At 71.0% G+C, this 42,555-nt stretch carries 45 protein-coding genes, 1 tRNA gene, 1 other RNA gene and 2 riboswitches; of the genes, 34 read left to right on the plus strand and 13 right to left on the minus strand.

Features of this window, described 5'->3' with window-relative positions; translation table 11 throughout:
- Positions 1-494: 494 nt before the first annotated feature.
- The 5 genes from DWB05_RS13375 (at position 495) to DWB05_RS13395 (ending at position 6,591) form a co-directional block, all read left to right on the plus strand.
- The gene (locus DWB05_RS13375; protein WP_157967211.1) at positions 495-2,498 is read left to right on the plus strand and encodes a BTAD domain-containing putative transcriptional regulator; all 2,004 of its coding nucleotides are present in this window, start codon (positions 495-497) and stop codon (positions 2,496-2,498) included.
- Between the two features lie 70 nt (positions 2,499-2,568).
- Complete coding sequence (gene gyrA, locus DWB05_RS13380; protein WP_114377721.1) at positions 2,569-5,283, plus strand: DNA gyrase subunit A; 2,715 nt, start codon at positions 2,569-2,571, stop codon at positions 5,281-5,283.
- Positions 5,283-5,834 (plus strand): pantetheine-phosphate adenylyltransferase, encoded by a 552-nt coding sequence (gene coaD / locus DWB05_RS13385; protein WP_114377722.1) that lies wholly within the window; start codon positions 5,283-5,285, stop codon positions 5,832-5,834. The genes gyrA and coaD overlap by 1 nt, the downstream gene beginning before the upstream one ends.
- Positions 5,835-5,968: 134 nt before the next feature.
- Complete coding sequence (locus DWB05_RS13390; protein ID WP_456298233.1) at positions 5,969-6,430, plus strand: peptidylprolyl isomerase; 462 nt, start codon at positions 5,969-5,971, stop codon at positions 6,428-6,430.
- Between the two features lie 86 nt (positions 6,431-6,516).
- Positions 6,517-6,591, plus strand: a tRNA-Lys gene (locus DWB05_RS13395).
- A 10-nt stretch (positions 6,592-6,601) separates the two neighbouring features.
- On the opposite strand, the gene malQ is transcribed toward DWB05_RS13395, so the two are convergent.
- From malQ to DWB05_RS13425, 6 genes are all read right to left on the minus strand, one after another.
- Positions 6,602-8,698: a 4-alpha-glucanotransferase gene (gene malQ, locus DWB05_RS13400; protein ID WP_114377724.1), complete on the minus strand. Its 2,097-nt coding sequence runs from the start codon at positions 8,696-8,698 to the stop codon at positions 6,602-6,604.
- An 88-nt stretch (positions 8,699-8,786) separates the two neighbouring features.
- Positions 8,787-10,076: an ABC transporter substrate-binding protein gene (locus DWB05_RS13405; RefSeq protein ID WP_114377725.1), complete on the minus strand. Its 1,290-nt coding sequence runs from the start codon at positions 10,074-10,076 to the stop codon at positions 8,787-8,789.
- Between the two features lie 49 nt (positions 10,077-10,125).
- Positions 10,126-10,956, minus strand: a complete 831-nt coding sequence (locus DWB05_RS13410; protein WP_114377726.1) for a carbohydrate ABC transporter permease — start codon at positions 10,954-10,956, stop codon at positions 10,126-10,128.
- On the minus strand, positions 10,953-11,879 hold the full coding sequence (locus tag DWB05_RS13415; protein WP_114377727.1) for a carbohydrate ABC transporter permease: 927 nt from the start codon (positions 11,877-11,879) through the stop codon (positions 10,953-10,955). Before DWB05_RS13415 ends, DWB05_RS13410 begins: the two co-directional genes overlap by 4 nt.
- Positions 11,880-11,882: 3 nt before the next feature.
- Positions 11,883-13,076 (minus strand): ABC transporter ATP-binding protein, encoded by a 1,194-nt coding sequence (locus tag DWB05_RS13420; RefSeq protein ID WP_269815589.1) that lies wholly within the window; start codon positions 13,074-13,076, stop codon positions 11,883-11,885.
- A 129-nt stretch (positions 13,077-13,205) separates the two neighbouring features.
- A complete protein-coding gene (locus DWB05_RS13425) occupies positions 13,206-14,081 on the minus strand; it encodes an ABC transporter substrate-binding protein (RefSeq protein ID WP_114377729.1) in 876 nt (291 codons plus the stop codon).
- Positions 14,082-14,130: 49 nt separating this feature from the next.
- Positions 14,131-14,229: riboswitch (TPP riboswitch) on the minus strand.
- A gap of 117 nt (positions 14,230-14,346) precedes the next feature.
- Between DWB05_RS13425 and DWB05_RS13430 the strand changes: the two genes are divergently transcribed.
- Together DWB05_RS13430 and DWB05_RS13435 are read left to right on the plus strand one after the other, a co-directional pair.
- Entirely contained in the window at positions 14,347-15,021 is a 675-nt protein-coding gene (locus DWB05_RS13430; RefSeq protein WP_114377730.1) for a sulfite oxidase-like oxidoreductase, read from the plus strand.
- A complete protein-coding gene (locus tag DWB05_RS13435) occupies positions 15,014-15,640 on the plus strand; it encodes a glutathione peroxidase (RefSeq protein ID WP_232818551.1) in 627 nt (208 codons plus the stop codon). Before DWB05_RS13430 ends, DWB05_RS13435 begins: the two co-directional genes overlap by 8 nt.
- On the opposite strand, the gene DWB05_RS13440 is transcribed toward DWB05_RS13435, so the two are convergent.
- Genes DWB05_RS13440 through DWB05_RS13450 form a run of 3 tightly spaced genes read right to left on the minus strand, consistent with a single transcriptional unit; the run spans position 15,623 to position 18,136 of the window.
- Positions 15,623-16,801 carry a multidrug effflux MFS transporter gene (locus DWB05_RS13440; RefSeq protein WP_157967212.1) on the minus strand — a complete coding sequence of 393 codons (1,179 nt, stop codon included), beginning with the start codon at positions 16,799-16,801 and terminating at the stop codon, positions 15,623-15,625. The genes DWB05_RS13435 and DWB05_RS13440 overlap by 18 nt on opposite strands.
- 16 nt (positions 16,802-16,817) lie before the next feature.
- Positions 16,818-17,459: a uracil-DNA glycosylase gene (locus tag DWB05_RS13445; RefSeq protein WP_114377732.1), complete on the minus strand. Its 642-nt coding sequence runs from the start codon at positions 17,457-17,459 to the stop codon at positions 16,818-16,820.
- Entirely contained in the window at positions 17,456-18,136 is a 681-nt protein-coding gene (locus DWB05_RS13450) for a LabA-like NYN domain-containing protein (protein ID WP_114377733.1), read from the minus strand. The genes DWB05_RS13445 and DWB05_RS13450 overlap by 4 nt, the downstream gene beginning before the upstream one ends.
- A gap of 241 nt (positions 18,137-18,377) precedes the next feature.
- Here DWB05_RS13450 and rpoZ point away from each other — a divergent pair, with 241 nt between their 5' ends.
- From rpoZ to DWB05_RS13465, 3 genes are all read left to right on the plus strand, one after another.
- Entirely contained in the window at positions 18,378-18,761 is a 384-nt protein-coding gene (gene rpoZ / locus DWB05_RS13455; protein ID WP_114377734.1) for a DNA-directed RNA polymerase subunit omega, read from the plus strand.
- Between the two features lie 66 nt (positions 18,762-18,827).
- Positions 18,828-21,014 (plus strand): RelA/SpoT family protein, encoded by a 2,187-nt coding sequence (locus DWB05_RS13460; protein ID WP_114377735.1) that lies wholly within the window; start codon positions 18,828-18,830, stop codon positions 21,012-21,014.
- A 45-nt stretch (positions 21,015-21,059) separates the two neighbouring features.
- Positions 21,060-21,797, plus strand: coding sequence for a pyridoxine 5'-phosphate synthase (locus DWB05_RS13465; RefSeq protein ID WP_114377736.1), 738 nt, complete (start codon positions 21,060-21,062; stop codon positions 21,795-21,797).
- A 53-nt stretch (positions 21,798-21,850) separates the two neighbouring features.
- Here DWB05_RS13465 and DWB05_RS13470 read toward each other — a convergent pair whose 3' ends face one another.
- Positions 21,851-22,462 carry a superoxide dismutase gene (locus tag DWB05_RS13470; RefSeq protein WP_114377737.1) on the minus strand — a complete coding sequence of 204 codons (612 nt, stop codon included), beginning with the start codon at positions 22,460-22,462 and terminating at the stop codon, positions 21,851-21,853.
- Between the two features lie 153 nt (positions 22,463-22,615).
- Positions 22,616-22,902, plus strand: a riboswitch (cobalamin riboswitch).
- 69 nt (positions 22,903-22,971) lie between these two features.
- Between DWB05_RS13470 and metE the strand changes: the two genes are divergently transcribed.
- From metE to DWB05_RS14925, 10 genes are all read left to right on the plus strand, one after another.
- The gene (gene metE / locus DWB05_RS13475) at positions 22,972-25,287 is read left to right on the plus strand and encodes a 5-methyltetrahydropteroyltriglutamate--homocysteine S-methyltransferase (protein ID WP_114377738.1); all 2,316 of its coding nucleotides are present in this window, start codon (positions 22,972-22,974) and stop codon (positions 25,285-25,287) included.
- Between the two features lie 85 nt (positions 25,288-25,372).
- Positions 25,373-25,777 (plus strand): holo-ACP synthase, encoded by a 405-nt coding sequence (gene acpS, locus DWB05_RS13480; RefSeq protein WP_114377739.1) that lies wholly within the window; start codon positions 25,373-25,375, stop codon positions 25,775-25,777.
- Positions 25,778-25,835: 58 nt separating this feature from the next.
- The gene (lepB, locus tag DWB05_RS13485) at positions 25,836-26,561 is read left to right on the plus strand and encodes a signal peptidase I (RefSeq protein ID WP_114377740.1); all 726 of its coding nucleotides are present in this window, start codon (positions 25,836-25,838) and stop codon (positions 26,559-26,561) included.
- Positions 26,558-27,235, plus strand: a complete 678-nt coding sequence (rnc, locus tag DWB05_RS13490) for a ribonuclease III (protein ID WP_114377741.1) — start codon at positions 26,558-26,560, stop codon at positions 27,233-27,235. Before lepB ends, rnc begins: the two co-directional genes overlap by 4 nt.
- Positions 27,232-28,158, plus strand: coding sequence for a GTPase Era (gene era / locus DWB05_RS13495; protein ID WP_114377742.1), 927 nt, complete (start codon positions 27,232-27,234; stop codon positions 28,156-28,158). Before rnc ends, era begins: the two co-directional genes overlap by 4 nt.
- Before the next feature lie 9 nt (positions 28,159-28,167).
- The gene (gene recO / locus DWB05_RS13500; RefSeq protein ID WP_114377743.1) at positions 28,168-28,932 is read left to right on the plus strand and encodes a DNA repair protein RecO; all 765 of its coding nucleotides are present in this window, start codon (positions 28,168-28,170) and stop codon (positions 28,930-28,932) included.
- Entirely contained in the window at positions 28,929-29,723 is a 795-nt protein-coding gene (locus DWB05_RS13505) for a TylF/MycF/NovP-related O-methyltransferase (RefSeq protein ID WP_114377744.1), read from the plus strand. The genes recO and DWB05_RS13505 overlap by 4 nt, the downstream gene beginning before the upstream one ends.
- A 228-nt stretch (positions 29,724-29,951) precedes the next feature.
- The gene (locus tag DWB05_RS13510; protein WP_114377745.1) at positions 29,952-30,539 is read left to right on the plus strand and encodes an acetyltransferase; all 588 of its coding nucleotides are present in this window, start codon (positions 29,952-29,954) and stop codon (positions 30,537-30,539) included.
- A 110-nt stretch (positions 30,540-30,649) separates the two neighbouring features.
- Positions 30,650-32,011, plus strand: coding sequence for a globin-coupled sensor protein (locus tag DWB05_RS13515; protein WP_114377746.1), 1,362 nt, complete (start codon positions 30,650-30,652; stop codon positions 32,009-32,011).
- A 397-nt stretch (positions 32,012-32,408) separates the two neighbouring features.
- Positions 32,409-32,705 carry a PEP-CTERM sorting domain-containing protein gene (locus tag DWB05_RS14925; protein WP_198669180.1) on the plus strand — a complete coding sequence of 99 codons (297 nt, stop codon included), beginning with the start codon at positions 32,409-32,411 and terminating at the stop codon, positions 32,703-32,705.
- Between the two features lie 73 nt (positions 32,706-32,778).
- Here DWB05_RS14925 and thiE read toward each other — a convergent pair whose 3' ends face one another.
- From thiE to DWB05_RS13535, 3 genes are all read right to left on the minus strand, one after another.
- A complete protein-coding gene (thiE, locus tag DWB05_RS13525; RefSeq protein WP_232818553.1) occupies positions 32,779-33,396 on the minus strand; it encodes a thiamine phosphate synthase in 618 nt (205 codons plus the stop codon).
- A gap of 77 nt (positions 33,397-33,473) precedes the next feature.
- A complete protein-coding gene (locus DWB05_RS13530) occupies positions 33,474-34,394 on the minus strand; it encodes a class I fructose-bisphosphate aldolase (RefSeq protein WP_114377748.1) in 921 nt (306 codons plus the stop codon).
- A gap of 58 nt (positions 34,395-34,452) precedes the next feature.
- Entirely contained in the window at positions 34,453-34,854 is a 402-nt protein-coding gene (locus tag DWB05_RS13535; RefSeq protein ID WP_114377749.1) for a hypothetical protein, read from the minus strand.
- Between the two features lie 71 nt (positions 34,855-34,925).
- On the opposite strand from DWB05_RS13535, the gene DWB05_RS13540 reads away from it, so the two are divergent.
- The 14 genes from DWB05_RS13540 to DWB05_RS15160 all read left to right on the plus strand — a co-directional run.
- Positions 34,926-35,138, plus strand: coding sequence for a hypothetical protein (locus DWB05_RS13540; RefSeq protein WP_114377750.1), 213 nt, complete (start codon positions 34,926-34,928; stop codon positions 35,136-35,138).
- Positions 35,139-35,142: 4 nt separating this feature from the next.
- Entirely contained in the window at positions 35,143-35,460 is a 318-nt protein-coding gene (locus tag DWB05_RS13545; RefSeq protein ID WP_114377751.1) for a cell division protein ZapA, read from the plus strand.
- A 9-nt stretch (positions 35,461-35,469) separates the two neighbouring features.
- Positions 35,470-35,626, plus strand: a non-coding RNA gene (ssrS, locus tag DWB05_RS13550) — 6S RNA.
- A gap of 43 nt (positions 35,627-35,669) precedes the next feature.
- On the plus strand, positions 35,670-36,203 hold the full coding sequence (locus tag DWB05_RS13555) for a 5-formyltetrahydrofolate cyclo-ligase (protein WP_114377762.1): 534 nt from the start codon (positions 35,670-35,672) through the stop codon (positions 36,201-36,203).
- A gap of 48 nt (positions 36,204-36,251) precedes the next feature.
- The gene (locus DWB05_RS13560) at positions 36,252-36,602 is read left to right on the plus strand and encodes a hypothetical protein (RefSeq protein WP_114377752.1); all 351 of its coding nucleotides are present in this window, start codon (positions 36,252-36,254) and stop codon (positions 36,600-36,602) included.
- Positions 36,603-36,651: 49 nt separating this feature from the next.
- Complete coding sequence (locus tag DWB05_RS13565) at positions 36,652-37,464, plus strand: TIGR00282 family metallophosphoesterase (RefSeq protein ID WP_114377753.1); 813 nt, start codon at positions 36,652-36,654, stop codon at positions 37,462-37,464.
- Between the two features lie 181 nt (positions 37,465-37,645).
- The gene (locus DWB05_RS13570) at positions 37,646-38,395 is read left to right on the plus strand and encodes a YebC/PmpR family DNA-binding transcriptional regulator (protein WP_114377754.1); all 750 of its coding nucleotides are present in this window, start codon (positions 37,646-37,648) and stop codon (positions 38,393-38,395) included.
- Between the two features lie 22 nt (positions 38,396-38,417).
- Positions 38,418-38,903, plus strand: a complete 486-nt coding sequence (gene ruvC / locus DWB05_RS13575) for a crossover junction endodeoxyribonuclease RuvC (protein ID WP_114377755.1) — start codon at positions 38,418-38,420, stop codon at positions 38,901-38,903.
- On the plus strand, positions 38,900-39,523 hold the full coding sequence (gene ruvA / locus DWB05_RS13580) for a Holliday junction branch migration protein RuvA (RefSeq protein WP_114377756.1): 624 nt from the start codon (positions 38,900-38,902) through the stop codon (positions 39,521-39,523). Before ruvC ends, ruvA begins: the two co-directional genes overlap by 4 nt.
- Complete coding sequence (gene ruvB / locus DWB05_RS13585; RefSeq protein WP_114377757.1) at positions 39,520-40,584, plus strand: Holliday junction branch migration DNA helicase RuvB; 1,065 nt, start codon at positions 39,520-39,522, stop codon at positions 40,582-40,584. Before ruvA ends, ruvB begins: the two co-directional genes overlap by 4 nt.
- Positions 40,577-40,996, plus strand: coding sequence for a tol-pal system-associated acyl-CoA thioesterase (gene ybgC, locus DWB05_RS13590; protein WP_114377758.1), 420 nt, complete (start codon positions 40,577-40,579; stop codon positions 40,994-40,996). The genes ruvB and ybgC overlap by 8 nt, the downstream gene beginning before the upstream one ends.
- A 5-nt stretch (positions 40,997-41,001) precedes the next feature.
- Positions 41,002-41,727: a protein TolQ gene (tolQ, locus tag DWB05_RS13595; protein WP_114377759.1), complete on the plus strand. Its 726-nt coding sequence runs from the start codon at positions 41,002-41,004 to the stop codon at positions 41,725-41,727.
- Entirely contained in the window at positions 41,727-42,197 is a 471-nt protein-coding gene (gene tolR, locus DWB05_RS13600; protein WP_114377760.1) for a protein TolR, read from the plus strand. The genes tolQ and tolR overlap by 1 nt, the downstream gene beginning before the upstream one ends.
- Before the next feature lie 18 nt (positions 42,198-42,215).
- Positions 42,216-42,555, plus strand: a 340-nt coding sequence (locus tag DWB05_RS15160; protein ID WP_408608497.1) for a hypothetical protein, incomplete at its 3' end; no start/stop codon positions are given.

Here is a 42,555-nt window from a genome sequence, read left to right on the forward strand (position 1 = left end):
CGCCGGGGCCATGCCGCCGAGGCGGACGGTGCCGGCATCGGCGATGGGCTTCAGCGCCGGGGCCATGCCGCCGAGGCGGACCGTGCGGGAGTCCTGCGTCGGAGAGGCGGTGAGGATGGTGGTCATGGCAATCTCCTGCGTTCGTCTCTCGACTGCGTGTTCCTGCTTTGTTCCAGCCGCCGGCGGCGCAGACCGCTGTTGGCGGGGGCGGAGGCGGCAGGCCGGCGGGGCAGTCCTTCCCGCCGGGTGTCGAAACGGTAATAGGAGAGAGAGCCTATGGCAAGAGTTTTCTCCTACGCCGTCGGAACGGGATCCTATCATTCCGGCCGCGAGGGAAAGCCGGCGGCACGTCGGGCGATCAGCCACGTCCATCCCCTGCTCCTTCCACCATCGCGCGTAGGTTCTCGTCTCCATGCGCGTGATGAGATGGTGCAAATCCTTCAAGCTAGGTTAACGTCAGTTCGTGGCGCATCATGAACACGCTCTCTCCGTCAATGCCAGACATACGTGTGGGTGAGCTGCCCACCTCGCCGGCCCCGCGCCTGCGCCTGAAGCTGATCGGCGCCATGGACGCCTGGAGCGTGTCGAGCGAGCGCGTCCTGCCGCGCGTCCGAAAAACGCGCGCCGTGCTCGCGATTCTGGCCTTGGCGGCGCCCAAGCCCGTCAGCCGGCAGAAACTCTCCGGCCTGCTGTGGTCAACGCGTGACCGCGAGCAGGCGCGCGCCTCGCTGCGCCAGGCGCTGCACGAACTGTCGCTGACCCTCGCCCCCTGTGGGCCGCCCCTGCTGCATGCCGACCGGGATCAGGTGTGGCTCGACGCCGACGCCGTGTGGGTCGACGCCCTTCAGGTCGTTCGAGTCGAACCGGTTTCGCCCGCCCTGCTCGATCTCCTCGACGGAACGCTGCTCGAGGGGTTCGAGGGGCTCGACCCGGCCATGGACGCCTGGCTGGTCACGCAGCGACGCAGCTTCCGTGACCAGGCGCGCGGAGCGATCGAACGGTTGCTCGAGGCAACCACCGATTTTGAAGGGCGAATCGAGGTCGCCCAGCGTCTGCTTGCCCTCGACGAGGCGCATGAGGTCGCCTGGCGGGCGCTGATCGAGGCGCATGCCGCCCGCGGCGAACGAAGCCGTGCCCTCGAGGCGTTCGAATCCTGCCGCAGCGCTCTTGCCCGGCTGCTGAAGGCCACGCCCTCGCCGGAAACCCTGGCGCTTGCGGAAAGCCTGCGTGCCGGTGGTGAACCCGAAGTTCGCCCGCCGCCACCGAGCGAGATCAAGGTCGCCCCGAAGCGATCCGTTGCCCGCGGGGCGCGGCTCGGCGTCGCTCCCCTGCGCGCGCTCGGCAACGCCGATGAGGCCGACTTCGCCATCGGGCTGGCCGAGGAAATCACCACCGCCCTCGCGCGCTTTCGCTGGATCGCCGTCGTCTCCTCCGGCTCCCTCGCCCGGCTGGGCGAAACCGCCTCCGACCCCGAGGCGCTGCGGGCCGCCCTGGACCTCGACTTCCTGCTCGCCGGCACCGTGCAGCGTGACGAGGCACGGGTGCGGGTCTCGTTGCGCCTTCTCGACCTCCATGCCGGCGGCGAGGTCGTCTGGGCGCAGCGCTTCGACCAGCCGGCCGCCGACCTCCTCGCCCTGCAGGACGAGATCGCCGCCGCCGTGGTCGCCCGCATCGACCCCGAGATCCTGCTGATCGAGGCCCGTCGTGCCGCCGTGGCACCGGGCCGCGATGCCTCGGCGCATGCCCTCGTCCTGTCCGCCATTCCGGCCATCTACCGCCTGGAGAAGGAAAGTTTTCTCAAGGCCGGGCAGATGCTGGAGGAGGCGATCGCCCGCGAGCCGGACGACGCCACAGCGCATGCCTGGTATGCATACTGGCACATCTTCTACGTCGGTCAGGGCTGGGCGCCGGACCAAGCGGAGGCGATGGCACGCGCCGGCCGCCTGGCGGAACGCGCCATCCTGCTTGATCCGCAGGACGCCCGCGCCTTCGCCATTGCCGGCCACGTGCGGGCCTATCTGCACCGCCGGCTCGATGAAGCCATGGTCCTTCACGAGCGCGCGATCAGCCTGAACCCCAATCTTCCGATGGCCTGGGTGCTTTCCGGCGTCGCCCACGCCTATGCCGGTGACCACGAGGAGGCGCTGCGCCGGATCCTCCGCTACCGTCGCCTCTCACCGCTCGATCCGCACGCCTTCTTCTTCGACGTCGCCCTCGAGATCGCCTACCTCCTCTCCGGACGCTACGACGAGGCGATCGAGCTCGGCCGACAGTTGACCGAGGTCCATCCGGGCCTGTCCGCGGCCTGGAAGCCCTATGTGGCGGCACTCGCCCTCGCCGGTCGCACGGCGGAGGCCGAAGCGGCGGCCCAGCGCCTGCTCGCCATCGAACCCGGCTTCACGGTCGAACGGTTCCTCGCCTCGGCTCCCTTCGTGCGGGACGAGGACCGCGAGCGTTACGCCCGCGGCCTGCGCGAGGCGGGCATCCCCGAAACCTGAACCCGACCTTTGTTGCAGCGCACCATAACGATCGGCTAGCCTCCCTCCGCGCGGAAACGGGGAACGCCAGGTGACCGACGAGACCAAGCCCGAGGGTCGGGACGACATCGAGCCCGTCCTCCTCGAGGAGGAGATGCGCCGCTCCTACCTCGACTACGCGATGAGCGTCATCGTCGCGCGCGCCCTGCCCGACGTGCGCGACGGGCTCAAGCCTGTCCATCGCCGCATCCTGTTCGCGATGCACGAGGCGGGCTACGGACCGGACAAACCGCATCGCAAGTCCGCCCGCGTGGTGGGCGACGTGATGGGCAAGTACCACCCGCACGGCGACGCCGCGATCTACGACGCCATGGTCCGGATGGCGCAGCCCTTCGCCATGCGCCTGCCTTTGCTCGACGGGCAGGGCAACTTCGGCTCGATGGACGGCGACCCCCCCGCCGCCATGCGCTACACCGAGGTGCGCCTGGCTCCCGCCGCCCTGCTGCTGCTCGACGGCATCGACGAGGACACGGTCGATTTCCAGCCCAACTACGACGAGAGTGCCGAAGAGCCGCGCGTGCTGCCGGCCGCCTTCCCCAACCTGCTCGTCAACGGGGCGAACGGCATCGCGGTCGGCATGGCGACCTCGATCCCCACCCACAACCTCGCCGAGGTGATCGACGCTGCGCTGGTTCTGATCGACGACCCGGCCGCGTCGCTCGATGCGCTGATGGAACGACTGCCGGGGCCAGACTTTCCCACGGGCGGCATCATCCTCGGCCGCGGTGCCATCCGCTCGGCTTACGCGACGGGGCGCGGCTCCATCACCGTGCGCGCCCGCGCGCACATCGAGGAACTGAAGCGCGAGCGCGAGGCGATCGTCGTCACCGAGATTCCCTATCAGGTGAATAAGGCCGACCTTCTCGGCCAGATCGCCGACCTCGTGCGCGAGAAGCGGATCGAGGGCATCAGCGACATCCGCGACGAATCCGACCGCGAGGGCGTGCGCGTGGTGATCGAGCTGCGGCGCGAGGCGAACGCCGAGATCGTCCTCAACCAGCTCTACCGCTTCACCCGGCTGCAGACCTCGTTCCCGGTGCAGATGCTGGCACTCGCCGGCGGCCGGCCCGAGCAGATGGGGCTGAAGGCGATCCTGGAAGCCTTCCTCGCCTTCCGTGACGAGGTATTGATCCGGCGCAGCCGGTATCGGCTGGCCAAGGCGCGCGAACGTGCGCATGCCCTGATCGGGCTCGCCGTCGCGGTTGCCAACATCGATGACGTCATCGCCCTGATCCGGTCCGCCAAGGATGCGCAGGAGGCGCGCGAGGCGCTGATGGGCCGCGCCTGGCCCGGCGCCGATCTCGCGCCGCTTCTCGCCCTCGTCGACGATCCCGCCAACGCGCTCGGCCCGGACGGCACCATTCGCCTCACCGAGGCGCAGGCCCGCGCCATCCTCGATCTTCGCCTGCAGCGGCTGACGGGGCTTGAGCGCGAGAAGATCGCCGAGGAACTGCGGGGCCTCGGCGCCGACATCGAGCGCCTCCTCGGCCTCCTCTCCTCGCGCGCCGCGCGTCTCGCCGCCATCCGCGAGGACCTCCTCGCCATCCGCGCCGCGCACGCCTCGCCCCGCCGCACCACGATCGAGGAGGCGGAAGCGGAGCTCGACGACGAGAGCCTGATCGAGCCAGCGCAGATGGTGGTCACCCTCACCCGCGAGGGGTTCATCAAGCGCGTGCCGCTCTCCGCCTTCCGCGAACAGCGCCGCGGCGGCAAGGGCCGAAGCGGGATGGCGACCCGCGAGGAGGATGCGGTCACGCGCATCTTCGTCGCCAACACGCACGACGAGGTGCTGTTCTTCACCTCGCGCGGCATGGCCTATCGGCTGAAGGTCTGGCGCCTGCCGGAGGCCGCACCGCAGGCGAAGGGGCGCAACATCCGCCAACTGCTCGACGGGCTCGCGACGGACGAGACCATCACCGCCGTGCTGCCGCTGCCGGCGGACGAGACGCTGTGGGACAGCCTCTACGCGGTGTTCGCCACCTCCGCCGGCAATGTGCGGCGCAATCGTCTGTCGGATTTCCGCAACGTCCGCGCTTCGGGCCTGATCGCGATGAAGCTCGAGGGCGAGGAGCGTCTGATCGGCGTGCAGGCCGTGCGCGAGGACGACGACGTGCTGCTCGCAACACGCCAGGGCCGCGCCATTCGTTTCCCCGTCGCCGAGGAGCTCCGCGTCTTCGCCGGACGCACCTCCACGGGGGTGCGGGGGATCAGGCTCGCCGAGGGCGACGAGGTGATCAGCCTTTCCGTGCTGCGCCACGTCGAGGCCTCGGCGGAGGAGCGCGCCGCCTACCTCAGGATCGCCAACGCCAAACGTCGCGGCGCCGAGACGGAAGAGGCGGCGGCCGCGGAAGAGGAGGCCGAGGCGGCGGCGGAGATCGTGCTGTCGCCGGAACGCTACGCGGAACTCGAACGGGCCGAGGAGTTCGTGCTCACCGTCACCGCGGGCGGCTACGGCAAGCGAAGCTCGGCCTACGAATACCGCATCTCCGGCCGTGGCGGGCAGGGCATCATCGGCATCGCGCTGACGGCGAAGAACGGCCGGGCCGCGGTCGCCGCCTTCCCGGTGCGGGCGGGCGACCAGCTCATGCTCGCCACCGACAAGGGCCGCACCATCCGCATCCCCGTCGACGAGATCCGCATCGCCGGCCGCGCCACCCAAGGGGTGACGCTGTTCCGCATCGAGGAGGACGAGCACGTCGTCTCCGTCTTCCCGGTGATCGAGGAGGCGGAGGAGGAGAGCGACTGATGGGCGCGCGCCATGTCGGGCTCTATCCCGGCACCTTCGACCCGCCGACGCGCGGTCACGTCGACATCATCGGCCGTGCGGCGCGCCTCGTTGACGTGCTCGTCGTCGGCGTGGCGGCGAACGCGGGCAAGGGCCCGCTCTTTCCGCTCGCCGAGCGGGTGGCGATGCTGGAGGAGGAGATCGCGCCGATCGCCGCCCGCAATGGCACCGAGATCGTCGTCCGCCCCTTCGACTGCCTGCTCATTCGTTTCGCGCGCGAGGTGGGCGCGCGGATGATCATCCGCGGGCTGCGCGCCGTCTCCGACTTCGAGTACGAGTTTCAGATGGCGGGGATGAACGCGCGCCTGGATCCGGGGATCGACACCGTGTTCCTGATGGCCTCCGAGGGCGTGCACTTCATCTCCAGCCGCTTCGTCAAGGAGATCGCGCGGCTGGGGGGCGACGTCAGCGCCTTCGTCTCGCCCGCCGTGCTCGCCCGCATCACCGCTCGAGTGGCGTCGGAAGGCGACCGCGCAAGGCTTGCCATGGGGGCGGGTTCGGCGCACGACTGAACCGACGACGCGAGCGAGGGAGGAGACCCGACATGACCGGACTGAGGCGCGCGCTGATCGGCGCGCTCGCGGTGTTCGCCGCCGCCGGGGCGGAGGCGCAGGCACCGGCGCGCGACCCGGAGAACCTGCTGTTCATGGACCTCGCCTCGGGGCGGGTGGTGATCGAACTGCGGCCCGATCTCGCACCGAAGCATGTCGAGCGGATCAAGACGCTGGCCCGGCGCGGCTTCTACGACGGCACGCCGTTCCACCGCGTCATCGAGGGCTTCATGGCGCAGGGCGGGGATCCGACGGGCCGCGGCACCGGTGGCTCCGACCTGCCGAACCTGCCGGCCGAATTCACCCGCGAGGCGCGCTTCCTGCGCGGCACCGTCGGCATGGCGCGCACGAACGATCCGAACAGCGCGAACAGCCAGTTCTTCATCATGTTCGCCCCCGCCCCGCACCTCGATGGGCAGTACACCATCTGGGGGCGGGTGATCGAAGGCATGGAGCACGTCGATCGCATCAAGCGCGGCGACCCCAATCGCGGCGGCATGGTGATGGGCGAACCCGACCGCATCGTGCGCATGCGGGTCGCGGCCGACGTGCGCTGAGGCGGCAGCTGCGGGTCGGAGACGGGGCAGGGGTCACGCCGCGCGCGTTCCCCTGCGCCTCGTTCTGGCCTAGAAGGCGGCCACAGGGGCCGGTAGCTCAGCGGTAGAGCCGCGGACTTTTAATCCGTGGGTCGTGGGTTCGATCCCCACCCGGCCCTCCAGGCCTTTCGTTCATCCCGCGCGTTCTGCGGCCAAGGCGGCGAGCAAGGAGGCGGCCGGATCGCGCGCGAGGAGATCGCCGAGCGGAGCGGGCAGGCGGCGCCGCCAGTTCGGGTGCTCCGCGACGGTGCCCGGCAGGTTCACTTGGTCCGGCGACAGGATCGCGTCCTCGATCGGCAGCAGGACAAGCGCCGAGGCGGTGCGGCCGAGGAAGCGCGCGGCGGCGATGCCGAGACGGCTCAGCTCCGACGTCGGCGCCGGCGGCTCGCCCGCCGCGGCGCCGTGTTCGCGCAGGACCTGCCACAGCGCCGCGCGCTCGGTCTCGCGCTCGGCTCGGGCCGTTGCCTCGTCGCGCTCGTCGCCGAGCAAGCCCAGCGGAGCGCGCACGTCGATGTCCACTCCCCGCCACCAGCCGGCGAGGGTGGCGAGGTCGTGCGTCGTCGTCATCGCGATCGCGCGCGTGTCGTACCGGTCAGGGGGAAGGAACGCGCCCGTGCGATCGCGCTGGAAGAACAGCACGCGCAGGCCCAGCACGCCGCGTCGCGCCAGTTCCTCGCGCAGGCCCGCTTCCACCGTGCCGAGGTCCTCGCCGATGACGATCGCGCCTGCCCTGACCGATTCGAGCGCGAGAAGATTGAGCAGATCGCGTTTCGGAAAACGCAGGTAGGCGCCCTCGTCCGGCCGTGCGCCGTCGGGAATGCACCAGATGCGCGAGAGCCCCATCACGTGGTCGAGCCTGATTCCGCCCGCGTGCCGCATCGCCGCGCGAAGCTCCTCGCGGAAGGGGGCGAAGCCGGCTTCGACGAGCGCGGTGGGGGCGAAGGTGGTGAGCCCCCAGCCCTGACCGAGATGATTGAGCGCATCGGGCGGAGCGCCGATGCCCACCCCCTCGAGCAGGGCGCCTGCGCGTGCCCAGGCACGCGACCCGCCCGGGTGCTGGCCGACGGCGAGATCCGCGATCAGCCCGATGCGCATCCCCGCCCGTTGCGCGGTACGCTGGGCGGCGGACAGGCCGCGTTCGGCCAGCCACTGCAGGAAAAGGTGAAACGAGACCTCGGAGGCGTGTTCGCGCGCGAAACGCTCCACCGCCGGATGGGTGGGATCCCGCAACGGAGCAGGCCAAGCGCGCCAGTCCCACTGTGCCGGATCAACCCGATAGCGGGCGGCGTGAAGGGCCTCGAACACGGCGTGACGACGGAGCGAGTCGCCGCCCTCGCGCACGAAGGCCGCAAACGCTTCGGCGAGCGGCGAACCCACCGGGCAAGCGGCGGCGAACCGTTCGAACAGGGCGCGCAGCAGAGCGAGCCGTGCCGGTACCGCCCGCGCGTAGTCCACCAGCGGCAGCGCTTCGAGTGCGGCGAGCTCCTCCGCAAGGCCCGTCGCGCCGATCAGGTCGGCGAGATGAGCCACCTCGGGGAGAGCACCCGGGTCGACGAGCCGCCCGTCGGCCTGCGCGCGCGAGGACGGCGAGTAGGGGCTGGCATGCGCGGGGTCGGCGGCGAACAGAGCGTGCGTCGGGCTCAGCATCAGTGCATCCGCCCCCGCCCGCGCGGCCGCCCGCGCGGCCTCAGCGAGCGCGCCGTAGTGGCCCAAGCCGCCGTCCTCGGCAGCCCGCAGCCCGTAGACCTGCACCGCGAGGCCCCAGAGGCGTTCGCGCTCCAGGCGGCCGAGGAAGCAGGCGCGAGGGCAGACGGCGATCCGTGTCGCGGCCCGGACCGCGCCGGAGAGCTCGATCACGCCCTCGCCGATCGTCCTCGGCAGGGTGATCGCGATGGAGCGCTCTTCGGCTTCCCGCGTCACCTCGGCAACACCGGCGGCGCATTCCCCCGAGTCGAGAACGATCCGCCAGGCGACCGTTCCGTTCGCGTCAGCCGGAACGGCAAGCCGCCGCACCTCGCCCGCTTCGGCGGTCAGCAACGGCGGCGGCGACCACGACGCGGGCCGGGCTGCGAGCGCCTCGTCGGGACGCGAGGGATCGGTGCCGAGCGCGGTGAGAAGCGCCCGCAGCGTGTCGGGCGAGACCAGGCGCTGCCGGCCCTGCCAATCCCACCACTCCGTCTCGATGCCGCGCGCGCGCGCAAGCGCGGCGAGCGCCTCGTCCTCGTCCATCGCGCGAGGCTGCGGTGCCGGGAGGGGAAACGCAAGAACGGCCGGGATGCCCCGGCCGTTCCGCACCAAGGAGAGGACCGCTGCCCGCTCAGACGGCGCGCATCAGTGCCTCGGTCTCGCGCACCATGCGTGCGAGCCCCGCCTCGGGGGCGAGATCGCCGCGCATGATGGCGGTGAGCAGCTCCTGCTGCACGCGATGGATGCGGGGCCCGTTCGCGCCGTAATCCTCCCATGGCAGGGAGCGGTCCATCTGCAGGGCGGCCGAACGGGCATTCGGGTTCTGCTCGTAGAAGCGGCCGAGGAACTCGGGGGCGAGCGCCTTGAGGTTGACGGGGAGGTAACCCGTCATCTCGACCGCGATCTTCTGGGCAAGCGGGCCGGCTGAGAACTTCACGTACTCCCACGCCGCGCGCAGCTTGGCGGGATCGGTCGCCATGATCACCGCCGCATTGCCGCCGGTCGGCACCCCGCCATTCGTCTTGTCGGTGATCGGGAAAGGAGCCGTGCGGAGCGGGAAGCGGCCGCCGACCAGGTTGCTGATGACCGCGAGGCGGGCGGGGCTGTCGAAGATGATGCCGATGCCGCCGGTGGCGAATTGCTGGCGGTTCTGATCCGCCCCGATCAGCTCCATGCCGCATTCGGTGACGAAGCGACGGGCGAGCCGGACCGCAGCAAGCCCGGCTTCGCCGGCGAAGGCGACCGACTTGCCGTCCGCCGACAACATGCGGCCGCCGCCTTGCTGCACCAGCGCCTGCCAGAGCCAGTCGGAGTCGAAACTGTTGATGTAGTAGGAAAGTCCCATCGCCTGCGGCACCGCGCGCTTGATCGCGGCAGCGAGTGCGATCACGCCCTCCCACGAGTCGGGGAACTGGTCGGGGTTGCCGCCTGCCCGCGCCACCAGTTCAGGGTTGTAGTAGGCGATCGGCGAGGAGGCGTTGAACGGCATGCCGTACTGCCGCCCGTCCACCTTGCCGAGGGCGAGCATGCGCGGGCTGAAATTCTCCGCCGCCCAATTCGCTCCCTCCGCGGCGATGAGCATATCGAGTGCGAGGATCTGGTTGCGCGCGCTGAGGGTGCGGGCGAGCTCGGGCAACCGGTTGAAGCCGGAGAAGGCGACGTCTGGCAGCTGGTTGGTCAGCGCCCCGCGCAACAGCGCCTGATGGAGCTCATCGTAGTTCGGCAGGATCTGGCGGAAGCTGATCCGGATCCCCGGGTTCGCCTTCATGAACTCCTCCGCCACCGGGGTGAAGAAGCGGGCGAAGGAGGGGTAGGCGTGCAGCACGTCGAGCGTGACGGTGGCTTGCGCGCGCACCGCGGGTGCGGCGAGCGCTCCGGCGGCGGCCGCCGTGCCGAGCAGGAACTCCTTGCGTGTCAGCATCGTTCTCTCTCCTCTCGAGCGATGCGGGCCGGCCCGATACCGACCCGAATCATTTGAGTCCCGTCATGGTCAGGCCGCGCACGAAGCCTCGGCGGGCGACCAGGAAGGCGAGCACCAGGGGCGCGGTGATCAGGGCCGCCCCTGCCATCAGGGCGCCGTAGTTGCCGCCTGTCTCTGCGTCGCGGAAGGCGAGGATGCCCAACGGCGGCGTGGCGCGCTCCCTCGAGGTGACGACGATCAGCGGCCAATAGAGGTCGTTCCAGTGGGCGACGATGGAGAACACCGAGAAGGCGCCGATCGCGGGCAGGGCGGCGGGTACCGCAAGGCGCCAGACGATCTCGAACTCGCCCATGCCGTCGAGCCGGGCGGCCTGCAGGATCTCTTCCGGATAGGTGCGGAAGAACTGGCGGAACAGGAACAGGCCGAACACGGTGAGGAAGAACGGGAACATCAGGGCGAAGAAGGTGTCGAGCAGCCCTGCCTTGGCGAGGGCGAGGTAGAGCGGCAGGGCCGGCACCTGGATCGGCACGGTGAGGCCGAACAGGACAAGGCCGAACAGCACGCCGCGGCCGGGAAAGCGAAGCCGCGCCAGCGCGTAGGCCGCGGGCAGGGCAGTGGCGAGCTGCACGGCGAGGATGCCGAGACAGACCACCGCCCCGTTCAGCATCGCACGCGGAACGTTGCTCGCGAACAACGCCTGGGCGTAGTTCTCGAAGCCGGCGAAGCGCGAGGGGATCGGGTCGAATACCGCCCCGAACACCTCCTCCGCCGGCCGGATGGAGGTGAGCAGCATCCAGACGAAGGGCGCGAGCATCAGCACCGCCCCGATGAGCAGCACGAGGTGCGACAGGACGGAGGCGAGAAAGGCGCGCGACCTCATGCGTAGTGCACCCGACGCTCGATCAGCCGCGCCTGCAGGAGCGACAGGAGGCAGAGGAAGGCGAGCAGCACCACCGTCATCGCCGCCGCATAGCCCGTGCGGAAGTAGTGGAAGCCCTCGAGGTAGAGGACGTAGAGCAGCGTGTCGGTGGCACCGAGCGGCCCGCCGCGTGTCAGCACCACTACGGTGTCGAACACCTTGAAGGCCGAGATGGTGGTGGTGATGGTGACGAACATCGTGGTGGGGCCGAGCATCGGCCAGGTGACGCGCAGGAAACGGTCGACCGCGCCGGCCGCACCATCGAGCGCGGCCGCCTCGTAAAGGTCGCGCGGAACGGCGGAAAGCCCGGCCAGGAACAGCACCATGTTGAAGCCGAGCAGCTGCCACAGCCCGATCAGCGCGAGGGTGGCGAGAGCGAGATCGGGGTCGTTCAGCAGGTCGAGCCGGCCGAAGCCGAGTGCGGCGAGAAGGGGCGTGACCGGACCGAGGGAGGGGTGGAGCAGGAACTGCCAGACGGTCGCCATCGCGACCAGGGTCGAGGTGACCGGCAGGAAATAGATCACTTCGTAGAGCGAACGCGTTCGCTTGCGCGCATGCACGAGGGCGGCGAGAGCGAGACCGCCGAACACGCCGGCCGGCAGCACGAAGGCGACGTAGAGGAAGGTGTTGCGGATGGCGCGGCGGAACACGGGGTCGCTGAACATCTCGGCGTAGTTGGCAAGCCCAACGAAGCGCACCGCCACTGCGCCGAGGCGATAATCCGTCACCGACAGGAGAACGAGCACGATCAGGGGCGCAAGCAGGATCGCGACCAGCAGCAGTGCGGCCGGGGCGGCGAAGGCAGCACCGGCGAGAGCAAGGCGTCGTTCGCGGGCGGCGAGCTGAGGCGCGGGCGAAGCGAAGGGAACGGACGAGACGGCCATCGCTCACTCCACGACGGCGGTGTGGGCAGGGTCGGGCTCGACGCGTGCGCCGTCCGGCCCGAACAGGTGCACGCCTCGCGCGCGCAGGACGAGGGTGAGGGGGTCCTCAAGCAAGCCCGAGGCGCGTGCCGCCTCGTGCTCGGCCGCGGTGAGGCGCACGATGGCGGGGGGCTCTCCGGGCAGGTCGAGCCGGACGTGCAGGTGCCACTCGGCGCCCAGGTTCTCCGCCCGCACAAGGCGCGCGGCGAGGGCAGGCCCGTCCGCTTCGGGGCCGAGCGGCAGGGCGAAGGCCTCCGGGCGGATGCCCAACGACAGGCGTGTGCCGGCGGCGAAACGATGGCCGAAGGGTAGGCGGACCGCACCGAGCCGGATGCCGCCCACCCCGTCCGCCACCGTCTCCAGGACGGTAAGCGAGGGCGAGCCGATGAAGCGGGCGACTGCGAGCGAAGCCGGGCGGTCGTAGAGGTCGTCGGGCGTGCCGAGCTGCAGGATTCGGCCCTGGTCCATCAGCGCGATCCGGCTCGACATCGTCATCGCCTCGACCTGGTCGTGCGTGACGTAGATGAAGGTGGTGCCGAGACGGGCGTGGAGATCGGCAAGCTCGTGCCGCACCTCGACGCGCAGCGCGGCGTCGAGGTTGGAGAGCGGCTCGTCCATCAAGAACACCGCAGGATGCCGGACCATGGCGCGGCCGAGGGCGACGCGCTGCCGCTGACCTCCCGACAGTTGCGCCGGCTTGCGATCGAGCAAGGCCTCGATGCGCAGGGCCTCGGCGACGGCGCGCACCTCCGCCATGATGCCGCGCATCACGCGCGCTCGCCGCGGCGAGAGGTGCTTGATGAGGGGCAGGCGCTCGAGCAAGGTGAGGCGGCGCATCTCGAGCGGGGTGGCGAGGTTTCCCGCCACCGTCATGTGCGGATAGAGGGCGTAGGACTGGAACACCATCGCCACGTCGCGTTCGGCGGGCGGTAGGTGGTCCACCGGCCGGCCGGCGATCGACACCGTTCCGCAATCCTGCCGTTCCAGACCGGCAATGATGCGCAGAAGTGTTGACTTGCCGCAGCCCGAGGGGCCGAGCAGCGTCAGAAACTCGCCCGCCCGCACCGCGAGATCGAGCCCCGCGAGCACGCGAGTTCCGCCGAACGACTTCGCAATTCCCGTCAGGCGAACGCCATCCGCGCTTTCGCCGTCCGTCACCCCAGGCCTCCCAGAAGATGGTGCGGGTATATCGGGCCGGGCGGGAGCGACACGTGAAGCTTCGATGACACGTGCATGCGGCGAAGAACTCCCATGCGCGCGAGAAGGGGACCGACGGGTGAGGGGCAGTTAAGCGTACAGGCCCTGGTAGTCGCCCGCGGAGATCGCGGCGAAACCCATGCGGGAGAACGTCTCGAACAAGGGCCGCCAGCGTTCGCGGTCGGGGCGGACGGGAGCGACGAAGCGGGGCAGGGTGTCGGCGAGGATGGCGCGGAGCAGCGGGCCGTCCTCCTCGCCCGACCGCTTGCGCCAGATCGCGCCCGCGCGGTCGGGGTCGCGGCGGATCAGCGCGATCGCTTCCGTCAGCGCCTCCTGCAGGGCGGCGACGGCGCCGGGTTCGCGGACGGCGAAGCCCTGCGAGGTGAAGAGTTCGAGGCCGGAGAAGTTCGGCAAGCCCACCGCGGCGGTGGAGACGAACACGTGCGGCAGGCCCTCGACCATCGCCCCCACCACTTCGAAGTTGTGGAAACAGAGCCACGCCCCGTCGAACCCCGCCTTGAGATTCTCGAGGTGCCGGAAGCCCGCCTCGACGATGGCAACGCCGTCGGGGTCGAAGCGGCCCGCCTTCGTCTCGACGTGCCGGCGCAGGATCTCGCGCGCGATCGCGTTGGTCGGTTCGGCGGAAACGGGGGACGCGATGCGGATCGGCTCTCCAGCCAGCAGGCGGCGTTCGCCGTCCGGGGTGAGCATCACCCCACCTTCGGTTTCGAAGAAGCAGCCCAGGGCCCGCAGCCCTGGACGTTTCGCGTCCAGCATGTGCAGGGGTTCGTTGCAGGCGAAAGCGATGCGGCAGGCTTCCACTTCGGCGAGCCCGTCGTAGTGGCCCTCGGGCGGGATCAACGCCACCGCAAGCCCCGCACGTGCAAAGAGCCCCTCCTCGTCGGCGACCAGGAAGGGAAGGTGGTCCGGGTTGAGGAACCACTCGAGCGCGATCTCGACCTTCATCTCGTTCTCCTCCACGCCGGGGCGCGGAGGGACCGAGAGGGCGAACGGCGCCCCATCGCGGCGACATTCCCTCCGCGGGCATGACCCCGATCAGGTTCGATGGGTGCGTCTCAGCCGGGAGGGGGCCCCGGCGCCCCAAGTCGCCGACGCATCGCTAGCCGTGCCATCCTCCCCTGGCAAGTTCGGCCGGCCGAAGCCGAAGGCTCTCAGCGTGAAAGATTCCCCTGGCCCTTGTCCGACCGTGCCGGAAGGCCATCTCGGAGTCATGGCGGAGGGAGAGTCGTCGAGTGGGCTCCTGGGTGCGATTCGCGACAAGCTGATCGCCCGCAAGCAGGCTTGGGCCGAGGAGAAGCGTCTGATCACGGGGCGGGCGGGGGTGCGCGAGGTCGATCGGCTGCCGCCCGGCCAGCGCCTGGTGCGTGACTGGCCGGTGCTCGACCTCGGCGTGCAGCCGGCGATCCCGCGCGAGCGGTTCCGGCTCATCGTGGATGGCTTGGTGGAAAACCCGGTGGTGCTGGATTGGGCCGGCGTGATGGCGCTGCCGCAGTCGGAGAACGTCTCCGACATCCACTGCGTGACGGCGTGGAGCCGCCTCGACAACCGCTGGGGGGGCGTGAAGGCGAAGGACCTGATCGCGCAGGTGCGCCCGCGCGCGGAGGCGCGGTTCGTGCTGTTCCAGTCCTCCGACGGCTACACCACCAACGTGCCACGCGAAGCCTTTGAGGACGATGACGTCATGCTCGCCCACACTTGGGAGGGCGCGCCGCTCGACCGTCGCCACGGGGGCCCGCTTCGCGTCGTCATCCCCAAGCTCTACTTCTGGAAGAGCGCAAAATGGCTGCGCCGCATCACCTTTTCGGCCGAGGACAAGCCCGGCTTCTGGGAGGTGCGCGGCTACCACAACCACGGCGACCCGTGGCGCGAGGAACGCTATGGCTGACACCCCATTCGGCCGCTCGGCCGGCCGCGAGGAGGCCCCAGAGATGATCGACCCCGTCCGTCGTGTGCTCGGTGTGGTCGGCGCGCTCGGCGTCGCCCTCGCCCCGTTCCGCCCGGACCCCGCGCTTGCCCGCGAGCACCGGGCCTGGGACTTCACCTTCCAGTCGATCGATGGCGACCCGATGCCGCTCGCGCAGTGGCGCGGCAAGGTGCTGCTCGTCGTCAACACCGCCTCGTTCTGCGGCTTCACCAACCAGTACGCCGCGCTGCAGAACCTCTACGCGCGGTACCGCGAGCGGGGCCTCGTGGTGATCGGCGTGCCGTCGAACGACTTCCGCCAGGAGAAGGACAGCAACGAGGCGGTGAAGCGGTTCTGCGAGGTCACCTTCGGGGTCGACTTCCCGCTTGCCGCGATCAGCCGGGTGACGGGTCGCGAGGCGCACCCGTTCTATCGTTGGGCGGCTGCCGCATCCTCGCCGCCGCGCTGGAATTTCCACAAGTATCTGATTGATCGCGAAGGAAAGCTTGTCGGGTCTTGGGGGGCATCGACGCGGCCGGATTCAGCCGAGGTGATCCGCGCCATCGAGGCCGCGCTCGACCGCTCAGCGCCCGCCGCCTGAGCCGGGGGCAAGCCAGAGCCAGGCCAGGGCGGCGAGGCTCGCGGAAACCGCGATCCCGACTGCCATCGCCCAACCCTGCGGGTCAAGCACGAGGGCGACGGCGAGGCCGCCGAAGGCCGCGATGCCCCACTGCAGGAAGCCGAGCAGGGCCGAGGCTCGGCCGGCCATCTCGGGGAACGGGGCGACCGCCCCCGACTGCGCATTCGCTTGTGCAAGCGCGAAGGCGATCATGTAGAGCACCATCGGCGCGGTGACCGTGACCACACTCGGGCCGAGCAGGGCGAGGGCGGCAGGGCCCGACCAGCCGAACAGCACACAGAGCCCAACCCCGAGCCGAAGCGTGCGGTCGACGCCGAGCCGAGGTGAGACGCGGCGCGCGATGGAGCTGCCCGCGATGTAGCCGCAGACCGCGGCGGCGAACAGGAAACCGTAACCGCGCGGACCGAGCCCGAGCCCCATCTGCGCCACATGGGACGAGCCGGAGATGAAGCAAAAAAGCCCCGTATACGTAAACGCAGAAACAAGGGCATAGCCGAGAAAGCTGCGATGGCGCAGGAGGTGTGCATAGGCCGAGAGGAGGCGGGCGGGATCGAGCGCAGTGCGATCCCGCATCGGAATGGTCTCCGGCAGCAGGAACGCGGCGGCGAGGCCGATGCCGAGTGCTGCCAGCGCGAGCAGCCAGAAGGCGGCGCGCCAGCCAGCGAGATCGACGACGACGCCGCCTAGGACGGGGCCGATCGCCGGGGCGAACGCCATCAGCCCGGCGATCGTGGCATAGACGGCGGCGGCGCGCGGCGGGTCGGTGGTGTCGCGCACCACCGCGCGGGCGACGACCGGGCCGCCGCAGGAGCCGATCGCTTGCACCACCCGCGCCGCGATCAGCGCCCCGAGGGAGGGGGCGAGGGCGCAGGCCACGGTTGCGGCGAGATAGACCACGAGCCCCGCCGCCACCGCGGGGCGCCGGCCGAAGCGATCGGAGAACGGCCCGTACAGGAGCTGGGCGGGCGCGAAGCCGAGCAGATACCCCGAGAGCGTCCACTGCACGCCCGCGGTGTCGGTGGCGAAGGCGGTGGCGATCGCGGGCAGGGCGGGCAGGTAGAGATCGGTGGAGAGCGGGCCGAGGGAGACGAGTGCCGCGAGCAGCCAGATCGGCGGAGTCACGGGGCGGTGCCCGCAGTCAACGCTGGGCGAGCAGCGGCAGCAGGCGTTCGACCACCGCGGCGAACATCGCTTCCGTGAGCCGGCCGGTGTTCGTGTTGTAGCGGCTGCAATGGTAGCTGTCGGCGAGGACGATTCCGCCGAGATCGTGCTGAGCGCCGTGCGAAAAGGGAAGCGCCGAGGCGCGCAGACCCCGCGCCCGCAGCACCGCTTGGTGGGCGATCGCGCCGAGGGCCAGCACGGCGCGCAGCCGCGGCATGGCGGCGAGTTCGGCGGTGAGGAAGGGGTTGCAGGCGGCGATCTCCGCCGGGGTGGGCTTGTTCTCGGGGGGCACGCATCGCACCGCGTTGCAGATGCGTGCCTCCGTCAACTCGAGCCCGTCGTCCGGCCGCGCGGCATAGGTTCCGCGCGCGAGGCCGAAGCGAAGCAGCGTGCGATAGAGGAGGTCTCCGGCGTAATCACCCGTAAACGGACGCCCCGTTCGGTTGGCGCCGCGCAGACCCGGGGCGAGGCCGACGACGAGGAGAGGGGCGTCGAGCGGTCCGAAGGACGGGACCGGCGCGTTGTACCAATCGGGCTCGCGGGAGCGATTTTCGGCCCGAAAGGAGGCGAGCCTCGGACAGAGCGGGCAGTCGCGCGCCGGCGTGACCGGCGCGTTCACTGGCTGTGGCCGTTCTCCCCAGGAGGCTTGGCGGCCACTTCGGCGGTGGCGACCGCGGCGCGGCCGGCGCCGACTGTCTCGACCACGAAGGGCCGCGCCGATGCCGCGGCCCGCTCGCCCTCGCGCGGGGCGCCTGGCTCGCGGGGTGGCACGATGCGGCGGGTGAACTCGCCCATGATGTCGGCGAGTTCGATGAACTGATCGGCCTGGCGGCGGAGTTCATCGGCGATCAGCACCGGCTGGGTCTTGATCGTGCTGACGACCGAGACGCGGACACCCTTGCGCTGCACCGCCTCGATGAGCCGACGGAAATCGCCATCGCCGGAGAACAGCACGATGTGGTTCACGTGCGGCGCCATCTCCAGCATGTCGATGGCGAGCTCGATGTCCATGTTGCCCTTCACGCGGCGCCGCCCTGTCGAGTCGGTGAACTCCTTCGCGGGCTTGGTGACGACCGTGTAACCATTGTAGCCGAGCCAGTCGACCAACGGCTTCAGTGGCGTGTAGTCTTCCGTCTCCAGGACTGCCGTGTAGTAAAACATGCGCACGACATAAGCACGTAGCCGGAAGAACGCATGCAGCGATTTGTAATCGACATCGAAACCAAGCGAGCGTGAGGCGGCATAGAGGTTTGCGCCGTCGATGAATACGGCAAGGCGTTCTGATTTTTCGAACATATGACTGTTGCTCCCTACGATCGGATCTTGCTCAGCCTGCCTCGAGCGATGAGGAGGCGAAGCCTAGACCCGTCCGATCCCGACGGAAAGCCTTTGACAATGAAATGACATCGGTCCTGGGTTGTGTCCCGGACTGGTCTTACGCAGGACGATCGCATGGCGAGCGGGATCTCGGCCGCTTGCCTGAGGCCGGACCGGCGTCTAATAAGAAAAGTTCGCAAGACGTGACGAGGGGCGGCGCATGGCGCGCGTGACGGTTGAAGACTGCATCCTGAAGGTGCCGAACCGGTTCGAGCTGGTGATGCTCGCCGCGCAACGGGCGCGCAACCTGCACCGCGGCGAGGCGCCGACGGTCGATCGCGACAACGACAAGAACCCTGTGGTCGCGCTGCGCGAGATCGCCGAAGGCACGATCGACCTTGAAGCGGTGCGCAACGACCTGATCAAGAGCCTGCAGCGGCTGCCCGAACCGGAGCCTGTCTCCGAGGAGGTGCAGGATCTGCTGCCGACGGAGAGCAACATCTTCGCCGGCCTCGACATCACGCCCGAGGAGCAGGCGGCGGAGGAGCAGGGCGCCGCCGAGGAGGATATCGAGGCCGCCATCGCCCGCGAACTCGGCGGCTGAGGGCGACGATGACGGGCGGGGGAAACGCGCACGAAGCTCGCCTCGCCCGTCGCGCGTGACGGGACGATGCCGGACGGGGCGCTCGGTTTCGCCCAAGGCCTGATCGAGCGGGTCCGGGCCTACGACCCGCGCGCCGACCTTCCCCTCATCTTCCGCGCTCTCGATTTCGCCGCCGCCGCCCACGCCGGCCAGACGCGCGACAACGGCGATCCCTACATCACCCACCCGGTCGAGGTCGCCACCATCCTCACCGACTTCCGGGTGGACACCAGCTCGATCGTCACCGCGCTGCTGCACGACGTCGTCGAGGACACGGGCACCACGCTTGCCGACGTCGAACGGGGCTTCGGCCGCGATGTCGCCCGCCTCGTCGACGGCGTGACCAAGCTCAACCGGCTCGAGCTCACCTCGGAACGCTCCAAGCAGGCGGAGAACTTCCGCAAGCTCGTGCTGGCGATGAGCGAGGACATCCGGGTCCTGCTCGTCAAGCTTGCGGATCGGCTGCACAACATGCGCACGCTGCGTTTCGTGCGCGACGAGAACCGACGCCGCCGCATCGCCGCCGAGACGCTGGAGATCTATGCGCCGCTCGCCGAGCGCATCGGCATGGACCAGATCAAGACCGAGCTCGAGACGCTGGCCTTCCGCGAACTGCAGCCCGACGCCTACGCCTCGATCATGAACCGCATCGCCTTCCTGCGCGGCGAAGGGGCGGACCTGATCGAGCGCGTGACCGAGGAACTGCGCAAGCTGATGACGGAGGCCGGCATCGCCGCCGAGGTGACGGGGCGGGAGAAGAGCCCCTATTCGATCTGGCTGAAGATGCATCGGCGCAACGTCGCCTTCGAGCAGCTCTCAGACATCATGGCCTTCCGCGTCATCGTCGGCTCGATCGACGAGTGCTACCGGGCCTTGGGCATCGTCCACTCCGCCTATCGGGTCGTGCCCGGCCGGTTCAAGGACTACATCTCGACGCCGAAACCGAACGGCTACCGCTCCCTGCACACGGGGGTGATGCTGCCCGAGGGGCAGAAGATCGAGGTGCAGATCCGCACCCGCGAGATGCACGAGATCGCCGAGTACGGTGTGGCGGCGCACTGGCACTACAAGGACAAGGGCTCGATCCCCGCTCCCGATCCGCACCAGTACCGCTGGCTCCGCAGCCTGCTCGAGATCCTCGAGCAGGCCTCGGGACCGGAGGAGTTCCTGGAACATACCAAGCTCGAAATGTTCCGGGACCAGGTGTTCTGCTTCACCCCGAAGGGCGATCTGATCACGCTGCCGCGCGGCGCCACCCCGGTCGATTTCGCCTACGCCGTGCACTCGGAAGTGGGCGATACCTGCGTGGGCGCGAAGATCAACGGCCGGATCATGCCGCTGCGCACCGAGCTCGCGAACGGCGATCAGGTCGAGATCATCACCGCCCGCGGGCACACGCCGAACCCGGAGTGGGAGCGCTTCGTCGTCACCGGCAAGGCGCGGGCGCGAATCCGCCGCTTCGTCCACGCCCAGGCCAAGGCGCGCAGCATCGAACAGGGGCGGGCGATGCTGGTGAAGGCCTTCCGTCAGGAGGGGGTGGAGGGTGGAGAGAAGGTGCTCGAGGGCGTGCTGAAGACGCTGAAGCAAGCCTCGCTCGAGGATCTCTACGCTGCCGTGGGCTCTGGCGCGATCGGGCCGCGCGAGGTGGTGTTCGCCGCCTACCCCGAACTTCGCCCGCGTCCGCGCCCGACGCCCTTGCTTCCCGCGATGAGCCCGCGTTCGGCCCGCCCGCAGCCATCCGGCCGCGAGGAGGAGGCGCGTCGCGCCGTGCCGATCGCCGGCCTCGTTTCGGGCATGGCCGTGCACTACGCGGGCTGCTGCCACCCCCTGCCGGGCGATCGCATCGTCGGCATCATCACCACCGGCAAGGGCGTGACCATCCACACCGCCGACTGCCCGACCCTGGAGAGCTTCGCCGCCACGCCGGAACGGTTCATCGACGTCTCCTGGGACACCGACACGTTGGCCGAGGCCAAGCACACGGGGCGGCTCGCCGTCGTCACCGCCAACCAGCCGGGCGCGCTCTCGACGCTCACCACCGTGATCGCCAAGCGCGAGGGCAACATCTCGAACCTGAAGATCGTCGGCCGCAGCCCGGAGTTCTTCGAGATGCTGGTCGATCTCGAGGTGCGCGACCTCTCCCACCTCGGCGACATCATCGCCGCCTTGCGCGCAAGCCCGCACATCCGCAGTGTGGAACGGGCGCGCGCCTGACGCGCCTCACCCCTGCCGTTCCCCCTTTCCCGGCCCGGAGGACCGATGACCGACCGCGTGCGCCTCGGCGTCAACATCGACCACGTCGCCACGCTGCGCAACGCCCGCGGCGGCGACCATCCCGATCCGGTGCGGGCGGCGCGCATCGCGCGCGAAGCCGGCGCCGATCAGATCACCGCCCATCTGCGCGAGGATCGCCGCCATGTGCGCGACGACGACATGTGGCGGCTCAAGGAACAGATCGCGCTGCCGCTCAATTTCGAGATGGCGGCGACGGAAGAGATGGTCGCGATCGCGCGCCGCCTCGCTCCCCACTCCGCCTGCCTGGTGCCGGAGCGTCGCGAGGAGCGCACCACCGAAGGCGGGCTCGACGTGATCGCCAACCGCGCGCTGCTGACGGATGCCGTCGCCGCGCTGACCGAGGCCGGCATCCGGGTCGCGCTCTTCGTCGAGCCCGACCCGGCCCAGCTCGATGCCGCCCGCGCTGTCGGCGCGCCGGTGGTCGAACTGCACACGGGCCGCTACTGCGATCTGTCGGGCGAGGCGCGGGAGGAGGAGCTGGCGCGGATCGCGGCGGCGGCGCGCCATGCGGCCGCGATCGGGCTTGCCGTGCATGCGGGCCACGGGCTCGGGTTCGACACGGTCGGGCCCGTCGTCGCCCTGCCCGAGGTCGAGGAGGTCTCGATCGGGCATTTCATGATCGGCGAGGCGATCTTCCTCGGCCTCGGCACGGTGATCCGCGAGATGCGCCGGCGCATCGACAACGCCCGCGCCGGGCTCTGAAGCGCCGCGCACGGAGGGGAAGGAATCCCTCCGTGCGGGCGTGAAACGATCGCTCAGGCCTTAGCGAGCAGGCTGTCGACGAACTCCCAGTTCACCAGCCGCTCGAGGAAGTTGCTGATGTAGTCGGGGCGGCGGTTGCGGAAGTCGAGATAGTAGGAGTGCTCCCAGACGTCGCAGCCGAGGATCGCCGTGCCCTGGCCCTCGGCGAGCGGGTTGGAGCCGTTGGGCGTCTTGGTGCAGGCGAGCTTGCCGTCCTTGGCCACCACGAGCCAGCACCAGCCGGAGCCGAACTGGGTGACGCCGGCCTGCTTGAACGCCTCCTTGAAGGCGTCGATCGAGCCGAAGTCCTCGATGATCTTCTTCTCGAGCCGCCCCGGCATCGCCCCGCCGCCATTCGGCTTCATGCACTGCCAGAACAGGTTGTGGTTCCAGTGCTGGCCGGCGTTGTTGAACACGCCCGCCATCTCCGGCTTGCCGAAGGACATCGTCACGATCTCCTCCAGCGTCTTGCCCTGCAGTTCCGGCATCTTCTCGACGAAGCCGTTCAGCGCGGTGACGTAGGCTTGGTGGTGCTTGCCGTGATGCAGCTCGAGCGTCTCTTGGCACATGCCGGAGGCGGCGAGCGCCGAGTGCGGGTAGGGCAGAGGCGGCAGGGTGAACGCCATGATCGGTTGCTCCCCGTGTCGGTTCCGTTTCGGCGTGGATAGCGCTGGATGACGCCTTGGGTGGGCACGGCGGTAGGCCGCGCGCTGCCCTGAGCTAGGCGGGAGGCGGGGCGCCGTCAACAGCGCGCGCTTGACCCGCGGCATGGCCTTCGCCAAGTGGCACGCCGTGTCGGTCCCGCGCGAGCGGGCGAAAGAGGGAACGCCGTGCGGCGGTCCGAGCCGGTCTGGGGTGAGCGGCGTGTCACTCCGATCGGCGCGGCCGGCCAAGTCGGCGGCTGCCCCAGCAACTGTCGGCGGGTGGGCCGCCGGTCCGTGTGTCCCGGCGAGGGGCGCGCCACTGCGGGCAATGCCGCGGGAAGGCAGGATCGGCGGTGGGACGGAGGCAGGGTCCTCCCTCCCGACCCGCAAGCCAGGAGACCTGCCGGCACCGTGCAGCCCGGGGCGAGCCCCGGGAGCGCGCAACCCCATCCGCCCGGGCTGGGTGCACCGGGCCGAGGAGACCGTCTGCGATGACCATAGCCGCCAATCTCGGCTGGCCTCGGATCGGCCCGAGGCGAGAACTCAAGACCGCCCTCGAATCGTTCTGGTCGGGCAAGAAGAGCGAGGACGACCTGCTCGCCGATGCGCGCGCCTTGCGCGTCGCCGCCCGCGCCGTGCAGCGCGGGCGGGGCATCTCGCACATCCCGTGCGGCGACTTCGCGCTCTACGACCACGTTCTGGAGACGGCCTGCAGCCTGGGCGCGATCCCCGCCGGCTACGGCTGGTCCGGCGAGGGGCCCGTGCCACTCGCCACACTCTTCGCGCTGGCCCGCGGCGCCCCGGCCGGTCGTTTCGGTCCCGAGCCCGCCCCCGCTCTCGAGCTGACCAAGTGGTTCGACACCAACTACCACTATCTGGTGCCGCGGCTTTCGGGCGAGACGCGCTTCGGCCTGGCGCACGACCGCTGGACCGAGGCCTACGCGGAGGCGCGCAGCGAGGGAGTGCAGACGCGGCCCGTCCTCATCGGCCCCGTCACCTTCCTTCTTCTGTCGAAACGGGAAGACCAAGGCGATCCGCTGGCGCTGCTGCCCTCCCTCCTGCCCGCCTATGGCGCGATCCTGCGCAACCTGGCCGAGGCGGGTGCGGTGTGGGTGCAGGTCGACGAACCCGCTCTGGTGACCGACCTTCCGCCCGGCGCGCACGAGGCCTACGCGCTCGCCTACCGCGGGCTGGCTGACGCAGCACCCGGGCTCAAGCTGCTGGTCGCCACCTATTTCGAGGGCCTGCGCGACAATCTCGCCACCGCCTGCGCCCTGCCGGTTGCGGGGCTGCACGTCGATCTCGTCCGCGCGCCCGATCAGCTCGACGCCGTGCTCGCCGCCTGGCCGAAGGACCGCTGGCTCTCCCTGGGCCTCGTCGATGGGCGGAACGTCTGGCGCACCGACCTTCGCGCCGCCCTCGCCGTCGCTCGCCGCGCGCGCGAGGCGGGTTTCGGCGAGCGGCTGATGATCGCGCCCTCGTGCTCCCTCCTCCATGTACCGCACACCGTGGCCATGGAGGACGCGCTGGACCCTGCGCTCAAGCGCCGGCTCGCCTTCGCGGTGGAGAAGCTCGAGGAGGTGGCCACACTTGCGCGCGGGCTCGACGAGGGCGAGGGCGCGATCGCGGCGAGGCTTGCGGAAAGCGACGCCGTCCTCGCCGAAGCGAAGGCCGACCCGAGGCTCAACGACCCTGCCGTCGCCGCGCGGCTCGCCGCGATCACCCCCGAGATGGAGCGCCGCGCGAGCCCCTATCGCGAGCGGGCGAGGAAGCAGGCCGAGCGTCTCCGCCTGCCGCCGCTGCCCGTCACCGCGATCGGCTCCTTCCCGCAGACGGCGGAGGTGCGCGCGTTGCGCAGCCGCCTCGCCAGGAGCGAGATCACGCAAGCGCAGTACGAGGCCGAGATCGAACGGCTGATCGCCGAAGTGGTGCGCTGGCAGGACGAGATCGGCGTCGACGTGCCGGTGCACGGCGAGTTCGAACGCAACGACATGGTGAAGTACTTCGCCGAGCATCTCTCGGGCTTCGCCTTCACCAGGCACGGTTGGGTGCAGTCCTACGGATCGCGCTGCGTCGCCCCGCCCATCATCTGGGCCGACGTCTCCCGCCCCGCCCCGATCACCGTGCGCTGGTCGGCCTACGCGCAGTCGCTGACGCGGCGGCCGATGAAGGGCATGCTCACCGGCCCCGTGACGATGCTGCAATGGTCCTTCGCGCGCACCGACATCCCACGCGAGACGATCTGCCGCCAGATCGCGCTCGCGCTCCGCGACGAGGTGCAGGATCTCGAGCGGGCCGGCATCGCCATCATCCAGATCGACGAGCCGGCCTTCCGCGAGGGCCTGCCGCTGCGCCGGGCCGACCGGGCCGATTACCTGCGCTGGGCGGTGGCGTGCTTTCGCCTCGCCTCCTCGGGCGTGCGCGACGAGACGCAGATCCACACCCACATGTGCTATTCGGAGTTCAACGACATCATGGCCGAGATCGCGGCGCTGGACGCGGACGTGATCTCGATCGAGACGGCGCGCAGCGACATGGAGCTGCTCGAGGCCTTCCTCGACTTCGCCTACCCGAACGAGATCGGGCCCGGGGTGTGGGACATCCACTCGCCCATCGTGCCGACTGCGGAACGGATGGCCGGGCTCCTGCGACGCGCCGCCAATCGCATCCCTCCCGAACGGCTCTGGGTGAACCCCGATTGCGGGCTGAAGACCCGGGCTTGGGAGGAGGTGCGGCCGGCGATGGCGAACATGGTCGAGGCGGCGCGCATCCTCCGCGCCGAACTGGCGGTGCCCGCGGCCGAGTGACGCACGCCGGGGGAGGGGGCATCAGCCTTCTCCCCCCATACCCGCCCGTTTGGGACCACGCCCCGGTCGTGCTACCCCTCGGGCGATGATCATCGGCCTCGGTTCCGACCTCTGCGACATCCGCCGCATCGAGGCGGCCCTCGAGCGCTGGGGCGAACGCTTCGTCGCGCGCGTCTTCACCCCTCTCGAGCGGGCCAAGGCGGACGCGCGGGCGGCGCGTGCCGCCACCTACGCCCGGCGCTTCGCCGCCAAGGAGGCCTGCGCCAAGGCTTTGGGCACGGGGCTTCGCATGGGCGTCCATTGGCGCGACATGGAGGTGGTGAACCTTCCGTCCGGCCAGCCCACGCTTCGCCTGCACAACGGCGCCGCCGCCCGGCTCGCCGCCATCACGCCTCCCGGGATGGTGGCGCGGATCAGCCTGACCATGACCGACGAGCCTCCCATCGCCCAGGCGGTGGTGGTGATCAGCGCGGAACCCCACCTTGCTTGACAATCCGTCTCCCAAGCGGCAGGGCGACCCCGCCACCCCCGTCCCCGCCCCCGGAGCCATGGCGAAACGCAAACCGAGCGGCTGGCTCGAGACGGTGAAGACCGTCGTCTATGCCGGCCTGATCGCGATCGCGATCCGCACCATCGCCTTCGAGCCGTTCAACATCCCCTCCGCCTCGATGGTGCCCACCCTGCTCGTCGGCGACTACCTGTTCGTCTCCAAGTTCTCCTACGGCTATTCGCGCTTCTCCATGCCGTTCTCGCCGAGGCTGTGGGAGGGGCGAATCTTCGCTTCCCTGCCCGAACGCGGCGACGTCGCGGTGTTCCGCTGGCCGCGCGACGAGAGCACGGATTACATCAAGCGCATCGTCGGCCTGCCGGGCGATCGCGTGCAGATGATCGGCGGCGTGCTCTACATCAACGGCGAGGCGGCGCGGCGCGAACCGGCCGGGTTCTGCGAGACGGACGGTACGGGCGTGCGCATCCGCTCGCGCCGCTACATCGAGACCTTGCCGAACGGACGGCGGCACGCCATCTGCGAGTTCAGCGACCAGGAGCGCTTCGACAACACCCCCGAATTCCTCGTTCCCGCCGGCCACGTCTTCGCGATCGGCGACAATCGCGACAACTCCTCGGATTCGCGAGACTTCGGGCCCGGCGGGGTCGGCTTCGTTCCGCTCGAGAACCTGATCGGTCGGGCCGAGATCATCTTCTTCAGCCACGAAGGGCCGTTCTGGCAGGTGTGGAACTGGCGCTTCTCCCGCTTCTTCAACCGCATCCGGTGACGCCCGCCTTCGCCGACGCGCTCGATCATCGTTTTCAGGATCCGGGCCTGCTTGCGCGTGCACTGACCCACCGCAGCCACGTCAAGGGGCGCAAGGGCGGGCTCGAATCGAACGAGCGCCTCGAGTTCGTCGGCGATCGCGTGCTCGGGCTTCTCATCGCCGAGTGGCTGGTCGAGCGGTTCCCGGAGGAGCGCGAGGGGGGGCTCGGGCGGCGGCTGGCGCGGCTCGTCGATCGCGACACCCTCGCCGCAGTCGCGCGCGCCATCGGCCTCGGGGCCGCGCTGGCGATCCCGCCCTCGGAGGAAGCGGCCGGCGTGCGCGAGCGCGACTCGGTGCTGGCGGATGCCTGCGAGGCGTTGATCGGCGCGCTCTACCTCGATGGTGGCTTGGAGGCGGCGCGACGTTTCGTGCGCCGGCACTGGGCGGGGCTCCTCGAGCGCATGGCCGAGGCCCCGCGCGACCCGAAGACGGCGCTGCAGGAATGGGCGCAGGCGCGCGGGCTGCCGCTTCCCGCCTACCGCACGGTGGCCACCGAGGGACCGTCGCACCGGCCACGCTTCACCGTCGCGGTGAGCCTCGGCGACAGCGCCGCGGAAGCGCAAGGCACGACCAAGCGCGAGGCGGAGAAGCGCGCCGCCGCCCGCCTGCTCGCCCAACTCGAGGCACGGCGATGAGCGAGACAGACGCCCCGCCATTTTCGGCGACCCCGTCGCCGAGCCGCTGCGGCTTCGTCGCCATTCTCGGCGCGCCGAACGCCGGCAAATCGACCCTCCTCAACCGTCTGGTCGGCGCCAAGCTCGCCGCCGTATCGCCCAAGCCGCAAACCACGCGCTTCCGCGTGCGCGGCATCGTCATCCGCGGGGCGTCCCAGATCGTCTTCGTCGACACGCCCGGCATCTTCTCGCCCCGTCGCCTGCTCGACCGCGCGATGGTCAAGGCCGCCTGGACGGGGGCGCAGGATGCCGACATCGCGCTCCTCCTCGTGGATGCGAAGACGGGGCTGACCGAAGAGGTGCGCGCCATCGCCGAGCGTCTGAAGGATACGCATCGACCGCTCTGGCTCGCCTTGAACAAGATCGACCTGGTCGAGAAACCGTCTCTGCTCCCGCTCGCCGAAGCGCTGAATGCGATCGCCCCTTTCCAGGAGACGTTCATGATCTCCGCCACCGAGGGCGATGGGCTGGAGCGGCTGCTCGATCGTCTGGCCGACGCCCTTCCCGAGGGGCCCTGGCTCTTTCCCGAGGACGACCTGTCCGACCTGCCGGACCGCCTGCTCGCCGCCGAGATCGTGCGCGAGCAGATCTACCATCAGACGCGCGAGGAGGTGCCCTACGACACCACGGTGGAAACCGAAGAATGGCAGGAGCGCGAGGATGGGTCGGTCGCGATCCGTTGCGCCATCGTCTGCGCCAAGGAAGGGCAGAAGGGCATCCTGATCGGCAAGGGAGGGCAGAGGCTGAAAGCGATCGGGTCGCGGGCACGGATGGAGCTCGAGCGCGAGTTGGGCCGGCGCGTGCACCTCTTCCTGCACGTGCTGGTGCGCGAGGGCTGGGACGAGGAGAAGGCTCGTTTGCGCGCCATGGGGCTCGAGCCCTGAGCGACGGCGATGGAAACTTGGGAAGACGAGGCGGTGGTGCTGTCCGCAAGGCTCCATGGCGAGGGCCATGCGATCGCCACGGTGTTCACGCCGACCCAGGGCGTGCGGCGTGGCCTCGTCTACGGCGGTGCGGGCCGGCGCGGGCGCGCGACCTGGCAGTCGGGCAACGTGCTCGCAGCGCGCTGGCAGGCGCGGCTTGCCGACCAGCTGGGTCGTCTCGAGGGCGAAGCGCTGTGCGCCGCTTCCGCCGCCGCACTGGGGGATCCGCTCGCGCTTGCCGTCGTCGCCTCCGCCTGTGCGGTGGCCGAAGCCGGCTTGCCCGAGGCCGAGCCGCACCCGAGGGCGTACGCGGCGCTGGTCGCGCTGTTCGGCCGTCTCGACGCGGGCGAGGAGCTCGTGGCGGATTACGTGCGCTGGGAGATCGTTCTCCTGGCGGAACTCGGCTACGGGCTCGACCTCTCGGCCTGCGCGCTCACGGGGGCGCGCGAGGGCCTGGCCTTCGTCTCGCCGCGCACGGGGCGGGCGGTGACGGCGGCGGCGGCGGGGCCATGGCGGGAGCGGCTGCTGCCGCTGCCCGCCTTCCTGGTCGACGCGGCGGCGCCGTCGTCGCCAGGGGATCTCGCCGCCGGCTTGCGCCTCACGGGGCACTTCCTCGCCCGCGACGTGTTCGGCGCCGCACACCGGCCACCGCCGCCTGCGCGCGAGCGCCTGGTCGCGGCAATCGAGGCCCGTGCCGCGGCGCGTCCGACCGAAGCGGAGCGAGCCGCGCCGTGACCGACAAGGCCACGACGCTTGCCCACGCGGCGCGGGAAGCGGCCGGATCCTGCGCCCTCGTGCGCGACCCAGCCTCGTTCTCTTTCCTGCGCAAGGCGGTCGCGGCGGTGATGACGGTGTCGGGCCCGCTGTCTCCGCTGGCCTTGTTTCGGATCCTGCGCCGGGTCGCGCCCTACACCATGGTGCCGCCGATTGGGGTTGCCTTCGCCGCGCAAGAGGCAGCGAAGGCGGCGGAGGGGGGCGGGCAGATCGTCGAGTGCGGCGCCTGGATGGGGGGGACGAGCTTCGCGATGGCGCTCGCCCAGCGCAGGCGATTCGGCCGGGTGCGCGCTCCCGTATGGATGTTCGACAGTTTCAAGGGGCTGCCGCAGCCGGACGCGAGGGACGGGGAGGCGGCGTTCCGGCTGATGGAGCGTCAACCCCGCCCGCTTGCGGTCCCGGTCGATACGGTGCGGGCTCTGCGCGACGCCCTCGGCTTCGGCGAGAGCGATGCGCCGATCGTGCCGGGCTGGTTTGACCAGACTCTGCCCCAATCGGTCGCGGCGCTGCGCGCGGGCGGCGGCATCGCGCTCCTGCGGCTGGACGGCGACTGGTACGAGAGCACCCTCACCGCCCTGCGCACGCTTCTTCCCCTGGTGCGCGTGGGAGGCGTGGTGATCATCGACGATTATTACGCCTGGGAGGGGTGTGCGCGGGCCGTGCACGAGGTGCTCGCTGCCGAACCCGTGGTGCCTCGCCTGCGCACGGCGCCCGGCGCAGCGGGCGCTTGGTTTGTCAGGGCGGGCGGATAGGGGTGCGGGGGAGCTCGGACGTTTCGCGCTCGCGGCCTCTGTCGCTTGCGACACCGCGGCCGACGTCGTCGAGCGTCTCACCACCTTCCCTTCGATGTCGCATGCGGATTTCCCGCTCTTCCGACCGGCCCGTCCCGACGGCGTGCGGTTCAGCACGGTCATGCCGGGGGGCGCTTTTGGGCCAGCGGGGGCGGGCCGACGGGTCGGCGTTGGGGACGAGGCGAAGTCATGAGCTTGCGAGAGCGTCGAATCGTCATCCTCGGCGCCGGTGGCCACGGCCGCGGGGTCGCCGACATCTTTACCCTCTCCGGCTGGAGGGTGGACGGTTTCCTCGCCGACGCGAAGGACGGGCTCGTGGCGGGGCTTCCCGTGCTCGGGCCCTTGGCGCGCGCCTTCGAGGCCGGCTTCCTGGACGGGCGGGCGGCGATCGTCGCGCTCGGCGACAACGGAAAGCGGGCCTTGATCTCCCGGGCCCTCCTCGATCGCGGCGTGGCGCTGGCCACCGCGATCCAACCGAGCGCGGTGGTGGCAGGCGACGCCGTGATCGGCGCCGCAACGATGGTCGGCGCCGGGGCGATCCTCGGGGTGGGGGCGCGCGTCGGTAGGTTCTGCATCGTCAACACCGCGGCGAGCGTGGATCATGACTGCGTGCTGGAGGAAGGTGCGTTCGTCGCTCCCGGCGTGCGGCTCTGCGGCGGCGTGCGCCTCGGCGAGGGCGCCTTCGTCGGGGCTGGCGCGGTGATCCTGCCCGGCGTGACGGTCGGCGCCGGGACGCGGATCCCGGCGGGTTCGGTGGTGTCCGGCTCCCGGTTCTGAGCGGCAACCGACCGCCGACCTCGCCGTCAGAGCGTGTGCGTCGCGCGAAACCCCCCGTTCACCATCTTTTGCCAGGATCGGGGTCGGGCAAGCTGTGGGAAGGCAACGCCATGAAGAACGCCAACGACACGAAGAGGCAGGATGCGACCATCGCCGAACGCCGCGCCTTCCATCGGCTGGACCCCGCCGCATGCGCGACGTTGACGGAGGCCTGGCAGGTTCTCGAACCCAGGCTCGGCCCGGTTCTCGAGGCCTTCTATCGCCACCTGCAGGCCACACCGGAGATGGCAGCGCTCATCTCGGCGCACGCGCGCGGCGGGGTCGAGAGGCTGAAGGAGGCGCAGAAGCGCCACTGGGCAAGGCTGTTCTCCGGCCGGTTCGACGACGACTACGCCGCCGGCGTGCGGCGGATCGGCGAGGCGCATGCGCGGATCGGGCTCGATCCGCGCTGGTATCTCGGCGGCTATGCGATGGCGCTGGCCGAGATCGCGCGGGTGTTCGGCGCGGCGAACCGCTGGAACGGCCGGCGCGTGGCCGAACTGACGGCGGCGGTGACGGAGGCGGTCTTCCTCGACATGGGGCTCGCTCTCGACGTGTATTTCGAGGCCGCGCGAAAGGAGGCTGAGGCGGCTCGGAGCCGTCTCGCCGCCGAGTTCGAGCGGGAGATGGGCGTGCTGATCGCCGGGGTCGCCTCGGCCGGGACCGAGCTTTCCGCGAACGCGGACACGCTCGCCTCGGTGTCCGGCCGGGTGGCGGAACGGTCCGTGTCCGCGGCGGCCGCGACCGAGCAGGCTTCGACCAACATCGCGACCATCGCTTCGGCGGCGGAAGAGTTGTCCGCCTCGATCGCCGAGATCACGCGTCAGGTGAGCGAGAGCGCGCGCGTGGCCGCGCGGGCGGCGGGCGAGGCGCGGGCCACCGACCGGACGATCGCCTCGCTCGCCGAGACGGCGGGCAAGATCGGCGACATCGTGCGGCTGATCAACGACATCGCCGGGCAGACGAACCTGCTCGCGCTGAACGCGACCATCGAGGCGGCGCGGGCCGGCGAGGCGGGCAAGGGCTTCGCCGTGGTCGCCTCGGAGGTGAAGAACCTGGCGAGCCAGACCGCGAAGGCGACGGAGGACATCGCGGCTCAGGTGGCGGCCATCCAGGCGGAGACGACGCGCGCGGTGGAGGCGATCCGCGGCATCGGCGCGATCGTCGCGGAATCGGAGCGCGCCGCGGCGGCGATCGCCGCCTCGGTCGAGGAGCAAGGGGCGGCGACGAAGGAGATCGCGCGCAGCGTGCAGGAGGCGGTGCGGGGGACGTCGCTGGCCTCGGAGGCGGTCTCCGGCGTGCAGGACGCGGCACGGGAGGCCGACGAGGCGGTGAAATCCTTGCGTGCCGCGGCGGCTGAGCTCGCCCGCAACGGCGAGGCGCTGCGGGCCGGGGTCGACTCCTTCCACGCCCGGGTGCGCATCGCGGCCTGACAGGGGCGGGGGTGAAGGCGCCGGCGGTAGGGCCCGGCGTACCCACGCGCGCACCATCCGCGAGCCTTCCCGACACGTACCGGGCGCCGTCGCCGAACGGGGATGGCTCGCTGACGCGTTTGCGGCGGTTTCTCGCCGTCGGTGTCGCGGTCGCCCCAGCCGCCCGGTCGTCCCCGTCGCGGCACCGGGGGTGTCGTTGTTCATGGGGCGAGACGGGTTCGGTCTCGTGCGAGGCTGGGCGGAAGCCCGCGCCGGCAGGGCGTCCCCCGTGCCGGGGCGGACGAGCCGCCAGCCGGGTCGGTCGCCCAGTCGACCATGCCGTGCGGCACGGCGCGCCCGCCGTGTTGGCCAAGGGCCTGCGAAGGCGAGCAGGGCGAACCGTGCTGCCCGTGGCGTTGTGCCGTCGGCTCGGCGCGGCGTCAGTCGGCGGGGTGGCGACCGTCTGGCCAGGCGCCGCGTCGACAACCCGTTCGGCGGCCTCGCCATCAAGGCCATCAGCTTCACCGCCGCGACCGGCATCTCGGCCGACATCTGCGGCCCGAATGGCGATGCGGCGTGCACCAACCAGTCCGACTACACCTACACCCTGGTCGAACTCCGGGTCGAGGTCGTGCCCGAGCCGACTGCGCTCGCCCTGCTGGGTGCCGGCCTGCTCGGCCTCGGTGTCGCCGCCCGTCGCCGCGCCGGCGGCTGATGAACGAAGGATCGGGATGCGACGAAGGGGCGGGGCAACCCGTCCCTTCTTCGTTCCTGTCCCGGTCGTCGCGTCACGCCTCCGCCAGTGCCGCCGCGATCGCCCGGTTCATCGCCCGCACCCCTGCTGCCGGCCCCTGGGGGTGGTTCCATACCGCCGAGATCACGGCGAGGAAATCCGCCCCCGCCCGCACCAGCACCGCGCAGTTCTCCGGCGTGATGCCGCCGATCGCGACAGAGGGGATCTCCGTCGTCTCCGACCAGATGGTGAGGATTTCCGGGTCGGGCCGATGCTTGGTCTCCTTCGTGCCGGTGGGGAAGAAGGCGCCGAAGGCGACGTAGTCCGCCCCCGCCTCGGCGGCCTCCATGGCGAGGTGGCGGGAGTCGTGGCAGGTGGCGCCGAGCGTCAGATCGGGCCCCAACAGACGCCGCGCCGCCCGCAGATCCCCGTCCTCGCGGCCCAGATGCGCCCCGTCCATGCCGCAGGCCACCGCCAGATCGGCGCGGTCGTTCATCAGGAAGGCGACGCCGCGGTCCTGCACCACCGGACGGAGAAGGTCGGCGGCACGGCGGATCGCGTCGTCATCCACCCCCTTGAGCCGCAGCTGCACGGCGGCGACGTCGCCGGCGTCGAGGGTGCGCGCGAGGTCGTCACGAAACCGGATCGGATCGAACGCGGGCGGGGTGATCAGGTAAAGCCGACATCGCGGTTCGGATGCCGCGCCCTCTTCCCGCGGCCCTCCGCCCGCTCTCGCTGGCCCGGCGCCGCTCACGCCTTGCCCTGATAGATCTCGATGATCCGCCCCAGCATGGCGAGCGCCTTCTCCTTCGGCCTTTGGAAGGTGTTGCGGCCGATGATGGAGCCCGCGCCGCCGCCGTCGCGAATGGCGCGGCACTCGGCGTAGATCCCTTCCTCGTCCTTCGCCTCGCCGCCCGAGAACACGACGAGACGCCGGCCGGCGAACGCCGCCTGCACCACGTGCTCGATCCGCTTGGCGAGGGTCGCGATGTCGATCGCCTCCTTCTCGTAGACCTTTTTCGCCGCCTCCAGCGCCACGTGCTCCGTCGGCGGCTTCACCTTGATGATGTGGGCGCCGAGAAGGGCCGCCATGTGCGCGGCATAGGCGCAGATGTCGACCGCCGTCTCGCCGGCCTTGTCCAGCATCGGCCCGCGCGGATAGGACCACACCACCACCGCGAGCCCCACCGACTTCGCTTCCTCGGCGAGCTCGCGCAGCTCCTCCATCATCTCGAACTGGTCCTCGGAGCCCGGGTAGATGGTGAAGCCGATCGCGCTGCAGCCGAGCCGCAGCGCATCGCCGACCGACCCGGTCACCGCCTGGTCCTTCACGGTGGACAGGCTGTTCGACGAGTTCACCTTCAGGATCAGCGGGATGGCGCCGGCGAAGCTGTCGGCGCCGGCCTCCAGCATGCCGAGGGGTGCCGCATAGGCCGAAAGCCCCGCCTCGATCGCGAGCTGGAAATGGTAGTGCGGGTCGTAGGCCGGTGGGTTGGGCGCGAAGGAGCGGGCAGGACCGTGCTCGAACCCCTGATCGACGGGGAGGATGACGAGCTTGCCGGTTCCACCCAGCCGTCCCGCCATCAGGATGCGGGCGAGGTTGGCCTTGGTGCCCGGATTGTCGCTTTCGTAGTTGGCGAGGATGTCCTTCACCCGCCGGGTGATCCGCATGATGGGCACTCCTCTCCTGGCTGATCGGCCGGCGGTTTAGGGCAGGGCGGCGCCCCTGTCACTTGCCGGCGAGCCAGGCCGCGAGGCGGCGCGCCGCCCCGGCCTCTCCGAGATCGAGCGCGGGGGGGCGGCTCGTCAGCACCTCGGCGCCCAGCGCCCGCGCGATCGCGGCGAGACGCTCCGCCTGCGCCTCCGCGCCTTCGAACACCACGGCCCGAATGCCCCCGCGCAACGCCTCCAAGGCCAAACCCGCCTCGTCGGCGCAATCGAGGATGTCTCGGCCCGCAACCGACGGATGGGCTGCCCGCGCCGTGCCGGTCAGCGCCTGCCACCAGCCTGCCCCCGCATAGCAAGCCGCCCCGGGCCCGGAGAGCAGATCGAGCATGACGCCCAGCCGTTCCGCCGCCGCCAGCGCGGCGCGCGCCTGGTCGAGGCCGTGCACCACCACTGCCTGGCCCATGCGCTCGTGTTGACCGCGACGGAAACGCCTGTCTAGGGTCGGCCGAACCCAGCCGAGGACACGCACTCTTCATGCCGGACGACGCGCCCACCCTGGAGGCCGCCTGCGCGATGCTCGAAACCGCGGTCGCGCGGCTCGAGCAGGTGGCGGAGGCGATTGCGCGCCGCGAGGAGGAACGCGCGAAGGAGCCCTCGGCCGAGGCGCTCGCCGCCACCATGGCGGAGGCGGCTGAGCGCCTCGATGCGGTGATCGCGCGGCTCGCCGCCGTCCTCGAGCAGGGCTGAGCGCGTGGGGCAGGTCAGCCTGAAGATCGGCGGCTTCTCCTACCTCGTCGGTTGCGCCGACGGCGAGGAGGCGCAGCTGCGCGCGCTCGGGGAGGAGCTCGATCGGCGGGTGGCGGAAACGCGAGCGGCCGTCGGCAACCGCGGCGAGGCGATGCTGCTGGTGCTGGTCGCACTCTCCCTGCTCGATGAGGTGAAGGACCTCAAGGCCGAGGCGTCGGCTCGCCCCGCCCCCGCGCCGGCGGACAGCGCCGAGGTGGGCCGTCGCTTGGCCCAGGTCGCCGCCCGGCTGGATGGCGTTGCGCGACGCCTCGCCCGCGCCTAGGTTCGGTGGGCGGGGCTGCCCGGTGCGTCAGGTCTTTCATCCCCGGGGCCAGTGATCTTCCCAACGGGAGCTGTCCCTGGCGCGGTCGTGGCCGCGTCATATGGCGCCCACCTGCGATGAGCGGGCCTTGGGAGGATGCAACGCCAACGGCCAGGGCGGCTCCGCGCTCGACGGGCGCGCACGCCGATGTTGCGGCCGCGAAGCGGGCGCTGCGGGCGGCCTGCCGGGAACGCCGGGCGGGTCTCGATCCCCGCGCGGGGCTCCTCCTCGCCGGCCATGTGTTGGACCTGCTTCGCCCGCCGCGCGGGGCAGTGGTGGCCGGCTTCTGGCCGCTGCCGGGCGAGATCGATCCACGCCCCTTGCTGCTCGCCCTCGCCGGGCGCGGCCACGCGCTCGCCCTTCCTGTCACGAGTGGGCGCGGCACGGCCCTGTCGTTCCGCCTGTTCCGCTTCGGCGACCCCCTCATTGCCGGCCCCTTCGGCACGCGGGAACCGGCAGCGCAGGCCCCGACCCTGGAGCCCGATTGGCTCCTCGTCCCCTTGCTCGCCTTCGACCGGGCGGGGAATCGGCTCGGGCACGGGGCCGGGTATTACGACGCCACGCTCGCGGCGTTGCGCGCACGGCGGCGGGTGTTCGCCCTCGGCATCGCCTTCGCCGCCCAGGAAGTGGAGCGGGTGCCGACCGATGACCGCGACGAGCGGCTCGACGCGGTCGCCACCGAAGCGGGAGTGATCGTACCATGACGGGCGGGCGCCCAGCCATGCTGATGCCGGGGCGGAACGGGTTCGACCATGGGATCACGCCAGGATCGCAAAGCCATCCGCGACGAGGTGCTGGACACGATCGCCGAGGCCTTCGTCTTCGGCGAGGGCGACCCGGACGAGGAGGCGATCCTCGCCCTGTGGGAGGGCAACGCGGACGCGGACCTCGCCGCCCAGGCGATCGCGCGATGGCATCTCGACGAGGGCTACAGCCAGTGGTGGGAGGAATTCTCGCGCGACCCCTCGCACATGGAGCGCTACGGCTACGACGCGGCGGATTTGGCGGAGGCTTTCGCGCGGCTGCGCGTGAGCTGGAGGGAGCGGCTTCGGCTCCGTCGCGCCGCGCCGAAAGGCGGGCCGGACGAGGGCACCCGAGCCTGAGCGCGGCGCGGGCTTCGGCCGTTGCCGCCGCGGCGAGGGAACGGTTCGGGTGAGGATCCTCTTTCTCGGCGACGTCGTCGGCCGCTCGGGGCGGGAGGCGGTTGCGCGCTACCTGCCCGATCTCCGCGCGCGCCTCGCCCCCGATCTCGTCGTCGTCAACGCCGAGAACGCGGCGCACGGCTTCGGGCTGACGCCGGAAATCGCGCGCGCGTTGTTCGCCGCCGGGGCGGATGTGCTCACCTTGGGCAACCATGCCTGGGACCGGCGCGAGATCATCCCCTACATCGAGGGCGAGCCGCGGCTGTTGCGCCCTCTCAACTATCCGCCCGGCACGCCGGGGCGTGGGGCGGGGGTGTTCGGCGTCGGGCAGCGGCGCGTGCTCGTCGTCAACGCGATGGGGCGCCTGTTCATGGAGCCGCTCGACTGCCCGTTCCGTGCCGTCGAGGCGCTGCTGGAGAGCCACGGGCTCGGGCGCACCGTCGATGCGATCGTGATCGACCTCCATGCCGAGGCGACGAGCGAAAAGGCGGCCTTCGCGCACCTGTTCGACGGTCGGGTTTCCCTCGTCGTCGGCACCCATACGCATGTGCCGACGGCGGATTGGCGAATCCTGCCGGGGGGGACGGCATTCCAGTCGGATGCCGGCATGTGCGGTGACTACGACAGCGTGATCGGGATGCAGAAGGAGGGCTCCGCCGCCCGCTTCGTCCGTCGCCTGCCGGCGGAGCGTCTTGCGCCGGCGGAGGGCGAAGCGACGGTGTGCGGCCTGTTCGTCGAGACCGACGACGCGACGGGGCTTGCGCGGCGCCTCGCGCCCGTTCGCGTCGGCGGGGTGCTCGCACCGTCCTGGGATGGGGGCTAGCGGGGGAAGGGCCGATCGGCCCTTCCCCCACACGCGCTGCCTGGCGGTGAGGGTGAGTGGGCGGCCTAGCGGGGGAAGGGCCGATCGGCCCTTCCCCCACACCCCTATCCCTTTCCCCCTTTTTGCCTTCGCTGCTAAACCCGCGCCCCGATCGAGCATCCACCCCCGACGAGTCGCGGCCATGGCAGGCCATTCGCAGTTCAAGAACATCATGCACCGCAAGGGCGCGCAGGATGCCAAGCGCGCCCGGCTGTTCGCCAAGCTCATCCGCGAGATCACGGTCGCGGCCCGCCAGGGCCTGCCTGACCCCGCCGCCAACCCCAGGCTGCGCGCCGCCGTCGCCGCCGCCCGCCAGGCCAACATGCCGAAGGACACGGTGGAACGCGCGATCAAGAAGGCGGCCGGCGAAGGCGGGGCGGACGATTACGTCTCCCGCCGCTACGAGGGCTACGGGCCCGGCGGGGTGGCGATCATCGTCGAGGCGCTGACCGACAACCTCAACCGCACCGCCTCCGACATCCGCTCGCTCTTCTCCAAGCACGGCGGCGCGCTCGGCGAAACCAATTCCGTCGCCTTCCTGTTCGACCGCCTGGGCGTGATCCGTTACCCCGCCGCCACGGCCTCGGCCGAGGCGATGCTGGAGGCGGCGATCGAGGCCGGGGCGGAGGACGTGCAGAGCGGGGAGGGGGGGCACGAGGTGCTCTGCGCGCCGGAGGATCTCTTTGCCGTGCGCGACGCGCTCGCCGCCCGCTTCGGCGACCCGGAGGAGGCGAAGCTCGATTGGCGCCCGAAGACCACCGCGCCGATCGACGAGGAGCAGGCCCAGGCCGTCCTGAAACTGATCGACGCGCTCGAGGACCTCGACGACGTGCAGGCGGTGTTCGCCAATTTCGAGGTCTCCGACGACGTGCTGGCCCGGCTCGGTGCCTGACGGGGATCCGCGACCGTTCCGCGTGCTGGGCCTCGACCCCGGGCTCGGGGCCACCGGCTGGGGGGTGATCGACGCCTGGGGCTCGTCCTTGCGCCACGTCGCCGACGGGGTGGTGGAGACGGACGCCGCCCTCGACCTCGCCCCCCGGCTTGCCGCGCTGCACGCCGCGCTTGCCGCCATCATCGACCGCTACCGCCCGGACGCGGCGGCGGTGGAGGAGACCTTCGTCAACCGCAACCCGCGCTCCACGCTCAAGCTGGGCCAGGCGCGGGGGGTGGTGCTGCTTGCGCCGGCGCTGGCCGGGATCCCGGTGGCGGAATACCAGGCGACGGCGGTGAAGCGGGCGGTCACCGGCCAGGGCCACGCGGCGAAGGAGCAGGTGCAGGCGATGGTGCGGCACCTTCTGCCCGGCGCCGCCCCCGGCCGGGCGGATGCGGCGGATGCGCTCGCTGTCGCCATCTGCCACGCCCACACCCGCACCACCCTCGCTCGGTTCGCCCGCGGATGATCGGCAGGCTCTCCGGCACCCTCGTCTCGGCCGAAGCCGAGACGGTGCTGATCGACGTCGGCGGCGTCGGCTACGAGGTCGGCGTCTCCACCCGCACCCGCGCCGGCCTCCCTCCGCTCGGCGCTCCCGTCACCCTCGCCATCGCGACCCTGGTGCGGGAGGACGCGATCACCCTTTACGGCTTCCTCGAGGCGGCCGAGCGGGCGGCGTTCCGCACGCTGCTCGGCGTGCAGGGGGTGGGGGCGAAGGTGGCGCTCGCATTGCTCTCCGCCTTCTCGCCGGCGGACATCGCCCGCGCGGTGGCGGCGAAGGACGCCAAGGCACTGACCCGCGCCGCCGGGGTGGGGCCGCGCCTCGCCGCCCGGCTGGTGACGGAACTCGCCGGCAAGCCCGGCTTCCTCGAGGCCGCGATCGACAGCGCCGCACCCGCGGCCGAAGCACCCGTGCCCTCCCTGCCCGGCGACCCCGCCCTTGCCGACGCCCTCTCCGCCCTCGCCCATCTCGGCTACCGCCGCAGCGAGGCGGAACCCGCACTCGCCGAGGCACGCGCCCGCCTCGGGGCTGGGGCGACGGTCGAGGCGCTGATCCGTGACGCGCTGAGGGCGCTCGCCCCGCGATGACAGGCCCCGATCGCCCTGGCCGCCCCGACCGGCTCACCGACCCCGCCGCGCGCGGGGATGATCTCGGCGAAGCCGCCCTCCGCCCGACCCGGCTCGCCGAGTTCATCGGCCAGGCCCAGGCCAAGGCCAACCTCGCCGTGTTCGTCGAGGCCGCCCGTGCCCGCGGCGAGGCGCTCGATCACGTCCTGCTGCATGGGCCCCCGGGCCTGGGCAAGACCACGCTCGCCCAGATCGTCGCGCGCGAATTGGGCGTGGGCTTCCGCGCCACCTCCGGGCCGGTGATCCAGCGCGCGGGGGATCTCGCCGCCATCCTCACCAACCTCGCGCCGCGCGACGTGCTGTTCATCGACGAGATCCACCGCCTGCAGCCGGCGATCGAGGAGATCCTCTACCCGGCGATGGAGGATTTCCGGCTCGACCTCATCATCGGCGAGGGCCCGGCCGCGCGCACGGTGCGCATCGACCTCCCGCCCTTCACCCTGATCGGTGCGACCACGCGCTCGGGGCTGATCGCCACCCCGTTGCGCGATCGCTTCGGCATCCCGCTTCGCCTCACCTTCTACGCGCCGGAGGAACTCGTTGCCATCGTGCGCCGGGCGGCGGCGCTGCTCGACCTCGCCCTCGCGCCCGACGGGGCGGAGGAGATCGCGCGCCGCTCGCGCGGCACGCCGCGCATCGCCGGCCGCCTCTTGCGGCGCGTGCGCGACTTCGCCGCCGTCGAAGGGGTGGCGGTGGTCGATCGCGCCGCCGCCGATGCGGCCCTCACGCGACTGGAGGTGGATCGGCGCGGGCTCGATGCGATGGACCGGCGCTACCTCTCGCTGATCGCCGAGCGCCACGGCGGCGGCCCGGTGGGCGTGGAGACCATCGCCGCCGCGCTCGCCGAATCGCGCGACGCGATCGAGGACGTGATCGAGCCCTACCTGATCCAGGAGGGCTTCGTGCTGCGCACGCCGCGCGGGCGTGTGCTCGGCGAGGCGGGGTGGCGCCACTTGGGCCTCGCCCCGCCGCGCGGGGTGCAACCGGATCTGCTCGCGCTGCGCGACGAGCCCGATGCCTGACGCCCCCGCCCATCGCTTTCCCGTCCGCGTCTATTTCGAGGACACGGATGCGGGCGGTGTCGTCTACCACGCCGCATACCTGCGTTTCGCCGAGCGCGCGCGCACGGAATGGCTGCGCGACCTGGGCCTTGCCCACTCGCAGTTGATCGCGCGCGAGGGGCTGATCTTCGTCGTCAAGCGGCTCGCGATCGACTATGTCCGCCCGGCACGGCTCGACGAGTCGCTCGTCGTCGAGACGCGTCTGGCGGGCCTCGGTCGCGCCTCCGTCACCTTGGCGCAGACCGTGCGGCGCGCGGAGGCGACGGTCGCTGCGCTCGAGGTGGTGCTCGCCTGCGTGCGCCTCGCCACGGGCAGGCCGGAAGCGATGCCGGAGGGGCTGCGCGGGCTCATCCGTGCGCAATCTGGGGTGTGAGGGGAATGGACCGGGCAGTCGAAGCGGCGGGGCTCGCGGCGGGGGCGCACGATCTCTCGCTCTGGGGCCTGTTCCTGCAGGCCGACATCGTGGTCAAGGCGGTGATGGTGGGGCTCCTCCTCGCCTCCGTCGTCGTCTGGGCGGTGATCTTCGAGAAGGTGACGACCATCCGCCGCCTGAATGCGCGCGCGGACGGCTTCGAGGACGATTTCTGGTCGGGCCGCGACTTGGGCGACCTGTTCGAGCGGGTGCGCGACGAACCGCGCCATCCGATGGAGGCGGTGTTCGCCGCCGCGATGCGCGAGTGGCAGAAGAGCGCACCGCGAATTGCGCACGCCTCGGAGAGCGTGCGGGCGTCGATGAAGGAACGGATCGAACGCGCCATGGGCATCACCATCCAGCGCGAGATGGAGCGGCTCGAACGCTGGATGGTGTTCCTCGCCTCGGTCGGTTCGGCGGCACCCTTCATCGGCCTGTTCGGCACGGTGTGGGGGATCATGAATTCGTTCGCCGCGATCGCGCAGATGCGCAACACCAACCTCGCGGTGGTGGCGCCGGGCATCGCGGAAGCCCTGTTCGCCACCGCGATCGGGCTCGCCGCCGCCATTCCCGCCGTGCTCGCCTACAACAAGATCAGCACCGATCTCGCGCGCTACGCCGCGCGGCTGGAGGCCTTCGCCGCCGAGTTCGGCGCCATCCTGTCGCGGCAGATGGAGGAGAGGCGGACCTGATGGCGGGGGCGATGCTCGACCCCCCGCGGGGGGGAAGCGGCAAGCGTCGGTACCGGCCGATGGCGGAGATCAACATGATCCCGCTGATCGACGTGATGCTGGTGCTGCTGATCATTTTCATGGTTTCGGCCCCGCTGCTCACCGTCGGCGTGAACGTCGACCTGCCGCGGACCTCGGCCAACCCGGTCTCGTCGCCCGATGAGCCGATTTCGGTCAGCATCACCGCCGAGGGGCGCGTGTTCATCCAGGAGACGGAGGTGGCGATCGGCGACCTGGTGCCGCGGCTGCGCACGATCGCGGAAGCCCGGGGCGGCAACGAGGCGCGCATTTTCGTCCGCGGCGATCGGGCGATCGCCTATGGGCGGGTGATGGAGGTGATGGGGCTGATCGCGCAGGCCGGCTTCACGCGGGTCGCCCTGCTCGCCGAACAGCCGGCGGGCCGAGAGCCTGCGCGGGCGGGGACGCGCTGAGGGCGCGCGTGGGCGGCGGTGCGTCGGTCCCTTCTCCTCTCGGCCGGCCTGCATGCGCTTGTCCTTTTCGCGCTCCTGCTCGGCGTCTCGCCCACGAAGCGCTTCGAGGAGCCGCGCGAGGAAGGCATCCCCGTCGAGCTGCTGATCGCGCTGGGGCCGGCTTCGCCGGCGGAAACGCCGGCTGCTCCCGCCGAGCCCGAGCCCTCGCCCGCGCCGAGCCCCATTCCGGAGCCCGCGCCGCCGACGCCGGCCCCTCCGCCGCCGCCTCCGCCGCCTCCTCCGCCCCCGCCGCCGCAGCCCTCTCCGCCTGAGCCGGCGCCCACCCCGCCGCCGCCCGCGCCGCCTCCGCCGCCTCCGC

This window comes from Elioraea thermophila (ex Habib et al. 2022), from assembly GCF_003336755.1.
GTDB lineage: Bacteria > Pseudomonadota > Alphaproteobacteria > Acetobacterales > Acetobacteraceae > Elioraea > Elioraea thermophila.

Coding starts and splice junctions, on each gene's coding strand:
- DWB05_RS13390 (WP_456298233.1), top strand. CDS start 5,969: ATGGACCTCGCCTCGGGGCGGGTGGTGATCGAACTGCGGCCCGATCTC.
- ruvB (WP_114377757.1), top strand. CDS start 39,520: ATGACAGGCCCCGATCGCCCTGGCCGCCCCGACCGGCTCACCGACCCC.
- DWB05_RS13405 (WP_114377725.1), bottom strand. CDS start 10,076: ATGCTGACACGCAAGGAGTTCCTGCTCGGCACGGCGGCCGCCGCCGGA.
- DWB05_RS13435 (WP_232818551.1), top strand. CDS start 15,014: ATGGCTGACACCCCATTCGGCCGCTCGGCCGGCCGCGAGGAGGCCCCA.
- DWB05_RS13535 (WP_114377749.1), bottom strand. CDS start 34,854: ATGGGCCAGGCAGTGGTGGTGCACGGCCTCGACCAGGCGCGCGCCGCG.
- coaD (WP_114377722.1), top strand. CDS start 5,283: ATGGGCGCGCGCCATGTCGGGCTCTATCCCGGCACCTTCGACCCGCCG.
- tolR (WP_114377760.1), top strand. CDS start 41,727: ATGGCGGGGGCGATGCTCGACCCCCCGCGGGGGGGAAGCGGCAAGCGT.
- DWB05_RS13415 (WP_114377727.1), bottom strand. CDS start 11,879: ATGGCCGTCTCGTCCGTTCCCTTCGCTTCGCCCGCGCCTCAGCTCGCC.
- ybgC (WP_114377758.1), top strand. CDS start 40,577: ATGCCTGACGCCCCCGCCCATCGCTTTCCCGTCCGCGTCTATTTCGAG.
- era (WP_114377742.1), top strand. CDS start 27,232: ATGAGCGAGACAGACGCCCCGCCATTTTCGGCGACCCCGTCGCCGAGC.
- DWB05_RS13375 (WP_157967211.1), top strand. CDS start 495: ATGCCAGACATACGTGTGGGTGAGCTGCCCACCTCGCCGGCCCCGCGC.
- metE (WP_114377738.1), top strand. CDS start 22,972: ATGACCATAGCCGCCAATCTCGGCTGGCCTCGGATCGGCCCGAGGCGA.
- DWB05_RS13470 (WP_114377737.1), bottom strand. CDS start 22,462: ATGGCGTTCACCCTGCCGCCTCTGCCCTACCCGCACTCGGCGCTCGCC.
- DWB05_RS13460 (WP_114377735.1), top strand. CDS start 18,828: ATGCCGGACGGGGCGCTCGGTTTCGCCCAAGGCCTGATCGAGCGGGTC.
- DWB05_RS13410 (WP_114377726.1), bottom strand. CDS start 10,956: ATGAGGTCGCGCGCCTTTCTCGCCTCCGTCCTGTCGCACCTCGTGCTG.
- ruvA (WP_114377756.1), top strand. CDS start 38,900: ATGATCGGCAGGCTCTCCGGCACCCTCGTCTCGGCCGAAGCCGAGACG.
- tolQ (WP_114377759.1), top strand. CDS start 41,002: ATGGACCGGGCAGTCGAAGCGGCGGGGCTCGCGGCGGGGGCGCACGAT.
- DWB05_RS13570 (WP_114377754.1), top strand. CDS start 37,646: ATGGCAGGCCATTCGCAGTTCAAGAACATCATGCACCGCAAGGGCGCG.
- malQ (WP_114377724.1), bottom strand. CDS start 8,698: ATGGACGAGGACGAGGCGCTCGCCGCGCTTGCGCGCGCGCGCGGCATC.
- DWB05_RS13510 (WP_114377745.1), top strand. CDS start 29,952: ATGAGCTTGCGAGAGCGTCGAATCGTCATCCTCGGCGCCGGTGGCCAC.
- DWB05_RS13515 (WP_114377746.1), top strand. CDS start 30,650: ATGAAGAACGCCAACGACACGAAGAGGCAGGATGCGACCATCGCCGAA.
- recO (WP_114377743.1), top strand. CDS start 28,168: ATGGAAACTTGGGAAGACGAGGCGGTGGTGCTGTCCGCAAGGCTCCAT.
- DWB05_RS13465 (WP_114377736.1), top strand. CDS start 21,060: ATGACCGACCGCGTGCGCCTCGGCGTCAACATCGACCACGTCGCCACG.
- DWB05_RS13450 (WP_114377733.1), bottom strand. CDS start 18,136: ATGTTCGAAAAATCAGAACGCCTTGCCGTATTCATCGACGGCGCAAAC.
- rpoZ (WP_114377734.1), top strand. CDS start 18,378: ATGGCGCGCGTGACGGTTGAAGACTGCATCCTGAAGGTGCCGAACCGG.
- DWB05_RS13560 (WP_114377752.1), top strand. CDS start 36,252: ATGGGATCACGCCAGGATCGCAAAGCCATCCGCGACGAGGTGCTGGAC.
- DWB05_RS13430 (WP_114377730.1), top strand. CDS start 14,347: ATGGCGGAGGGAGAGTCGTCGAGTGGGCTCCTGGGTGCGATTCGCGAC.
- DWB05_RS13530 (WP_114377748.1), bottom strand. CDS start 34,394: ATGCGGATCACCCGGCGGGTGAAGGACATCCTCGCCAACTACGAAAGC.
- DWB05_RS13425 (WP_114377729.1), bottom strand. CDS start 14,081: ATGAAGGTCGAGATCGCGCTCGAGTGGTTCCTCAACCCGGACCACCTT.
- DWB05_RS13540 (WP_114377750.1), top strand. CDS start 34,926: ATGCCGGACGACGCGCCCACCCTGGAGGCCGCCTGCGCGATGCTCGAA.
- acpS (WP_114377739.1), top strand. CDS start 25,373: ATGATCATCGGCCTCGGTTCCGACCTCTGCGACATCCGCCGCATCGAG.
- lepB (WP_114377740.1), top strand. CDS start 25,836: ATGGCGAAACGCAAACCGAGCGGCTGGCTCGAGACGGTGAAGACCGTC.